Annotated in this window: 41 protein-coding genes and 1 tRNA gene (1 of these 42 only partly in view); 34 read left to right on the top strand and 8 right to left on the bottom strand. The window is 43.2% G+C overall.

Features of this window, described 5'->3' with window-relative positions:
* Nucleotides 1-197: 197 nt before the first annotated feature.
* A complete protein-coding gene (locus tag L1028_RS07040) occupies nt 198-626 on the bottom strand; it encodes a NucA/NucB deoxyribonuclease domain-containing protein (RefSeq protein ID WP_279306839.1) in 429 nt (142 codons plus the stop codon).
* A gap of 107 nt (nt 627-733) precedes the next feature.
* On the opposite strand from L1028_RS07040, the gene L1028_RS07035 reads away from it, so the two are divergent.
* Both L1028_RS07035 and L1028_RS07030 read left to right on the top strand, forming a co-directional pair.
* Nucleotides 734-1,150 (top strand): cytidine deaminase, encoded by a 417-nt coding sequence (locus L1028_RS07035; RefSeq protein ID WP_060626661.1) that lies wholly within the window; start codon nt 734-736, stop codon nt 1,148-1,150.
* Between the two features lie 172 nt (nt 1,151-1,322).
* The gene (locus tag L1028_RS07030) at nt 1,323-2,798 is read left to right on the top strand and encodes a glycosyl hydrolase (RefSeq protein WP_234532560.1); all 1,476 of its coding nucleotides are present in this window, start codon (nt 1,323-1,325) and stop codon (nt 2,796-2,798) included.
* 78 nt (nt 2,799-2,876) lie between these two features.
* Here L1028_RS07030 and L1028_RS07025 read toward each other — a convergent pair whose 3' ends face one another.
* Nucleotides 2,877-3,365 (bottom strand): PH domain-containing protein, encoded by a 489-nt coding sequence (locus L1028_RS07025; RefSeq protein WP_234532559.1) that lies wholly within the window; start codon nt 3,363-3,365, stop codon nt 2,877-2,879.
* A 117-nt stretch (nt 3,366-3,482) separates the two neighbouring features.
* Between L1028_RS07025 and L1028_RS07020 the strand changes: the two genes are divergently transcribed.
* On the top strand, nt 3,483-4,043 hold the full coding sequence (locus L1028_RS07020; RefSeq protein WP_234532558.1) for a hypothetical protein: 561 nt from the start codon (nt 3,483-3,485) through the stop codon (nt 4,041-4,043).
* Between the two features lie 204 nt (nt 4,044-4,247).
* Nucleotides 4,248-4,583 carry a YolD-like family protein gene (locus tag L1028_RS07015; RefSeq protein WP_234532557.1) on the top strand — a complete coding sequence of 112 codons (336 nt, stop codon included), beginning with the start codon at nt 4,248-4,250 and terminating at the stop codon, nt 4,581-4,583.
* On the opposite strand, the gene L1028_RS07010 is transcribed toward L1028_RS07015, so the two are convergent.
* A complete protein-coding gene (locus tag L1028_RS07010) occupies nt 4,580-4,744 on the bottom strand; it encodes a hypothetical protein (protein ID WP_179085776.1) in 165 nt (54 codons plus the stop codon). The two genes, L1028_RS07015 and L1028_RS07010, sit on opposite strands and share 4 nt — an antisense overlap.
* A gap of 193 nt (nt 4,745-4,937) precedes the next feature.
* On the opposite strand from L1028_RS07010, the gene L1028_RS07005 reads away from it, so the two are divergent.
* The 8 genes from L1028_RS07005 (at nt 4,938) to lplA (ending at nt 10,351) form a co-directional block, all read left to right on the top strand.
* Nucleotides 4,938-5,624, top strand: coding sequence for a M15 family metallopeptidase (locus L1028_RS07005; RefSeq protein WP_234532556.1), 687 nt, complete (start codon nt 4,938-4,940; stop codon nt 5,622-5,624).
* 76 nt (nt 5,625-5,700) lie between these two features.
* On the top strand, nt 5,701-6,141 hold the full coding sequence (locus L1028_RS07000) for a YppG family protein (protein ID WP_234532555.1): 441 nt from the start codon (nt 5,701-5,703) through the stop codon (nt 6,139-6,141).
* A 160-nt stretch (nt 6,142-6,301) separates the two neighbouring features.
* Nucleotides 6,302-6,387: transfer RNA gene (locus L1028_RS06995), tRNA-Leu, on the top strand.
* Nucleotides 6,388-6,467: 80 nt separating this feature from the next.
* Nucleotides 6,468-6,674, top strand: a complete 207-nt coding sequence (locus L1028_RS06990; protein WP_234532553.1) for a TipAS antibiotic-recognition domain-containing protein — start codon at nt 6,468-6,470, stop codon at nt 6,672-6,674.
* A 30-nt stretch (nt 6,675-6,704) separates the two neighbouring features.
* The gene (locus L1028_RS06985) at nt 6,705-7,136 is read left to right on the top strand and encodes a MarR family winged helix-turn-helix transcriptional regulator (RefSeq protein ID WP_076284734.1); all 432 of its coding nucleotides are present in this window, start codon (nt 6,705-6,707) and stop codon (nt 7,134-7,136) included.
* 125 nt (nt 7,137-7,261) lie between these two features.
* Nucleotides 7,262-7,615: a carboxymuconolactone decarboxylase family protein gene (locus tag L1028_RS06980; protein WP_060626660.1), complete on the top strand. Its 354-nt coding sequence runs from the start codon at nt 7,262-7,264 to the stop codon at nt 7,613-7,615.
* A gap of 104 nt (nt 7,616-7,719) precedes the next feature.
* Nucleotides 7,720-9,414, top strand: a complete 1,695-nt coding sequence (gene lpdA, locus L1028_RS06975; RefSeq protein WP_234532551.1) for a dihydrolipoyl dehydrogenase — start codon at nt 7,720-7,722, stop codon at nt 9,412-9,414.
* Complete coding sequence (gene lplA / locus L1028_RS06970; RefSeq protein ID WP_234532550.1) at nt 9,407-10,351, top strand: lipoate--protein ligase; 945 nt, start codon at nt 9,407-9,409, stop codon at nt 10,349-10,351. The genes lpdA and lplA overlap by 8 nt, the downstream gene beginning before the upstream one ends.
* A gap of 1,517 nt (nt 10,352-11,868) precedes the next feature.
* Here the strand turns inward: lplA and L1028_RS06965 are convergent.
* Nucleotides 11,869-12,375 (bottom strand): GNAT family N-acetyltransferase, encoded by a 507-nt coding sequence (locus L1028_RS06965; RefSeq protein ID WP_234532549.1) that lies wholly within the window; start codon nt 12,373-12,375, stop codon nt 11,869-11,871.
* A gap of 340 nt (nt 12,376-12,715) precedes the next feature.
* Between L1028_RS06965 and L1028_RS31245 the strand changes: the two genes are divergently transcribed.
* Nucleotides 12,716-12,847, top strand: a complete 132-nt coding sequence (locus L1028_RS31245) for a hypothetical protein (protein WP_279306837.1) — start codon at nt 12,716-12,718, stop codon at nt 12,845-12,847.
* A gap of 156 nt (nt 12,848-13,003) precedes the next feature.
* Here the strand turns inward: L1028_RS31245 and L1028_RS06960 are convergent, their stop codons facing one another.
* Complete coding sequence (locus L1028_RS06960) at nt 13,004-13,429, bottom strand: hypothetical protein (protein ID WP_234532548.1); 426 nt, start codon at nt 13,427-13,429, stop codon at nt 13,004-13,006.
* 516 nt (nt 13,430-13,945) lie between these two features.
* Nucleotides 13,946-14,785: a DNA-binding protein gene (locus L1028_RS06955; RefSeq protein WP_234532547.1), complete on the bottom strand. Its 840-nt coding sequence runs from the start codon at nt 14,783-14,785 to the stop codon at nt 13,946-13,948.
* 564 nt (nt 14,786-15,349) lie between these two features.
* Between L1028_RS06955 and L1028_RS06950 the strand changes: the two genes are divergently transcribed.
* Nucleotides 15,350-17,533, top strand: coding sequence for an alpha-galactosidase (locus L1028_RS06950; RefSeq protein WP_234532546.1), 2,184 nt, complete (start codon nt 15,350-15,352; stop codon nt 17,531-17,533).
* A 44-nt stretch (nt 17,534-17,577) separates the two neighbouring features.
* Here L1028_RS06950 and L1028_RS06945 read toward each other — a convergent pair whose 3' ends face one another.
* Entirely contained in the window at nt 17,578-18,456 is an 879-nt protein-coding gene (locus L1028_RS06945; protein ID WP_234532545.1) for an AraC family transcriptional regulator, read from the bottom strand.
* A gap of 318 nt (nt 18,457-18,774) precedes the next feature.
* Between L1028_RS06945 and L1028_RS06940 the strand changes: the two genes are divergently transcribed.
* From L1028_RS06940 to L1028_RS06880, 13 genes are all read left to right on the top strand, one after another.
* Nucleotides 18,775-18,972 (top strand): hypothetical protein, encoded by a 198-nt coding sequence (locus L1028_RS06940; RefSeq protein WP_234532544.1) that lies wholly within the window; start codon nt 18,775-18,777, stop codon nt 18,970-18,972.
* On the top strand, nt 18,965-20,227 hold the full coding sequence (locus tag L1028_RS06935; protein WP_234532543.1) for a DNA polymerase IV: 1,263 nt from the start codon (nt 18,965-18,967) through the stop codon (nt 20,225-20,227). The genes L1028_RS06940 and L1028_RS06935 overlap by 8 nt, the downstream gene beginning before the upstream one ends.
* On the top strand, nt 20,224-20,697 hold the full coding sequence (locus tag L1028_RS06930) for a YhjD family protein (RefSeq protein ID WP_234532542.1): 474 nt from the start codon (nt 20,224-20,226) through the stop codon (nt 20,695-20,697). Before L1028_RS06935 ends, L1028_RS06930 begins: the two co-directional genes overlap by 4 nt.
* 151 nt (nt 20,698-20,848) lie before the next feature.
* Entirely contained in the window at nt 20,849-23,779 is a 2,931-nt protein-coding gene (locus tag L1028_RS06925; RefSeq protein ID WP_234532540.1) for an insulinase family protein, read from the top strand.
* Between the two features lie 152 nt (nt 23,780-23,931).
* The gene (locus tag L1028_RS06920; protein WP_234532538.1) at nt 23,932-24,363 is read left to right on the top strand and encodes a MarR family winged helix-turn-helix transcriptional regulator; all 432 of its coding nucleotides are present in this window, start codon (nt 23,932-23,934) and stop codon (nt 24,361-24,363) included.
* Nucleotides 24,364-24,381: 18 nt separating this feature from the next.
* Entirely contained in the window at nt 24,382-25,764 is a 1,383-nt protein-coding gene (locus tag L1028_RS06915; protein WP_234532537.1) for an MATE family efflux transporter, read from the top strand.
* 190 nt (nt 25,765-25,954) lie between these two features.
* A complete protein-coding gene (locus L1028_RS06910; RefSeq protein WP_234532535.1) occupies nt 25,955-26,854 on the top strand; it encodes a carbohydrate ABC transporter permease in 900 nt (299 codons plus the stop codon).
* A gap of 63 nt (nt 26,855-26,917) precedes the next feature.
* The gene (locus L1028_RS06905) at nt 26,918-27,700 is read left to right on the top strand and encodes a carbohydrate ABC transporter permease (RefSeq protein WP_060626659.1); all 783 of its coding nucleotides are present in this window, start codon (nt 26,918-26,920) and stop codon (nt 27,698-27,700) included.
* Nucleotides 27,701-27,839: 139 nt separating this feature from the next.
* Nucleotides 27,840-29,204: an ABC transporter substrate-binding protein gene (locus L1028_RS06900; RefSeq protein ID WP_234532533.1), complete on the top strand. Its 1,365-nt coding sequence runs from the start codon at nt 27,840-27,842 to the stop codon at nt 29,202-29,204.
* Between the two features lie 132 nt (nt 29,205-29,336).
* Nucleotides 29,337-31,109, top strand: coding sequence for a cache domain-containing sensor histidine kinase (locus L1028_RS06895; RefSeq protein WP_234532531.1), 1,773 nt, complete (start codon nt 29,337-29,339; stop codon nt 31,107-31,109).
* On the top strand, nt 31,084-32,682 hold the full coding sequence (locus L1028_RS06890) for a response regulator transcription factor (RefSeq protein ID WP_234532529.1): 1,599 nt from the start codon (nt 31,084-31,086) through the stop codon (nt 32,680-32,682). Before L1028_RS06895 ends, L1028_RS06890 begins: the two co-directional genes overlap by 26 nt.
* A 24-nt stretch (nt 32,683-32,706) precedes the next feature.
* Nucleotides 32,707-34,581 carry a DUF2264 domain-containing protein gene (locus tag L1028_RS06885; RefSeq protein ID WP_234532528.1) on the top strand — a complete coding sequence of 625 codons (1,875 nt, stop codon included), beginning with the start codon at nt 32,707-32,709 and terminating at the stop codon, nt 34,579-34,581.
* Nucleotides 34,562-35,677: a glycoside hydrolase family 88 protein gene (locus tag L1028_RS06880; protein WP_234532526.1), complete on the top strand. Its 1,116-nt coding sequence runs from the start codon at nt 34,562-34,564 to the stop codon at nt 35,675-35,677. The genes L1028_RS06885 and L1028_RS06880 overlap by 20 nt, the downstream gene beginning before the upstream one ends.
* 173 nt (nt 35,678-35,850) lie before the next feature.
* Here the strand turns inward: L1028_RS06880 and L1028_RS06875 are convergent, their stop codons facing one another.
* A complete protein-coding gene (locus L1028_RS06875; RefSeq protein WP_234532525.1) occupies nt 35,851-36,861 on the bottom strand; it encodes a LacI family DNA-binding transcriptional regulator in 1,011 nt (336 codons plus the stop codon).
* 345 nt (nt 36,862-37,206) lie between these two features.
* Between L1028_RS06875 and L1028_RS06870 the strand changes: the two genes are divergently transcribed.
* From L1028_RS06870 to L1028_RS06840, 7 genes are all read left to right on the top strand, one after another.
* A complete protein-coding gene (locus tag L1028_RS06870) occupies nt 37,207-38,520 on the top strand; it encodes an ABC transporter substrate-binding protein (RefSeq protein WP_234532523.1) in 1,314 nt (437 codons plus the stop codon).
* A gap of 2 nt (nt 38,521-38,522) precedes the next feature.
* Entirely contained in the window at nt 38,523-39,401 is an 879-nt protein-coding gene (locus L1028_RS06865) for a carbohydrate ABC transporter permease (RefSeq protein WP_179283670.1), read from the top strand.
* Complete coding sequence (locus tag L1028_RS06860) at nt 39,388-40,227, top strand: carbohydrate ABC transporter permease (RefSeq protein ID WP_060626606.1); 840 nt, start codon at nt 39,388-39,390, stop codon at nt 40,225-40,227. Before L1028_RS06865 ends, L1028_RS06860 begins: the two co-directional genes overlap by 14 nt.
* A gap of 23 nt (nt 40,228-40,250) precedes the next feature.
* Nucleotides 40,251-41,906, top strand: coding sequence for an alpha-glucosidase (locus L1028_RS06855; protein ID WP_234532520.1), 1,656 nt, complete (start codon nt 40,251-40,253; stop codon nt 41,904-41,906).
* Nucleotides 41,907-41,922: 16 nt separating this feature from the next.
* Nucleotides 41,923-42,867, top strand: coding sequence for an MTP-1 family protein (locus L1028_RS06850; RefSeq protein WP_234532519.1), 945 nt, complete (start codon nt 41,923-41,925; stop codon nt 42,865-42,867).
* A 36-nt stretch (nt 42,868-42,903) separates the two neighbouring features.
* Nucleotides 42,904-43,965: a BtaManbiosPhlase gene (locus L1028_RS06845; protein WP_234532517.1), complete on the top strand. Its 1,062-nt coding sequence runs from the start codon at nt 42,904-42,906 to the stop codon at nt 43,963-43,965.
* A 67-nt stretch (nt 43,966-44,032) separates the two neighbouring features.
* Nucleotides 44,033-45,300: the 5' end (the start) of a beta-mannosidase gene (locus L1028_RS06840; RefSeq protein WP_234532577.1), read on the top strand. 1,312 nt of this gene lie beyond the right edge of the window; only the first 1,268 of its 2,580 coding nucleotides appear in the window; its start codon is at nt 44,033-44,035; its stop codon lies beyond the right edge, outside the window.

The raw sequence follows: 45,300 nt of genomic DNA, 5'->3' as shown, positions 1-45,300 counted from the left end.
GCCTTGGTCTCCGGATTTTCACCGCAAAGGGGAATGAAAAAAATCTGGAGAGCACAGCGATTGGAACAACGGTCCGTTCGCGGAGCGTCCTCTCAAAGCGCCCACGTATATCCTACTAGAAAAAGGGCTGACCCAAGCAGCCATTTCATGGCTTTTGGGACAGCCCCTTTTCTTTTGAAGTTTTATCAGCCGAGTTATTATTTGAACATAAATTCTACGCGGGTTCCATTCGTATAATCTTCTAACTGATTGCCAACCCAGCTTCCTGCGCCGCGGTTATCTTTTGGGGTTATGTATTCAATGTCGGCCCCTTCGCCGCCTTCATCACACATGGCCATGGGCCACTCATCGCGGTCGTAGCCTTTTTTGGTAGGGATCCCCTTTAAGGATTCTTTACGGTTCTCTTCAGCCTGTTCACGGTTAATGGTGCAAGTGGCGGATTCCCCTTTGGCAATCGCGTCCTGAATGTGCTTAGCGGTCTCAGGATATCGATCTGATGGGAAGATCAGCTGAACAACTTCTGAATCGGATGTGGACGAGGGGGCTGGATCTCCGTTCTGTTCATACCAGTAACCGCCCAAAGCAAGTAACACAACAATGATGAGACTGGTGAGTAATTTCTGTATTTTCAAATCTGCTCCTCCTTTTTTGGAACTTAAAATAGTATATCTTATATCATAATGCAGTGCGATTTAATATACTTAGGAAAAATAAGAGGAGGACGGAATTGGATATGGAGTATTTGATTACGATTGAAGATCAGACGCTTATAGCCTCTGCTGAAGATATTATTACTAGACGCTATGAATGGGAAAGACATCATGTAGGGGCGGCGCTCCGTACTAAGACGGGGGAGATCTTTACAGCGGTACATGTAGAAGCTAGCATGGGGCGGATTACAGTCTGTGCAGAAGCGATGGTGATTGGAAAAGCGATATCCGAAGGCTACAAGGAATTTGATACGATTGTTGCGGTAAGGCATTCTGATCCGGATAGTGAGGAAAGAGAAATTAAAGTAGTTTCTCCCTGCGGGATGTGCCGTGAGTTAATTGCTGATTACGGGAAGGACTGCAAAGTTATTGTATCCGAGGACGGCCGGTTAGCTAAATATGATATTTCTGAATTACTACCGCTGAGATATACGAGGTAATTTGGAGATATAATCAGGAGCCGCCAGGCTCTTTTTTTATTGAGCCGTTAATGTATTCAGCAGTTCCTTACACTGTCCTAAATTAATTTACAACTTCATGTCCATTCGCTGAGTTCATGTCACTATTGTCCCCATACTATAACTTAAAAAAGTTAAAAGGATGTGAGAGTGGATGGAACAGCGCAACCTTCGAAATTTGGTTGATTCGGCATCGAGGTTTGTGAGCGATGTTCAGTGGCAAATCGCGTATCGTAAATTGCAAATGGCTCCGGCGGATTCAGAAACGGTATCTTCTGCCCAGAAATTGTTGAATACCCTTTATTTTCTGCAAGGCAAAGGATGGATTAGTGGACAACATGATTATCTGGAGAGCGCGGATGAGTTCAACGGGAAACTGAAAAATACTAGCGGGCAATATGCCGCCCTTCACGGCTATGAGCTGGGGGCAATCAATAATCAGACGGCGGCACAAATAGACAATCAGCGGGATTGGGTCGTTAGCAGCGCTATTCGCTGGTATAAAGCCGGTGGAATCGTAACGATTAGCTATCATGCTCAGCTGCCAGGGACAGCGCCTGCTTGGACTAATGTATCTACGAGCATAAGCAACGCTGATTTTGACAAATATTTAACTCCGGGTACCACTCAGTACAACGCATTGATCGCTGATCTGGATAAGATAGCTCTTTCTTTAAAAAAACTAAATGACGCAGGTGTTCCTGTGCTCTGGCGGCCGTATCATGAAATGAATGGCGGATGGTTCTGGTGGGGGAAGAAGAGCAACTACGTGGGACTGTGGAACCTTATGTTTGACCGCTTCACGAGCTATCATAAGCTGCATAATTTATTGTGGGTCTGGAGCCCAAACGCCAAAAATCAGGGGTGTGATGAGCCTGCGGAATACTATCCAAGCGGTGACAAAGTAGATGTGCTGGCACTAGATATCTATGATGGGGATTTTAAGGGGAGTCACTATGATAGTCTATGGGATCTGGGTCGTGGAAAAGTGATTGCGATTGGAGAAAATGGAGAGCTACCGTCCCCTGCACTACTATCTAAATCACAGCCCAAATGGTCTTATCAGATGACCTGGGGCAAGCTTCTTTATGAGAAGAATAGCGATGCGGTAATTAGAGCCTTTATGAACGACAGCTTTGTATTCACACGGGAAGAGTATGCTGCTGAGGCGGCAATTGTAGCCACTAAGGGAGATAGTGTGCTGCAGAGTGGACTCTGGGGGCAATATTACAATAACATGACTCTTAGCGGCGCACCTGCGCTGACGCGAACCGATGCTAACATCCAATTTTCGTGGAAACAGGGTTCACCCGATCCAGCCATTCGTGTCGACGCTTTCTCTGTACGGTGGAGTGGAAAACTGACTGCAGCCTATAGTGAGACCTATACCATTTACTCCTCCTCTGATGACGGGGTACGGGTGTGGATTGACGGAGGGCTGATCATTGATAGCTGGGTGAATCAGAGTGGACAGGAGCGAAAAGGCAGTGTGAATCTGATAGCTGGCAAGCTGCATGAAATTAAAGTGGAGTACTATGAGAATGAGGGTGACGCGCGGGTTGTATTGCAGTGGGAAAGTCCTAGTCAACCCAAAGGGATTATTCCAGCAGGAGCGTTTTATCTTCCATAAGAGAATATCTGCCTCGAGCGTCGAAGCGTAAGCAAAAAAAAGCCCCGAATTTCGGGGCTTTTTTAATGTGAAAGGTTCTTAGATTTGTTCACGGTAGCTAATGTTATTGGCGATCTTCTCGTCACGAACGGCTTTGCGCAGAACATCTTTGACGGTTTGGGCATCATGGATTTTTCGAAAAAGAAGCTGAGGCGCTGAGGCATCATCAGAAAATACAGTTAATGTACCGATGCCAAGCATCCGGTCCATGATAGATTGTGCTACGGATAAATCGCGTACACGCAGTAATTCGATCTCTTCGACATTTTTACCGATAAGTCCGGTCTTTACCATAATGCGCTGGTTTGTAATGGTGTACGTAGTCGTGTTTAGGCGTACGATTCCTTTGAGGCGATCAGAGATACTGGCTGGTTTGCCTTTCCAGAGAACGACTTCTTGAGTAGCATTTTGATTTGCCGATGGACGGCGTCCGGTCACTGGAGCGGTGCCGTCAATGCTAGATCCGCATTCTCCACAAAATTTAGCGCCCTGCTTATATTCTGATCCGCAGGTTGTGCAATAAGGCATAAATACTCTCCTTCCCTGATTACAATTGAAATAATTATAACATAATAGTCGTTTTACATAAATTTCATTTGCGCTTTACACAAACCGACATTATTCTGTTAAGTGGAGGGATAAATAATGAAAAAAGTGTTACTAATAGCAACGCTAATGCTGACTGTCATCCTTAGCGCCTGCAGCAATAATCATTCAACTTCATCGGCACCTGCCTCGGAAGAAGAAGTGCAGGAAACCGTGCAAAACTTCTACAATGAAATGTCTAAACTTGATGAATTAGGAAAATCATCTTTAGCGGAGTTCAACGAAGCTATTGCTGCTTATTCAGCAGGAGAACTTTCGGACAGGCAGCTAGAGAAGAAGATTAACGAATTCCAGAAGACCGCAACAGACCTATCCAATCAGGCTGAGAAAGTGAAAATCTCCTCTAGCTTGCCCGAAGACATTCGTAAGCTGCTTGATGAGTCCAAAATTGCTTTTCAAAGTGCTTATTCTCTAAAAGAACAGGCCTCTCAAGGTGCTGATTCCGCGGAGGTCACTGCTGAGAAGTTCGAGGAATTGAATCAGAACGCTGACGTCGCGATGCTATACGGCATTTCCAAGCTTAATGAAGCAAGAGAAGCCACAGGACTCATCGATTCTGATGGTCAGTCCACCGCTGAATCAGAGAAAGTTCAAGAATAGATCGGAAGTTAGACGCTGAACAGTTCAACTGTCAGCGTCTTTTTGATATATGGATATACACTATTATACAACTTTAAGAAAGAGGAAGGTTTAAAAGTGGTATCTTTTTCCTTATTATTGATTATTCAGCGAAGGTGTGGATATAATACAAACATACGTTCGTGTGTAGCGGAATAAGTATAGAGAAATCAGGGAGGGGTTACCGTGGGCAAAAAGCTGGAGAAAAACGGACTGTGGGAAAGCAGTCGCATGATGCTGCCGGAGCACAAGGTAAGAATTATTAGGGATGAACGGGAGACGCTGCGCCGCATAAAGCCTATCCTGGATGAGCAGAAGCTGGAGGAGATCGAATGTACACTGGCCTTATCATTACGGAGTCATGTGCGCGTCACTGTTGTGATGTTTGATCCTTTTGAGAATACGACAATACGTGGTTTTGTGACTTCCATTCACACCCACTCGCGTGAGTTTAAGCTACAGTGGGCGGAGGAATGGAAGTGGATCAATGTGGATGACCTCGTGGAGGTTTACATCGTCTAATGCTGAGAACCGCTGACTTCACTTTTTTCATAAGCAATTAGGGTCACCGTTGGGTTGCCGGTCAGATGTGCAATAGAAGCTTCGGCATTTCGAATAATTTCGAGTGCTTCTTCCTGCTCACTAAGGGCAGCAACTTTATAGCTATCGCTATGAATGTCCATATGTGTTCCCACCTTTCGCTTATATTTTGCCCTTTTTTGTGGAATTAATCCAAGGTGAAGAAGCTATGAATAGGTGCTTTTCAAGTTAGATCTCGGGGATACCGGGGTCTTTTTTTATATGCAGAGGCAAGACAGGGTATTAGTACAAGCAAATGGGGAAGCGGGATCATTGATTATACCAAGGGGTGATTCTATGCTGACTTTAGATCAAGTGAGGGATAAATCGGCGGCGAGGCTTGTTGGGCTTCATCCTGTTTTGGCAGTAGGGGCGAAGGCTTTAATTCAGCAAAGCTATGCCAGAGGAGTTCCTATCGTTATTACTCAGGGGTTAAGGTCGATTGCTGAACAAAATGCCTTGTATGCGCAGGGGAGAAGTAAGCCTGGACCTATAGTTACCAACGCCAAGGGTGGAACCAGCTATCACAATTATGGCCTTGCGTTTGATTTTGCGCTTTTGCTGCCGGATGGAAAAAGTCTTTCCTGGGATATAAATCGTGATGGTGATAAAGATAAAATAGCGGACTGGCAAGAGGTTGTACAGGTGGCCAAACAGTTGGGGCTTGAATGGGGAGGAGACTGGACGTCTTTTAAAGATTATTCACATCTGCAAATGGCCTTCGGCTTAACCACGACTCAACTTCGGGCAGGTAAACGTCCTACGACGGATCAGGTCAATGAAGCTTTAAAAAGGATTACTGGGGAGGATGACCAGGTGAACAAAGACGTCAAAGTAACGATAACCTTAAACGGCACTAAACTTACGGATGGTGTTCTTGATACCGGCATAACATATGTACCTGTGCGTGCTCTGGCTGAGGCGCTTGGAGCAAAGGTTACGTATGATGCAGCGAGTAAGACAGTGAATGTTGTAAAAGAGTAGAGAAATTTATGTATAGACAGTGCCACTCAAGGGGAAGTTATCAGTGATAACTAACCATAAAGGGAGGCATAACACTGTGAACAAGCTGATAACAAGCCTTGCATGCAGTACTGTACTGTCAATGAGTCTAATGGGAGCTAGCTATGCATCTAATACCATCGGATCAGCAGCTTTAGGCGGTATCCCCAACGCTAATACTGGTATGGATGGTACCGTTAATAACACTCGGATGATGAATACGGAAGGCAATCTAATGAACGGCACCACGGGAACGATGAATCAGCATGAGAGCATTATGAGAGATAAGATCCGCACAGGGGATAATTACACCCGGGATAATTACAACAGAAATACGGTAACTCCACTATCCAACACTACAACGGACGGTAGATATCGGGCAACAAGCACAACTACAAATACTGGGACTACCCGCAAAGGAACTAACTGGGGCTGGCTCGGATTGTTTGGACTCTTGGGCCTCGTCGGAATGAGAAGCAGAAGTAACGAACGCAGATAATCGACATGCCTAATAACCCGTGTCGGCACGTGCTGGAACGGGTTATTTTTAATGGGATAAATTATTTTTCAAAAAGGGATTGCGCGTTATCAATATTCATGATATTATATTTCTTGTCGCGTTATACGTAAACATCGTATGAAGCTACAACATATAATATGCCGGGGTGGCGGAACAGGCAGACGCACAGGACTTAAAATCCTGCGGTACGTGAGTACCGTACGGGTTCGACCCCCGTCCTCGGCATCCAACGAAAAAACCTTGAGAAATCAAGGTTTTTTTCTATTATGATACTTATAGAAACAAGAGAATCAGTTCTTGGTAACATGGAGAATGTATTTCGTGAATTGGCGAAACATAAAGATAAGTCTCCTGCTTCTCCTGAGGTTCAAAATTTAATAAGCAAATGGAAAAGCTGCCTTGAAGAATTTATGGTCGCTTTATCAATTACTTTAATCAATTTGACAAGCATTGGCGATTATGGCCATATGTCAGATAGCCTATCTCATTTCTATGGTATAATTCCATTTTAGAACATCAATTCATTTTGGAAGGGACATTATATGTTTAATTTGAATGATTGTATTGGTTTCATAACGAATACTGCTTCAAAAAAAATAGTAGACGAATTCAACAGGAGACTTAAAGACATTGGAATTACGAAAGTGAAATGGACGGCCCTTTTTTTTATCGGGGAAAAAGATGGAATATCCCAAAAAGAACTATCCCAAAAAATGAATGTTAATGAATCGTCTATAGCCCGGCTTCTTGATCGCATGGAAAGAGAAAAATTATGCTCAAGAGTCAGAGATTCTCAAGATAGAAGAATAATCAGAATTAATCTAACGCAAGAGGGCGAAGCTCTAAGAGCTGAGTTGCTTCCAATAGGTCAAAATTTTCATGATGATGCAACAAATGGCATATCCCAGGAAGAACTGCATATTTTTACGACAGTATTAGATAAGATGGTTCATAATTTGTCAAAAATCCACTAAATCATTCGATATTATTATAAGGAGGGTTTTTTTTGCGTAAATACTTTACATAGCAACTATTGCAGTGTAAAGTATTATTATGAAATCATAAGTGAAACAATTCACATGAAAAGGATGGGATTCAATTGAAGAAGGATGTAAGACAAATGCTTCATGATTTTACAAGCGGGTTAGCTACTCTAGCTGAGACTAATGGGGACAGCGTAAATGCATTTATGAATTTGCTGGGAACCAATTATGCTGATGGTGCCTTAGACACCAAAACAAAAGAACTGATCAGTGTAGCGATTGGCGCGTATAATCGTTGCGAGTACTGCATAGTGTTTCACGTTTATAAAGCCTTGGAAGCAGGAGCGACCAGGGAGCAGATCCTTGAATCTGCTATGGTTGCGGTTGCCTTCGGCGGTGGACCTAGCATGGCGTATTCAGTCACATTACTTAAAGATTCTATTGATGAATTTGAACAAGATTTCAAGTAATGATGTCATTTCATTGGCAATCTCTGCGCAATTGGCGGAGGTTGCCAAATTAATGGATACGGTAAATGTGCATAAAACTACACAGCAGACTAGGGGAAATTTATGTGGATATAAAACTTGAACAGCTTACTGGGCATGAAAAAAAATCAAGAGTGGGAAAGATCAACATTTCTGTCGGAGAATCAGTTTCGGTGGGCCAGTCCTTATTGCAATTGGAGAGTAAAAAGGGCAATTCCCCTTTTAATTCAAAATATAAATGCGTTATAAATGAGATTCTGGTTGAAGAAGGACAAGAAATTGAGTTAGGCCAGTGTTTATTTAAAGTTACTGCTGAAAATGCAGGAAAAGAAAAGCCTAAGCTGGATTATTTTGGAGGAATGATTTACGGTAAGAAGGAGCAGTTGCAAGCAGACCTGTTAATTATTGGGGCGGGGCCAGGGGGTTATGTGTCGGCCATCTCTGCTGCTAAACGTGGGATTAAAACGGTTATTGTAGAAAAATTGTCTATGGGTGGAACCTGCCTTAATGTAGGTTGTATTCCGACCAAGGCTTTGATTAAATCCTCGGAGGTCTTTCATAATATAATGAAGGCCGAAGATTTTGGCATTACGGTTAAAGATATTCAGCTTGATATGGCTAAAGTAATTGATAAGAAGGATGAGATCAAGAATACATTGGTTTCAGGGATAGACTACTTGCTTTCAAAAAATAATGTGAGAATCATCAGAGGTAGCGCATCCTTTATAAATGACAAACAGGTTCTTGTCAAGAATGGAAAAGATGAGTATACCATAGAAGCGACGGATACCATTATCGCAACAGGTTCAAAAATTGCCAATATTAATTTGCCGGGCATAGATCATGAATTTGTTCTAAACAGTACATCGGCCCTTAACCATAAGGAGAATATAAGTTCTATCACCATTATTGGTGGTGGTGTAATAGGCATGGAGTTTGCCTTTATCTATTCCAATTTTGGAATTCAGGTAAATGTTATTGAGTTTTGTGATAGGCTTTTGACTATGGTGGATGCGGAAGTCTCTGCAGAAATCAAAGAAATCGCTATGGACAGAGGGATTGGAGTCTACACTGGGGCTAAGGTTACAAGAATTGAAAAAGACCAGAGTGGCAAGGCGATTGTTATATTTGAAATGGACAATGCTGAAAAATTTATCACAAGCGAAAAAGTCTTGGTTGCTATTGGAAGAACGCCAAATATTGATGATCTGGAAATAGAAAAGGCGGGTATTGCTTTAAATGAAACAGGCAAAGGCATATCTGTTAATGAACACCTCCAAACGTCTGCAGAACATATATATGCTATCGGGGATGTAACGAATCGTATTCAGTTGGCGCATGTTGCCTCTCATGAAGGAATAGCAGCTGTGGACCATATTTTAGGGACGCCTTCTCATGTAGACTATGGTATGGTGCCCAATGTAATATTTACATCGCCAGAAATTGCATCTGTAGGTTTAACAGAAGAGCAGGCTGTGCTTGAAAATATGGACATATCGATTAGCAAGTTTCCTTTTCAGGCTAACGGCAAGGCGTTAACAATGAGAGAGGAAAAGGGCTTCATCAAATTAATTAAAGATTTGTCCAGTGGCAAAATAGTGGGTGCTTCCATTATAGGGCCGGAGGCTTCTGCACTAATAAGCACACTCACAATAATGATGAACAGCAATATCACTGAGGAAGAAATAATACACACTATATTTGCTCATCCCACTACGGGAGAAGCCATTCACGAGGCTGTTTTAGGTTTTAGCATAGGAGCACTCCACTTCGATGAATAAAATTGTCCTTTCCCAAGAGCATGATCCCTATTTTAATTTGGCCTTGGAAGAGGAACTGTTGAGAAACGCTTGCCACGACGAAGTTACGTTATATCTATGGCAAAATGAGAAGACTGTAGTGATCGGTAGAAATCAAAATCCATACACCGAATGCGACAGCGAACAATTAAAGAGCAAAGAAGTGAGTCTGGCCAGAAGGATTTCCGGCGGGGGCGCCGTATATCACGACTTGGGGAATCTGAATTTCACCTTTATTTTCAAAAAGGAGCAGGAAAACCTCGAAAAGCAATTAGAGGTCATTAAAGGTGCCGTTGAGAGCTTTGGATTAGAGGTAACGTTATCTGGTAGAAACGATTTAACTTATCAGGGGAAAAAGTTTTCTGGTCATGCTTTTTACGCAGAAGAAGGAAACGGATTTCATCATGGAACTTTAATGGTGGAGGTCAACCTGGAGCAGTTGGAGAGAATATTAAAGCCGTCTAAATTAAAGCTGGAAGCAAAAGGAATAAGCTCTGTAAAAAGTAGAGTCATCAATCTGAAGGAGCTAAATAATGCCATATCTGTTGCCAGCTTGACGGAAGCGTTAATAAAAAGCTTCAAGAACGTTTACGGCAACGTTGCTGCTCCGGTGGGATATAGTAAAATGACATATACACCTTTCCTCATGGAAAAATATTTTGATAACAAATGGATTTACGGAGAGAGCCCCAAATACAATGTTATTGTAGAAAGAAGTACACCTTCAGGTAATATTCAGGCTTTTTTTAACGTGGGGCACGGAGTAGTAAAAGGATTGAAAATTTATTCTGACAGCTTAGCTATTTTGAATTTTGAAGAGTTTGAAAATAAATTCATAAATATAGATTTCCATCAAATTATGGAAAACAATCTTCTTGAAGAAATTTTTCGGGATTTGCATGAGAATAGTTTTATATAAATTTGGCGGCGCTGATACGCTTTGATGCGATTGTGCCGTCCTTCGCCTAAAAAATGATTACACCTTCGCGAGATGCGTGATGTTATATTTCTTGTCGCGTTAAATACTAATCATATAAAGCTTCAGAACATTTCCTCCGGGGTGGCGGAACAGGCAGACGCCCCGTCCTCGGCATCATACACAACCCTGAAATTCCTTTATTCATAAGCGATTTTTTGTTTTTTTATAGTTTGAATTTATTGTCTAACTCAAAGGGAACAAGTGGATTGTTCCTCTTTGGGGGCGGATTGGGGACGAACTTTAGGACCTAAGACATCGAAGTGTGCTGTTGTTTTGCGACTCAACTTCTTGGTGACATGAGTGTACGTGTCTGTGGTCACTTAGGATGTCGAGTGTCGCAGTCGATGTTGGATCACTTTAATGGATGCGCCCTTTACCTAGCAAATAGGTTGCATTAGTATGACGCAGTCCGTGTAGGGATACATTCCGGAACTCGTTCCGCTTACACCATATTGTCCATTGTTGGGATGGTGATGTATGGTAATAGGGTAAACAAAGTTCCGATCCCCGCCTTTTCATTCTCCCTGTGCTTTTGCTTCAAAGCGTAATTTCGCATGGCTCGAACATGAATCGCTAACTGCTATACTATTGTGGCATATCTACAGAGTCATCGGATGCTTCGTTTTTTGTATCCGTTATTTTGCCTGTCCATTTTCTGTATGTGAATGCTCTCATCGATACGCAACCGGTTATTTACAAAGTCGCAGTCGTCTTCATCCAAAGCGATCAGCTCTTCGCGTCTGAATCCTCCGATTATCGTTCCAAGAAAGTAGAGTCTCCAGTGCGTGTCGCTCTTGACTAACGTTTCAATGACAGCAGTGGCTTCGTCTTCCTCGAAAAAGTTCTTCCGGTCTTTTCGTGCCTTCTTATCTTCCTTACTGATCTGTGGGCGCTGTATGCCTTCTAGTGTTTTTTTGCTAAGGACACCCTATTCTACAGATCTTTTGAAAATACTCATGGTCATATCTTAAATATATTGAATCGTGCGAGAACTAATGGTTTCTTTTCCTCCCCGCTTATCAATCCGTAGTCGAGGAAAAATACGTTACTAAGTACGTATATCTGGATCCTAAAGAAGACACCGAATGGTATAGATGCAAATATATGATTTCCCTTGACAAAGATATGACTCTGTCGAGAGCTGCGGTGTCAGATAAGAAGTTCGATAATCGTGTCATAATGGGTGGTTTGTATGGAATGGATGCAACTTTGTTTATGATGTGGTAAAGGAATTTGAAATAGGGAGTAGGAGTATCCCTTCTCTCCAATATCGTTATGTCGCAGTGGACGCAAACTGCTCACTAGTGAATTCTAAAAAAGCTGGTTTTGAGGGCTCCAATATAAAAACCAACAGCAGTTTTAAACTGAGAAATAAAGTCCTAGACTACTGTTGGTTTATTGAACTACCATTTCCTGTCTACTTGAATATTAAGTTTTGCTTAGAACACATCTTCAAATCACAATTGTTTAACAAAAAATAAATTAAGATCGTGATCTATAACCACCTGCTGTCCATATTGTAGGTACTCGTCGTTTTTAAATATACCTTTGCCATCCGGAACATATCCGCGATTGACGTATAAGGATTGTGCAGCCCCATAATCACTATATATACCGACACCGAGACCGGAGACTTCTGATCGTTCTCTAATTATTTCTTCTGATCTATCCATTAACAAGGTGCCTATTCCACAACGTCGATGCTTAATCAGTACGTTAAAATCCTGGATTTCTGGTATAAGATGCTCTTTAAAATAGGGGTAATCTGATTGCCACATCACATTGACATAGCCCGCAAAATCACCTTTAAACTCAGCTACCAACGTGACTCGCTGCTCTTTATTTTGTTCTTCTAAATATTTTAGAAAAAGATCGATAGGCTTTTCCCAACCTTGAAGATGGAATGCCTTGGAGATAACTTCGGGATCACTCTCATTCAACATACGGATGGTTATTTCAGTCATAGGGCACCTCTTCTTTATTTTTATATTTATTATAAATTAAATGCTGATCTTAATATGGGATAAAACGATTATATTCAACAAATCCGCTCGTTAGATTAATATTTAGACTATCTATCACTTTATTTACTCAGTCTAAATTTGCAGAAATGATTCCGTTGGATAATGCACAGTACGAAGATATAACGACATAGGGGATAGAGGAGGATACAACCCTCCTTTCCCACAAGAAGGATATAAGAGATAGTTCGGCTGTACTGAACTATAAGGGGGCTGCGATCCAAATCAAAGGAGACGATAACGATGCAAGTGATAACAATTTTAGGTGAGTACAAAGTAATCGATGGTCCGTGTGCTGGTATTAGAAGGACAAGTAATGCGCGCGGAGATCGGCGGGGATGTAGACGAAGTATGGATTCAGGTAGATCCGTTCACTTCAGTTGTAACGCATTCCGACAATCTGGCAGAGGTATAAGGGGAGAAGAGGATATGAAGGTGTTTTCGATACAGAGTTAACTGGTAACAAAGAAGGGGAATTAGGTCTTCGGCAACTTATTGTGTAGCGTGAGTTATTTTTCTATAGCGACATATAAAGACCAATCACATGATAGATTGGTCTTTTTGACAGTAATCATTTTACTTTTTCGATCTTGAAAACAAACTTCCAAGTGGCCGTATTTCCGGAATATCGCCCGCGATTTTCTACAACCGTTACTGTCAGTGACTTATTTTGAGTAGACTTTAAACTGGAAACCTTAATTGAGGCGCTAGCTTCGCCGTCATCAGGTATCTTATCTTGTTCCTGCGCTTCTGCTCGGAGTTTAATTGTTCCGGATGAACTAACGTTTAGCGTAACTGATTCTCCGTCAGCAATCTCCTTACCATCAACATATCCACCCCACCACCATTCATTACCTACATGGTTGTTTTCTACTAAATCCGCACTTACAAATGTGACTTTTACTTTCTGTGTTTTCCCTGCTGCTGATAAAGGCTGTGCACTTATTACGAGGATAAATACCAAAATAAAAAAAAGTCTAATCATTTTCCATTTCATTGCGATACCTCTCTGTTGATCTATTTTTTACCAATTATAGCAGTGGATATCTAATAGGTCTATAGACTCACTATCATAATTGCTAGAAAAAATTTATATTGCAACGAAAGTAAGATACCTAGAACGCTTTTTGTCTTCAGACGGGTGTTGTAGCTAATACTACTATTGCGGGGAATGTAAGAGTAGCGCTTAACGGAACGGTGAATGTTACGGGAGACACGGAACTTTTTGCCACAATCACTTTGACCATTGAAAGAAACGGTACAGGTACAGCGGGATCGGGGGATTAAGGATGGATGAATAAGAGAAACAATATTTTCGTTATGGGATGTGAGTCGAGGGCTCATGAATTTACAAACAAAGGAGCGATTATCCAATGATTGGATGATCACTCCTTTGTCTAAATCCGCTTTATTAAGTTTCAATCAATGACCCATTCCGTGATTGTTAACGGTGTAAATTGTGGAACCCGAATCGACAGCGGAAGCACTTGCAGAGGCGATCATTAAGCTGGAACTAATCAAGACTACGACTGTAAGCAAGAACATTTTCTTTTTCATTAGTTAACTCCCTCTCTATTATAGTTTTCATTATGTTGTGATGCACTTGGAGCTGTGATTGATTAGCATAGACTCTAAGGATCTCAAATAATGCCGCTGCTTTCTTAAAGCCTGTATCGTCTTTCAGCGTAATACTTAATAGTAAGGTTTCCAGAATTGTGTTTATCGCATCGCACATATTCTCCTGTTTGTAGTGGTACATCGCCAGCAAGAATTTGTAATCCACAAAATATCTTATACTCTCTTGAGTTCCTCGTGCTCCTATGTCGTTAGCGTTTATTTCGAATTCTCTCAGAATCCAATCTACGGAATAGTTATATTTTATCGAGGATTCCAAGATGGTAATTAGTCCCGGTAGTAATTCTTCCTCACTGTTTCTAATAAATTCAACATACTCCTTTAGGACCCCTGTCTTTCCTTCCAAAAGGTCGAGCACGTAGGTATTGGCTTTTGCAATGTTGTGGTAGTATTTTACTTCATTATTTCCTTCTTCATCTAGCCCTTTGATCCAGCCTAAATCAGAATACTTTAAAATACACATTCTAGCTTCAGGATACTCACGGAGCTTTTGCAGTGCGATTCCTTTTGAACATAAGCTAAATCCAAAATAAAAGGGGATACTCCGTTTCAGGTTTTGTTCTCTCATTGTGTCATTGCTTGTCTCATATAAGATTGCAATCTGTTCGATCAACATGTCTGCAACTTCTATCATAGCATCCCAATTTTCCAATGAAAAAGATGCCTTAAGCATACAAGTTAAGGAATCAGCATTCAATCCATCCAAATCCAACTTCAATGCGATCTCCCTTTCTTCAGCATTTCATTCATTGGTTATTGCTATGTCGTTTGTATCTCTCGATTATTCTTTATTTTACCAATATAGTAAGTGATTTTCATCACTGGAACAAGGGAACAAGAGTTTGTTTTATGATTGTCCAAGTATAACTAGGGTACAGTGTTTTTACTAAGTTCTTCGAATCGAAGGAATTATGTCTGTTAAGCTGTTTATTTGCCCTCTGGTTTTGGGTTATTTGTACGTAAAATACCGAAATGTACCTATCTCTTACTGTACGTTCCGTATTTGATATTTAAGTAGGAAGATTTTCAGGGAGCAGGTCCTTAACTTGGGGCCTCTTTTTTATATGTATTTTTTTTACTATAGCCGCTAATAATCATTTATTGTTATGCAAAGCTTAATAACATGAAATTGAATTTTTTATAGATCAATATTTTACTACTTAAGGTATAGATATTAAGATTGTATCCCCTTCCAATTATCTTTAAAATAGACTTCAAACAACAAGATAAATTAAGCCAGTTATATTAGAACAAGATCTGATAAGAAGAGTAGGAGGATATCATGAGTATTTATTATGATGACAGCCGAAAGTTGTTTCATTTACAGTCTGAGCAATCCAGCTACGTTATTGAAGTCGTTAGAGGTGAGCTTCCAGCGCATGTCTATTGGGGTCCTAAATTAGAAGGAATAGTGCAACCGCTGAATTTGGTGGAACGTTGCTCTTTTAGCCCGACCTACACAATGGAGGACAAGAGAATCTCCCTCGACACTATTCCGAGTGAATTTCCGTCTTATGGGAACGGTGATTTCAGGGAACCAGCACTTGAGGTTCATTTGGTAGATGGTACGACCGTTACGGATTTCCTTTATAAGAGTTATAAGATCAATAAAGGAAAACCTGAGTTAAAGGGACTGCCTTCCACTTATGTTGAAAGTGAAGAAGAAGCAGAGACACTGGAACTTTTTCTTCAGGATGACAAAAGTGGACTGATTGCTGTATTGAGCTACACCGTGTTTAATAATCAGGATGTGATTACTCGTTCCGTGCGAATTGAGAATCAGGGTAAAGACAATGTAGTGCTGAAACGTGTATTAAGCGCGAATGTAGACTTCCATGATTCTGATTATGATATGCTGCAATTATCCGGTACTTGGACGAGAGAACGCCATATCTATAAAAGACCGCTTGTACCTGGTATCCACCGAATTGACAGTAAGCGCGGCGCGAGTAGCTCCACGCAGAATCCTTTTATGGCTTTGCTTGCAAAAGATGCAACAGAGGATCACGGTGAAGTATACGGGTTCAGCCTTGTGTACAGCGGAAGCTTTCTTGCGCAAGCAGAAGTGGATCCATACGGAATTTCCAGAGTGGGGATCGGCATTCAACCGTTTAATTTTCAATGGCTGCTTGAACCGGGGGAATCCTTCCAAGCCCCTGAAGCTGTGCTGGTAAGATCCAGTCAAGGTCTTGGTGGATTATCAAGAACTTACCACCGTCTGTATCGGACCCGGCTATGCAGAGGCGAATTCCGTGATCGTAAGCGTCCTATTCTCATCAACAACTGGGAAGCTACCTATTTTAATTTTAATGCAGATAAAATCAAAGAAATCGCTCAAGCAGGCAAAGATCTCGGACTTGAACTGTTTGTCTTAGATGACGGCTGGTTTGGGAAACGAGACAATGATGATAGCTCCCTCGGAGATTGGGTAGAGGATCGCCGTAAGCTTCCTGAAGGTCTTGGAAAACTTGGAGAAGATATTACGGCAATGGGCATGGAATTCGGATTATGGTTCGAACCGGAAATGGTATCGCCAGAAAGTGATCTTTATCGTGAACATCCAGATTGGTGTCTTCATGTGCCAGGTCACAAAAGAACGTTAGCTCGCCAGCAGCTTGTTCTGGATTTATCCCGTAAGGATGTATGTGATTATATTGTGGAATCGGTTAGCTCCGTGCTGTCATCGGCTCCAATTACTTATGTGAAATGGGATATGAACCGGAATATGACGGAGATTGGATCTGCTCTTCTTCCTGCAGAACGTCAACGCGAAACGGCTCACCGCTATATTCTTGGACTTTATGATGTGCTGGAACGTATCGTCACCCGTTTCCCTCATATTCTGTTCGAAAGCTGCTCCGGCGGCGGTGGACGATATGATCCGGGAATGCTGTACTATATGCCACAGACCTGGACCAGTGATGATTCGGACGCGATTGAAAGATTGAAGATCCAATATGGAACAAGCATGGTGTATCCTGCAAGCTCTATGTGTGCTCACGTATCGGCTGTTCCTAACCATCAGGTGCACCGTATCACACCACTCGAAACACGCGGTCATGTTGCGATGTCTGGTAACTTCGGCTACGAACTAGATACGACCAAGCTAACTGATGATGAGCGTGAGGATATCCGGAAACAGGTCTCAGAGTACAAGGAACTTAGAATGCTGATTCAGTTCGGTGATTTCTATCGACTGCTTAGTCCATTTGAGGGGAATCAGACGGCGTGGATGTTTGTTTCGGATGATAAAAAAGAAGCTTTTGCCACATACTTCAGAGTTCTGGCCGAGCCTAATGCACCTCTCCGCAGATTGCGGTTGAAAGGACTCGACCCAGCTAAGAACTATAAACTTGAGCTTAACGGTGAAGTATACAGAGGGGATGAGCTGATGCACTTCGGACTCTCACTTCCACAGCTTAAGGGCGATTTCAAAAGCTTACTATTTGTACTCAAAGAGGTTTAATAAGAAAGGGAGTAAGCCACTGGCTTGCTCCTCTTTTATATGAATCAATTTTCGAAAAATACATGTTTGGTTTGGAAGGCTAGATCCTGTTCGCGGTAAGTCGAAGGATTGACCCCGAAGTAGGAGCGGAAAACTTTCCCGAAATAGCTGGCATTCTCAAATCCGGTTTCCGTCGCGATTTGGTTGATACTCAAATCTGTTGTTTTAAGTTTGGAAGCTGCCAACTCGATCCGCCGTCTTTTTAAATATTCAAAGGGTGAAAGATTGATGTTTTTTTGAAACAGTCTGCAAAGATGATGCTTGGAAACGCCAACATGAGCGGCAACATCGTCTAAGCTTAGATTATTATTATGCAGATCATCTTTCATGAATTGAATAGCGGTGTGAAGCTTGTCATTTTTTATATAGGTGGTTAACAAATTTGGTTTCTTGAGGTATTTCTCCATGGACAAGATCCACTGAAAGACCTTTCCCGTTAAAAGATGCAAATCTCTTTCTTCATGAACCTGAATGTCCTTGAATGTACTCCACAATAAATCTATCGAAACCGATTCTTGGGGGAGTTCTACAATTGGACCGTAATGAGCAGCGAGTTGGTTCCAAAGTGAAATTGCTAAAGGCCCCCGTAGATTGAGCCATAGAACTTCCCAAGGCTCGGTGCCTTCTTCCGGATAATAGTACCTGTGTATGCTGGGGACGGTCACTAGAAAAGCTTTGCCCTTCGTTAGCCGATGAACAACCCCATCGATTTCAATTCTACCCTCTCCCGATAATGTGTACTGAAAAATAACACAACCTCTCTCCGTCCGGTTCTGGCCGTTGAATGAGTAGGCAGGTGAATCGAGTTGTTCCCAACCGATAGAATCAAACAGAAGCATGGAAGCTTCTTCTTCCGAGCGAAAGGTGTAGGAGGAACGGAACATTAGCAGCTTCCTTTCTAGAAAGACTTTTGAGTATAGATCAATAATTTACTACTGTTGTTTACTCTATCAAAGAGTAAACCTTTTTTGTTTTCTATTCAATCTCTGTTGAATACGCAATGCTGGATACTCATTTTTTATAGCACATGGATGTACTCTAATGAACTGTGATCTCGCTTCGGTCTGGGTTAGATTATTCTCAGCTCTAGAAAAACAGATCCAGGTGTGGTGGGGGAAATTACCTCACCTTTTTTGTTGATTAAAATTCCCGATTACGCATATAATACAAACAAGTGTTCTTATTTTTGTGGAGGCGATCGCATGCAAATCAGCATCGGCCAAATAATTGAAATTATATATCAGGATAAAGCGAGAAATATCAGCCAGCGGAAAATTGAAATACACAGTATCCGTGACGACCGTATACGAGCAAGCTGTCTGACTACAGGAACGCCTCGCATGTTCTTGGCAGCAAATATTCTTTCATGGCAACCCGTGCAGGAACAACGTCATGCCTAAGAATCGCGTCATTCTACTGTCTGACTGTCAGGCATTTTACGCCTCTGTGGAGAAAGCTGCCCACCCTGAATATCGAGATAAACCTGTTGCAGTAGGGGATCCGACAAGAATGAACGGTATTGTGTTGGCGGCCTGCCCGCTTGCAAAAGAGAAGGGGGTAACAACGGCTTCGCGTGTAGGTGAAGCTTTAGCAAAATGCCCAGAGCTAATCGTAATAAGGCCACGCATGGGGACTTACATTAAAGTATCACTCTTGATATCAGAGATTTACCGAACTTATACCGATCTGGTAGAACCCTACAGTATCGATGAGCAGTTTCTGGATGTCACAGGATCGCTTGCGTATTTCGGAGGATCGCTGCAGGACATGATTCATAAAATTCAGCACCATGTTTTACTGTCGACGGGAGTCTGGACACGGGTAGGTATTGGATCTACTAAGGTTATGGCAAAGATGGCGACAGATAACTACGCCAAAAAGATGAAGGATGGGGTATATGAACTTTCTTTTGACCAATTAGAGAGCACCCTATGGAAACTTCCCGTGCAGGATATGTTTATGGTAGCGGCTAGAATGACCAAGAATTTTTGGCGTATGGGTATATTCACAATTGGAGACATTGCGCGAATGGAACTGCCAGAGTTTAAGCAACGAATGCGAACTACCATGGGCAAGCAAAGTGATATTCAAGCGGAATATTATTGGCAAACTGCGCGCGGGCTAGATCCTAGTCCAGTGGTCACAGGAATGCGTCATCAAATCAAATCAGTGGGACATGGCAAGGCTTTGCGCTGGAATTTATACACCCGGCATACGGATATTGAGGTTGTGCTGCTTGAGCTCGTTATTGAAGTATGCCAGCGAACCCGGCGGTATGGGTATATGGGATCGGTAGTGTCTATTTCAGTTTTGGAGACGGACGGAGAGCGTTCAAACGCTTATGAGCGCCAGATGACATTGCCTGAACCAACCTCACTAACGCACGAAGTAGCTGCTGCTGCACAAAAATTATTTGCAGACAACTGGTCGGGCCTTCCCGTAGGTCGATTAGCGATTTCCTTGTCTAACCTATCAGATGATAGTGTCATCCAACTTACACTCTTTGATGACAGGATTCGGGCTTACAACAAAGAACGTGCAATCGATCAAATAAAAGCTCGTTATGGCAGTAAAGCTCTAATCAGAGCTTCATCTATGCTTGAATCCGGTGTTGCCCTAGAAAGAGCTGAACAGATTGGAGGTCACTATAAATGAGTAAACTTGAGGGTAATGAACGCTGGAAAACGAAAATGATCATGACCGAGCATGTTGAGCAGTACGAGGAACAGCAGCGTGAGAACCCAGATAAAATGATAACTATGGAGGAACGTACGATGGTTCGAGACCTCATCTTGCTTCCTTACATCGATACCATGGTTAGCAAGAGCCTGAAAGAGATCGAGCCCTCCAGCAACATTCTTAAACGCGCCTATTTGATGGCTGGTCAAGCCATTCAACGCCGGATCATGTTGGATACTTATCAGCTGCAAAAAGAGCTGAAACAGCGGAATATCAGAGTGCTGGCAGATGAACAGGAGGAATTCTTGGTATATTACAAAATCTTTTGCCGAGGATATCAGGAACGCTTTGGATTAACTCGAGATGTTATGCGTACAGAGATAAGCTTAAGGCTGACTAAATACACAGCTGAACTCGGAGCAATATTAAAAGATCACTTGAAATAAAACTGGGCTTTGTCAGTGATTATACTGGCATGGTCTTGTTTTATGTGAACCAGAAATTAATCCCGGAGACCTTCTACTGATGGAATAACCGCCCAGGGATATGATAAGCTCATGTAGAGTTATCATATCCCTAAACAGAGGAGGGAAATCTATGAGCCGTTTGATCACAGGGAATACTTATTATGGATTTCAGGTCGTTAATGAGGAATTTATCCGGGAGAACGAATCCAACATATTCACACTGGAACATCTGAAGAGCGGCGCCAGGCTGCTGTTCGTGCAGAATCAGGATGACAACAAGGTATTTAGCGTAAGCTTCAGAACCCCACCTGAAGATAGTACGGGGGTCTTTCATATTTTGGAGCATTCCGTATTATGTGGTTCAGAGAAATATCCGGTCAAGGAACCTTTTGTAGAACTATTGAAAGGCTCGATGCAGACGTTCCTGAACGCATTTACGTTTGGGGATAAGACCATGTATCCAGTAGCGAGCCGGAACGATCAGGACTTCTCCAATTTGGTGGAGGTTTATCTGGATAGTGTTTTTCAACCGAATATTTATAAGCAACAAGAAATTTTTGAGCAAGAGGGCTGGCATTATGAGCTTCAGCATCCCGAAGACGAGTTAATCTATAAAGGCGTGGTTTACAACGAGATGAAGGGTTCATATTCCTCGCCGACTACGGTATTGATGGACCGAATCAAAAAGTCATTGTATCCGGACACGATTTACCGTCATTCTTCAGGTGGAGATCCACAGGAAATTCCTGCGCTAACCTATGAGCAGTTTCTAAAGGCGCATAGCAACTATTATCATCCGTCCAACAGTTATTTTTATCTCTACGGAGACGTTAATATTGAAGAAAAGCTGCAATTTATAGACAAGGAATATCTTGGCTCTTATGAACGAAACAGCTTCGATACTTCCATTGCCTTACAACCGCCCATTGGAATGACGGAGCTGGTAGCGGATTATCCGATTCTGGAAGCAGAAACAGCCACTGATAAGACTTATTTGAGTCTAAATTATGTGATTGGAACTTCTACAGATCGGGAACTGAACCTCGCTTTAGATATTTTAAAAAGTATGCTGATGGACAGCAACGCAGCTCCGCTCAAGCAAGCCTTGCTCGAAAGCGGACTGGGCAAAGACGCGTTTGCTTTTTATTCCGACAGTATGGTTCAACCGCTGCTTGGTATTACGCTGACGCATTCCAATGCCTCCTCCAAAGATGCCTTCGTGGAGCTGGTGAAGACTACATTAAAGCGTTTGGTAGAGGACGGACTAGATGAGAAGCTGGTGCTGGCAGCGGTCAACAGTAAGGAATTTGAACTGCGGGAAGCGGACTTTAACCAGTATCCGAAGGGTCTTACTTACAATATCGAAGTGATGAAGTCCTGGCTCTATGACGGTCAGCCGACTACTCACATGCGCTATGAAGAGGTGCTCAAGGCCATTCGGGAAAAGCTTGCGGACCGTTATTTTGAGAGGCTGATTGAGGACTATTTGCTGAACAGTGATCATTGCAGTGTGGTGGTACTGAACCCGTCCAAGACGATCGCAGCGGAAAAGGAAGCATCCACTCAGCATCAATTGAGTGAATACAAAGCGTCACTGCAACCAGATCAGCTGGAGCAGCTTGTTCAGAGTACTCAGCATCTTCTGGCGCGGCAGAGTCGTGCGGATGCAGCCGAAGATTTACAGAAGCTACCGAGCTTGTCTTTACAGGATATTAACCGCAGCGTAGAACCTCAGGTGCCGACCCATGAACAAATCCATAAAGGCATAAAGGTGATCCACCATGAGGTAGCTACCCATAAGATTGCTTACTGCAAGCTTTATTGGGATACGGATGTTGTAGCTCCTGAACGAATTCCTTATTTGGTGCTATTGGCAGAGGTATTGGGCCAAATGGAGACTGCCTCTTACAGCATTGAACAGCTCACCAGTGAAATCGGGATCAAAACCGGAGGCGTATATTTCAGAAACGAGCTCTTTGGCGCTGTAAAATCTACGGGGGCGAGTTATCAGCCTAAATTCTCTGCGCTGGTGAAGGTGATGGCGGGGCATATTGGTGAATCACTGGACCTGCTGCGAGAGATACTCTATACAAGTGCGCTCGACAATCTGACCAAGCTGCAGGAAATCGTCCGCCGGGAAGCCTCGCAGATGGAATCGATTCTGAATCAAAGAGGGAATGAGATTGCGGCCAGCCGCCTGATGTCCTATTTCTCGGATATGGGAGCGTATCAGGAACAACAAGGCGGCGTTACTTATTATCGCTTTATCCGCGAGCTTGCCGAGACGTTCGATCAGCAGGGAGCTCAGGTGGCAGACACACTGAAGGACATCTGTGGGGATTTGTTCAATAAAAACAATTTGATCATCAGCGTGACGGGTACGCCTGATTTGTATGAAGAATTCATAGCTAATGCAGCGAAGCTGGGCATCCAGGATCTTCCAGTAGTAAATAGGCCTAAGATTACGGCACAGGGACATGCGGACAATGAAGGATTCATGTCTTCCAGCCAGGTGCAATATGTGGTCAAGGGATACGACTTCACTAAGCTAGGATTCACATATTCAGGCAAAATGCAGGTACTCAAGAAAATCATGAGCCTTACCTATCTGTGGAATGCCGTACGTGTGAAGGGCGGTGCGTATGGCGGGAACCTGGTTCTGCGCAGAGACGGGATGATACTGTTCACTTCCTACCGTGATCCGAATTTGCAGGAGACGCTGGAGGTTTATGATCAGGCTTATCGATTTGTTGAGGGGTATGAAGCAGATCCCGACGAGATGACCAAAGCGGTCATCGGCACCTTATCTATGCTGGATCAGCCGCTTAGTCCCAGCGCACAGGGACGGCGGGCGGACCGGCATTATTTTGAACAAGTGACGGAGGCTGAGCTGCAGCAAGAGCGGGATGAAATCTTGTCGACAACACCGGAAGATATCAGACAGTACACCGATTTACTTCGGGCTGTGACGGAACAAAATTATTTCACGGTGGTCGGCAATGCATCCAAGCTGAAATCGACAAAAACATTATTCAGAAGCTTAGAGGAACTTGTGAAGTAACACTCTCTAATCGCTCCTTTTCAGTACATGTCTACGGGCATGTGCTGGAGAGGTTTTTTTATTTAGTTAGAACATTGACAGTTAGAGTTCTAACTATTATGATAATGATGTTACTTAGAGTTCTAACTAATACGAATGCGGAGGAAATAACAATGAGCAAACCCGTTGAAAACACACCATTTTCTAATTTGATTCGAGAGATCGGGATGAAACTAAAAAGTACAGCTGATGCCAGGCTGAATGAGCTAGGGCTGAATTCTCAGCAAGGACGCATGATCGGCTATATTTTTGAGCATCAAGAAAAAGGTGTGATTCAAAAGGATTTGGCGGAAGTCTTTAATAGAAAAGGGGCGAGTATCACCAGCATGCTTCAAGGGTTAGAAAAGAAAGGCTATATCAAGCGTGTCACACCTGAGAATGATGAACGGCAGAAGAGCATTTTTGTTTTGGAAAAGGGCGCTCTTTTGGTCGAGGAGTTCAATGAGATTTTCTCTGAGGTAGAAGCAAGCATTGCAAAAGCACTCAGTCCGGAAGAAACAGCAAACTTAAAGTCTTTACTACAAAAAGTTAATTCAAGTCTATAAACGTTCGGAGGGTTAATCATGGAAACAGAAGTCTCCAATCAATATTATTTAGAATCGGCGCCGATCAAGAAGGCAATAGCTCATTTATCCATTCCTATGATGATCGGGATGTCTGTTGGTACCATCTATAATGTAATCAATGCTTATTTCATTGGCTTACTCCACAATACTAGTATGCTGACTGCCATTACGCTGGGTCTACCCATTTTCACAGTCTTAATGGCCTTTGGGAATATGCTTGGCGTAGGTGGAGGAACATTTATTACAAGGCTAGCGGGGCAAAAGGATACGGAGAAGGGAAAGAAGGTTGCCGGATACACTTTTTATGGAAGCATTATAGTTGGTATTCTTATTGCTCTAATAGCGATGTTAGCGATGGATCCAATTACGCGATTACTAGGCGCAGATGCTGCTACTCTAGACTTTACTAAGGCTTATGCTTTGACTCTTTTTGCCGGTGGATTTGCCATTGTGCTTAATTTTGCCTTGGAACAGCTAGTCCGTTCCGAAGGTGCCTCCAAAGAATCGATGTACGGTATCTTTATTAGTACGGCTTTAAGTTTAATTGTTGATCCACTCTTTATTCTAGTGCTGAAATGGCATGTGGCAGGTGCTGCGTTGGCGATGGTTTTAGCGAATGTGGGTTCCACGATTTATTATGTCTATTTTTTAGAAACGAAAAGTGAGCATTTAAGGGGATTTTTGAAGCATTTCAAGATATCTGTTCGAGATCAATTAGAAGTATACAAAATAGGTGTATCGGAGTTATTGCAATTTAGTTTTGTGATTGTGAGCACGCTTTTGTTAAATAACTTCGCGATTCATTATGGAGAAAATGTGGTTGCTGGATTTGGTGTAGCGCTAAGAATTGTGCAAGTTCCGGAATTTTTATCAATGGGCTTATTCTTAGGTTTGATTCCCCTATTTGCGTTTAACTTTGCTAGTCAAAATATGGCGAGACTTAAATCAGCGATTAAACATGCTTTTGCCTATATCGGAGGTATTGCTTTTGTCTTTGTAGGTCTAGTGTTTCTGTTTAGAGGAACGATCCTGCATTTCTTCTCTAATGACCCTTCAGTGTTAAGTATGGGAACTTATATTTTGGTAGCCATGCTGATTTCTGCTTTATTTAATGGATTTACAGGTTTGTTTATGAGTATTTTTCAAGCGACCGGACAGGGAGTACCAACTAACATTATGGCCATCACACAAGGCGTATTGTTTATCCCTATGATTATCGTGTTACATTCTGTCTTTGGACTTCATGGCGTGATCTGGTCAATGACCATAACAGAAGTTATAACGAGCTTAATGGGCGTCATCTTATTTATGATTTTTAGTAAAAAGCTGAAAAGCACTGGTGGGGATGGAAAAGGTGTTGTAGAGGTTACATCCGTGTAAAACGATCTCTACTTTAGGTGGGAAAATAGAAATGTAGTGGATGGCGTGAGCTTGGCTCGCGCTTTTTTGCGTTATCCCAAAGAATTCATAACTAAAGGATAGGTAAAATTAGTTCCAAAATGAACAATTATAGTTCTTATGATCAATGCTTACTTTTTCTACAATTATGGATAAGTAAAGGAGGAGAACTATGATACGAAAATTTCATCTTAAAATGGATACGCGCGAAGCAATCGCCGGGTATTTATTCGTCGCTCCACTGATGTTGGGGCTGATCATCTTGACCTTGATCCCAGTTCTGGGTTCGCTGCTGTTAAGCTTCACGGACTGGAACTTTGTGGCTGGGTTAGGGGGGATTAAGTTCGCGGGCATGGATAATTTCATAAGGCTGTTTCATGATGATGCTTTTATGAAAAGCTTGCTGAACAATCTGCTCTTTATTATCACGGTGCCGGTTACGATCATTGTTGCTTTGCTGTTAGCGATCTTGATTGATAAACAGGTGTTCCTGAAGGATTTATTTAAAGTGATTTACTTCCTTCCCTACATCTCCAGTGTAGTTGCCATCGCTATGGTTTGGCAGGTTATGTTCCATCCCTCACTAGGACCTGTCAATCAATTCCTGATGTCACTGGGGTGGAGTAATCCGCCAAAATGGTTAGCTGATATCCATTATGCTTTGCCGTCGCTTATGTTAATCCAGATTTGGATTCAGCTCGGTTACAACATTATTATTTTTATCGCGGGGTTACAGAGTATTCCGAAGGACCTTTATGAAGCAGCAGATATTGATGGGGCCAATAGCTGGCGGAAATTCCGCAATATCACGGTTCCCTGCATTTCGCCAACTACCTTTTTCCTGCTGGTTACAGGGGTCATTGGTTCATTTAAAATCTTCGATCTGATCCAAGTGCTGACACAGGGTGGACCGGCCAACTCCACGACCGTTATCGTGTATGAGCTATATGACACTGCCTTCAATCAATTGAAGACGGGTTATGCCTCTAGCATGGCACTTGTCCTGTTCCTCATCTGCCTGATCATAACAGCCCTGCAGATGTTAGCGCAAAAAAAATGGGTCAATTATTAAAGGCAGAAAGGAGAAATTACAGTGAGAAAAGAGCTTCTATCCAGAACCTTCTGGACAATCGCAATGGGACTGCTAGGTATCGCATTTCTTTTACCGTTTCTATGGATGTTGTCCACTTCCTTTAAACTGGAGAAAGATGTGTTTAATTTTCCGATACAATGGCTGCCGCAGCAGTGGAACCTCATTGAGAATTATAAACAGGTGTGGTCAGGTGATTTCGCTCGTTATTACGGAAACTCCATTTATATTACGCTGGCAACGACTATAATTAATGTGCTGATATGCGCACTGGCTGCGTATGGGTTCTCCAAGCTGCGTTTTCCGGGAAGAGATGCGATGTTTGTAGTTGTATTGGCACTTTACATGGTTCCTCCGCAGGCTTCGCTGGTTCCACAGTTTCTACTGTTTAACTGGCTGAATCTGATTGATACGCATATAGGATTGATCTTAATTAACAGCTTTAGTATTATCGGTGCGTTTATGCTCAAGCAATTTTTTATGGGGGTAAACAACGAGTATCTTGAATCGGCGCGGATGGATGGAGCAGGTCATTTTCGTTCGTTTCTACAAATTGCATTTCCGCTGATCCGTCCCGCTGTAGCTACTTATGCTATTCTGCGTTTTATCTGGACCTGGAACGACTATCAGTATCCACTCATTTTTTTGAAATCTAAAGAGCTGTTTACGATTCAGTTAGGTATTCGGTTGTTTGGGGACCAATACGGGGATGTCTATTCCCTCATGATGGCTGGTGCGGTATCTGCAATTCTGCCACTGCTGATTATTTTTGCTCTCGGTCAGAAGCAGGTTATTGAGGGAATTGCCCTCGGAGGCGTGAAAGGATAATAAAAGTCAAAATAGTTTCTCTTCGGTAGAATATGAGAACTTTCCTCGTCTATCCTGCATGTTAGGATGTTCTTGTAAGCAGTTACATAGCACTGGCTGTAAAGCGAGGTATACCCAACACATTTATAGGAGGGTCTATATGAAAAAGAAATTATTATCCGTGCTTGTTATCTCATCGATGGCGTTGTCATTGGCCGCTTGCGGTGGAAATGCGAAAACAAATAATGCAGGAGCGACAAATGCGCCTGATGCTGGTGGAAATAAGGAGCCTGCAGCAGAGAAGGTTACACTGAAGCTGAGTACCTGGCAGACGGAAGCTAAAGCAAAGTGGAGTACGATTATTGCGGAGTTTGAGAAGACGCATCCCGATATTCATGTGGAAGTAGATTTGTTGAATGAAAAAGGTGATTCTGTAGCCTCCATGCAGAAGCTCGATTTGATGGCGGCTGCAAGTGATCCGCTGGACATTGTAGAACTGCCTTATACTAACTATTCGCAGCGTGCAGATATCGGTTTGTTAGCACCGATGGACGAATATATTGAGAAAGAAGGATATAAGCTCACAGATGAATACCTGGTGGACACTTCGGTCAATGGTAAAATCTATGCGCTACCGTCTTCCATGCAGCGCTGGTTCGTGCTTCTTAACAAAGAAATGCTAGATGAGGCTGGTCTGCCGGTTCCGACCGACTGGACTTGGGCGGATTTCGAAGAGTATGCCAAGAAATTGACCAAGGGCGAGGGTGCAACGAAGCGTTTTGGCGCATATCTGCATAATTGGCCGGATTATTTCCAGCTCCAGCTCATGAGTAAACCTGAGGATAATACATTTCTGAAAGCTGACGGAACCTCCAATGCGCTGGACCCGCAGTTTAAGGCTAATTTGCAGATGATGAAGAAAATGATGTACGAAGATAAGAGTGCCACTCCTTATGAGGATATTATTTCGCAGAAGCTTGCCTACCGGAATCAGTATTTTAATGGTTTAGCAGCGATGCTTCCAATGGGAGACTGGATGGTTGCGGAATCAGGCGGAACAGAGGCTATTCCGGCAACTTTCGTTACAGCGTTTGCTCCAATCCCTCGATTGGATAGTGAGAGCAAACATTACTCACCTGTTCAGCCAACCTATATGGGGATAGCTGCTAAATCTAAGAATAAGGAAGCTGCTTACACCTTTGTGCGCTGGTATACCTCAGAAGGACTGGAAATCGGCGGACGTGTCTTCTCTGGCTGGGCGAAATCGGATACGAACAAATTGGTGGATACGATTGTGAATGGTTCTAAGGATTCATCTAAGATTGATGTCGATTCCCTGAAATATACGATGGAGAACTCGGCACCTGGTGCGACGCAAGTTCCGGCTAAATATGCGGATGAAGCTAAGAACAACGTTATTCCAGAAGCGGAGATGTATCTCCTTGGCCAACAGGATCTGGATGTCACCGTTGCCAATATCGATAAGAAAATATCGGAAGTCGTTCAGAACAACAGCGGAAAGTAGGCGAAGACGGATTGTACGCTTCCCCAAGGGGGCTTATAATGTGGGGGCAGGATAGCATTTCTGCCTCCTGCTCCAAATTTAAAACAGATATGGGGCCTGTCATCCGTGTTTAGAAAGCATCAATCACTTCGAATGAAACTTGTCTGGTCTTCAATGATCTGCGTACTGATTCCACTAGTCTGCATTTACATGGTTACAGATTATTTAACCCGGGATCTGATTCTAGAGAAGGCCGTTGGCAGCGCAAGAGAGTCTCTCAATGCGTCCAGTGCCAATATGAATGCCATTTTTGAACAAACGCTGGAGCAGTCCAATTTTGTGCTTCAGAACAGCGAAATCAGACAGATGATGTCTGCTGATCCAGAGACGCTCCATTCAGCGAAAGGGATCATCCAGTATAACCGTATGTCGCGGATGCTGGATGATATGTTCGTTCTTTCAGAGTATTTGAAAGTGACGCTGATCGGTAAGAATGGATTTACTTATACCAGTTATCCTTATAGCGACTTTAATCCGAAAACCTTTTACAGCGAGCGTTGGATGTCACTACTGAAACAAACTCAGCCGATTTCGACTTTCTGGAGAGCGGAGCACGACACATACTATAACTATTCTGATAAGGGCTCAGCCAATTGGGTAATGATTGCGAGACCTATACAATCGACCTCCAGCAGCACGATCGGATATATGATTATCAACATTAATGAGCGCAAACTCAGCCCTTATCTGAACAATGATAATGGTAAAGAAATGATGCTTTTAGACGACAAGGGAACTGTAGTCTCGCATGTTGATAAGGCCCGAATTGGTGAGACAATGACGTGGTGGAAAAAGGATAGCGGGCTTGATACTGTCGAGATCAGTGGGGAGAAATTTTTGTATGTAGACCAAGAACTGAGCAGCAACAAATGGCAAATGGTGAGCATTATCCCTATGAAGGCGGCATTGTCAAAGAATAAACAGATTTTATTTATCAGCTTAGCCGTGCAAATTCTATTCTTTACCTTGTTTTCCGTTCTCTTAACCGTTCTAATCTCTAAACTGACTCAGCCCATTGTGAAATTAAGTGCTTTTGTAAAGCGAATAGGTCGTGGTCAATTGGACGAACGTTCGCTAATCCGTGGGAAAAATGAGGCGGCACAGCTGGCCCGTACCATTGACCAAATGCTAGATCGAATTGAGTCCATGATTGAACAGATCACCTATGAGCAAACAGGAAAAAGAAAAGCTGAACTAGAAATGCTGCAGGCGCAGATCAATCCGCACTTTATGTTTAATCTGCTCAATTCGATCCGGTTAAATATTCTGATGCAAGGAGACAAGGAGAACGCCGAGTTGATTGGTTCGTTGTCGTCTTTGCTCCGTATGACCTTTAACAGAGACAATGAGTTTATCCCGCTTCGTGAGGAGACAGATACGATATCTCATTATGTGACTTTGATGAATTTTCGTCATGCTAATCAGGTCAGGCTGGAAATGAATTTAGCAGACGGAACTGCTGAAGCGCTGGTGCCTCGGTTTATGATTCAGCCTATGATCGAGAATGCCATCATCCATGGTTTCGAGCAGTTTGGTGGTGAGATCTTTATTGAAGCGCGTATTATTGCAACTACAGGAACCTTGGTTATCACCATTAAGGATAATGGCATCGGAATGTCACAGGAGAATTTAAAAAGACTTCGTGAAACCGCATACAGTAGTGAGCGGATTGCAGAAGAGGACAGAAAAGGATTCTCCGGCATAGGCTTACGTAATGTGGCCCAACGCCTAAGTATGATTTATGGCGCTTCATTTAAGTTGAATATATCAAGCGAACCTGATGTGGGTACGGAGATTTGTTTGGAGTTTCCACTGAACTACGGAAAGGTGGGTATAGAGAATGCTGACGGCAATTTTGGTGGATGATGACTATCCGGTTATCCGTTATTTGTCGCAGGCCGTGTCATGGAGTGAGCTCGGGATTGAACTCACCGGATGTTATTATAGCGGTCTCGAGGCTTGGGAAAAAGCACGGCAGAATCCACCGGATCTGATTATCACCGATATTGGCATGCCCAAGATGAACGGACTGGAGATGCTTGAGAAATTCAGAGCGATGAAGCCCGGAATTCGTGCGATTATTCTGTCCTGCCACAACGAATTCAAATACGCGCAGCAGGCGCTGAAATTAAACGTAGGAGAATATATTTTAAAAGAATCACTGAATATCGAGCAGCTGGAACATGCACTCAGAACACTTGTGAAGGAAGTAGGTCTGAACAGGCAGCAGCATACCGAGATGCAGGTATATAAGCAAAAGCAATCACAAAACCGTGCTGCGCTAAAAGAAAAGTTTCTTAAAGATACGTTGTACCAATCTTGGGACAAGGTGGCTTGGATCGAGCAAGCCCGGTCAAACGGAATAATGATTCATGCCAAGACTTACATTCCAATGCTTATAGTGATTGACCGTCCAGAGGAAGCCTCGCGGGTGCGCCGTATGAGTGAATATACGATTTCTTTTGCCGTCGAGAATATTATGCAGGAAGTGCTCGAGGCTGATCACAGTTTATTTATTTCGAGATACAGCCATAAAGAGATTGTTATTCTCTTCTGCAGCGACCAGTCTTCCAGAGACCACCAAGCGATCTATCATTCCATTCAAAATGCAGCCTCTGCGGTACAGAAATATCTTAAGCTGTCCGTCTCCTGCATATTTGGCACTGAGGCGCGCAGTCCTGAGGAAATTCGCGGAACACTGCAGCGGATGCTAAAGGAGAAGATCCATCGGTTTTATTTCCCGGCGGCGGGCATCCACCGCTTTGAAGAGATCTGCTTTTCGAGGGATGATATTTATGCTGAATATGGAAGCGTGTACGCTGTTATTAATGATGATATTGCCCTAAACAGGGAACCAGAGCTTCGCGTTCATGTAAAGGAATGGAGAGAATGGGTGGCATCGCAAAAATTCCATCCAAATGAAGTCAAGGAATGTGTGCTCCGTTTGCTGATGGATTTGCAAATGAAGACAAAACAGCTGCTGCAGTCTCCATTGCCTATGGCCGAAGAAAAGCTGTTTAATGTGGTGAGTGACATTGATACCCTCGAGCATTTGGAAGATTGGCTAGTTCAGTACTTGGAAGAATTAGCGCGGAAAATAAGTATATTCTCTATCAAGTCCAAACGTAGTGAAGTTATTAAAGCCCAGCAGTTCGTGATCAGTCATGTAACGGAGAAAATAACGCTGGAGGACATGGCTGGACGCCTGAACTTGAATGCCAGCTATTTCAGCCGCTTGTTCAAACGGGAAACAAACCAGAATTTCATCGAATATGTAAATATGCTAAAGCTTCAGAAGGCAAAAGAGTTGCTTAATCAGTCTGGAAAGACTGTGGAAGAGATCTCCGAGTATCTGGGATATGCCAACAAAAGTTATTTTATCAAGCTGTTTAAACGGGAAATGGGCATGAGGCCCAGTGAATATGCGGCTTGGCATTGAGTTTGGATTGGAGGAACCATTACTGTGGAACTGAAGGGTACTAAAAATGAATTACAAATGTTCTTAAATGATCTATATGCTCCGTTGGAGAATCGATTTACTTCTGGATGTGCAGGAATCGATATGGGAGCTACAGGATCAATATACAATGAAGCTACCGCGCTTATGGAAGCCTTCGCCCGTCCGTTATGGGGGCTTGTTCCCCATGCCAGCGGGGGAGGGGAAAGTACACTTTGGCCGATGTTCCTCGAGGGGATCATTAATGGGACTGACCCTAAACATGAAGAATACTGGGGTGAATTCTCGACCAAAGACCAGCGTATGGTGGAACAGGCTGTGCTGGGACTGGGGCTCGCTCTTGCACCGCATAAGCTGTGGGAGCCACTGAGTGATGTTCAGAAAATGCAGGTATATAACTGGTTGAACCAGATCAATCATGTGGATCGTTCGAACCCGAATAACTGGCTGATGTTTACGGTTCTTGTGAATGTGGGCTTTAAGAAAGTCGGATTGCCCTACGATCAAGAGATAATGAATAATTATTTGGAGAAGATTGACACCTACTACTTGAGTGATGGCTGGTATTCCGACGGGCTGACCGATCAGAGAGACTATTATATTGCTTTTGCTATGCATTATTATACGCTGATATATGCTAAATTGATGGCGGATGATGATCCTCAGAGGGCTGCAGTTTACCGGGAAAGATCCGCGCAATTTGCCAAAGATTTTATATATTGGTTTGCTGAGGACGGAAGTGCGATTCCTTTCGGACGTAGTCTGACCTATCGTTTTGCGCAGGTCTCTTTCTGGAGTGCGCTGGTGTATGCCGAGGTCCTTCCTTTTTCATATGGCATTCTTAAAGGAATTATAATGCGTCATTTTCGTTGGTGGTTTGAGAAGCCTATTATGGGGATAGACGGATTACTAAGTATCGGATATGCTTACCCGAATCTGGTAATGACGGAGAACTACAATGCCCCCGGATCACCGTATTGGGCCTTTAAAGCTATGCTTATTCTTGCCTTGCCGGACGATCATCCTTTTTGGCAAGCGGAAGAAGAGTCGCTGCCTGTATTGAAAGAGATGTTACCACTCGAAGAGGCACGTATGCTTGTGAGTCGTCCGGAAGGAAATAAGCATGTTATTGCCTATACCTCTGGTCAGATGGCTAACTTTGATATGGCCCATAGTGCGGCTAAATATTCCAAGTTTGCTTACTCCACGCTGTTCGGATTCAGTGTGCCGAAGGCGGGTTATGGCTTAGTTCAAGGTGCTTATGACTCCACACTAGCGCTGTGTGAATGCGATGAACATTACCGGGTACGCAGATTCTGCGAGACGTGGGAAATTGGAGAAAATTATGTATATTCCCGCTGGCATCCATGGAGCGATGTACATATCGAGACATGGATTATTCCAGCAGGTTTGTGGCATGTCCGTATTCACAGCATTCACAGCGCCCGGTGTCTCGACGTAGCGGAGGGTGGATTTGCCATTGGCCAGTCTGCTGGCTTCTCACGCAGTGATCGGGAAACCATTAATGTATCTAACACTGCTGTCTCGGTGCAATTGCCCTGGGGAATCAGTGCCATACATATGCTAAGCGGTTTTGACCGGGGAGAATGCGTGCTACCCGAACCGAATACTAATCTGCTGAAGCCTCGGACGTTTCTTCCGAGCTTGATCTCCAGAATGGAGCCGGGAGATCAGGTATTAATATCAGCAGTCTTCGGAGCTACGAATACCCCAGAGAACCAGGAGAGTCTGGCTTCACCGCCGATTATTCAGCAGCAGTCGGACGGAAGGATTGTTATCTACGATCCTCGTAACCATGCAGTGCTTCATACGGTTGATTTATTGGAAAGGAGAGACAAAGATGTGGACAACGGCAATTGAGGATGCTATTCGCAAGATTAAGAGTAATATCGCGGGCCATCCGGGTAAACTGCCTCATATCGCAGAGGGGCAACAATACGAATGGGGAGACAATGACGATTGGATAGAGGGATTCTACGTTGGCATGATGTGGCTTGCTTATGAATATAGCAAAGATTCATTCTATAAGGAGGCGGCAGCTTCCTGGTTAGGAAACTTTAAGCATCGTTTGGATCATCACATCGCCCTGGACCATCATGATATTGGCTTTTTATACTCACTGACTGCAGTAGCAGAGTGGAAAATAACAGGCAGCGAAGAGGCACGAGCTGTCGGTCTACAGGCTGCGGATACACTATGCAAGCGCTGGCGTGAAAACGCTGGAATCCTCCAGGCCTGGGGTTTAGAGAGTGACTCCGAGAATGCGGGACGTATCATTATTGACTGCTTGATGAATTTGCCTCTGTTGTTCTGGGCTGCGGAGGAAACGGGGGACAAGCGCTATTATGATATAGCACTCGAACATGCGTTAAAGAGCCGGAAATTTCTAGTGCGTGGGGATGCTTCCTCTTATCACACTTTTTACTTTGATCCGGCTACGGGAAGTGCAATTCGTGGTGGAACACATCAAGGCTATGAGGATGGATCGACCTGGACACGTGGTCAAGCGTGGGGAATATACGGATTTGCCCTGGCTTATCGTTATACACGAGAGGCAGACTTCCTTAATACCTCTAAAAGTCTGGCTCATTACTTTATCAGTCATCTTCCGGAGGATAATGTGGCGTATTGGGATTTTGATGTGCCGGTGGAAGCGGGTACCCCTCGCGACAGCTCGGCTTCAGCCATTGCGGCTTCCGGTCTTTTGGAGCTGCTGGATCTTCTGGACCCAGATGACCCGGACCGCGCTATTTATGAAGCAGCCTTGCTCCGCAGCATGAAATCCTTGGAGGAACATTATGCGACGTCTGGAAACCCGGAGGCGGAGGGACTTCTAAAGCATGGTTCCTATCATGTCAGAGGTGGACGCGTGCCTGATGGCCATATGATTTGGGGAGACTATTATTATTTGGAAGCGCTGATCCGCATGCAGACCGGAATCCGAGGATATTGGTAGTAGGATGAATTGAACAATGGTCGTTCACCCAGCGACCACAACGAGCGTAAACATACATCGAATCTGAAAAAAAAGGGAGAGTCCCAAAGCCACTTCATGGCTTTTGGGACTCTCCCTTTTTGTGATGTGCGTAGATTTACTATCCATACAATATTCCTGTCTATATGAACTGATTATGAATTTGGATGTTGCGTGGATTCCCTAACGATCAGATTGGATGGAAGGAGAATTTCAACAAAAGGCTCTTCGGGATGATCAATACGCCAGAAAAGCTGTTCTATAGCTTTACGTCCAAAGTAAGACAAATCTACATCCATCGTTGTAGTCAACGGTGTTGTTATTCGTGACAATTGTCCATTATCGAAACTGACAATCGACACATCTTGGGGGATACTATACCCAAGCTTGTACACAACGGAATTAATCAAGAACCCAAATCCGTCATTGACACAGAACCAAGCCGTAGGCTGCTTGTCGAGCGATTGTACAGCGTTCAATACATCATCCATTTCTTCTACTACACGATCGATTACCCAAATCGGGTTGTATTCAATTCCAGCTTGGTAAAGAGCCAAGCGATAACCTTCTAAGCGCTCGTAATAGCTTGGTGAGAATTGTATATTGCCGATGAAACCAATATGGGTATGTCCCAATTCAATTAAATGCTGCACCGCAGTAAAAGCGGCATAGCGATTGTTGGTTAGAATACTGTCGGCCTTAAGATCAGGGTGATGGTGATCAATTAACACGGTGGGAATACCTGTATTGGTCACTGCCTGAATATAAGGGTTCGTAATATGGGATAGAATCAAGATCCCTTCTACGGATTGATCCAACAATATAGGAGGCAGGATTAAATTCTCAGAAGAATGTTTATCAATAGATTGAATCACCATACGCTTATTCCGCTTCGCTGCTTCCTTCTCAATGCTCAAATAAATTTCTCCAAAAAAGTTTCGTTTGGAAAATGCAAATTCCGATGCCAAAATGGCAAAGGTTCCTACTTCTTCTTCAGTGCTTTTACGCCCTCGCGAATAGATGTAACCCATCTCATTCGCTGCATCGATAATTAATTGCCTCGTTTCTTCACTGACACCGTCTTTACCGGACAGAGCCTGAGAAACAGAGTTCTTCGATATATTTAATCGATCGGCGATATCTTGCATAGTTACCTTCACCTTCATGCGAAGATACGTCCTTTCTAATAAGAAGTGTAATGAATATTCTTCCATACTGTCTCTCATAATACTAAAGATTATGCTGCAAAACTACATTACGACTATAAATTATTTTAACATTACAGAATTACTTTGTAAAGTTAATTAATAGTTTATGTAATTGTGTCTATTGTATAAAAAAACGAAAAATAGGTTGACAATTTCGCTTAAAACTATAATAATAGCAATTGTAACGCTTACAAAGTCGCTTACAGGCATATATTCATCTAACTTTGTAACGTTACAGAATTTTATTTAGGAATTACAAAATGCTGCACTGATGTGCATCGATACTCAGGGAGGGTTTATTTTATGAAGAAGAAGCTTTCAGTAATGCTTGCACTTACGCTTGTATTCACGATTCTTGCCGGTTGTGGATCGAAGAGTAGTAATTCAGGCACTTCAGCAGATGGAGTAACAACTATTGAGTTCTGGGCTGCACCTAACCCGACTCAACAAGCATATTGGCAAAAAATTGCCAAAGAGTATGAGACTGTTAATCCTAAAGTGAAAATCAATGTAAGTGCGATCAAGGAATCCCCTACTTCTGAGGCGAGTATCCAAGCTGCAATTGCAGGTGGAAGCGCTCCAACAATGACTGAGAATATTAGCCGTGGTTTTGCAGCGCAACTAGCAAACAGTAAAGCCTTAGTTCCATTGGATACGATTGCTGGCTTCAATGATATTGTGACAAAACGTAATATGACCAAAACGATTGAGCCTTGGGAATTTGCGGATGGCCATCAATATGTTCTCCCAATCTACTCGAATGCGATGTTGTTCGGATGGAGAACGGATATTTTGAAAGAAGCTGGTGTGAACGAAGTTCCGAGAACATACAGCGAAGTGATTGAGGCAACGAAAAAATTAAAAGCAAAATACCCAGATAAATATCTTTGGGCGAAACCTGACTTAGCAGACCCTACCTCTTGGAAAAGATGGTTCGACTTCTTTATGCTGTACAATGCAGCTTCAGATGGCAACAAATTCATTGAAGGCAGCCAATTTGTTGGCGATGAAAAAGCTGGTGTAGACGTTCTTACTTTCGTGGACAATCTTCGTAAGGAGAAAGGGCTATTGTCTCAGAATGTAACAGAACCTTTCGAAAATGGCGTGGGCGTGTTTACGGATGTAGGACCTTGGACATTCAGCACATGGGCTGAGAAATATCCAGAGCTTCAGTACAAGAAGAACTTTGAAGTAACATTGCCTCCTGTTCCAGATGGTATGGATCCAGCGAATGCAAAAACATTTGCGGATGCTAAAGGAATTGTTATCTATGCTTCGGCAAGTCCAGAGCAACAAGCTGCTGCAATAGAATTTATCAAGTGGGTCTACTCAGATGATAAAAATGATGTTGCCTTTTTCCAAGAAACTAACTTGCCTCCAGCCCGTGATGATGTAGGTACAAATGAAGTGTTTAAACCAGTATTTGAAAAAACGCCTGTATTGCAAGAGTATGCAAAAGCAATCCCGAATGCTGTTCCATCCATGGACAATCCGAAATTCAACGAATTGCAAACCTTTATTGGTCAAGAGGCCTTTAACAAAATCGTTCGTGGTGAGATTGATCCAAAAACGGGTTGGGACAATATGAAGAAGGCGATTGAAGGGGAACTTCAATAATGATTGAAAAAAATAATAATCGGTTAGGCTGGCTTTTTGCCAGCCCTTACCTTATTTTTTCGACTGTGTTTTTCTTGGGCCCGCTTATCTGGTCTCTATATTTGTCTTTTACGAACTGGGACTTGATTTCACCAACTTATGATTTTGTAGGATTCAAGAACTTTACCAAAGCATTAGGTACGCCAGGGGTAAGATCGGCATTTTGGGTAACGTACAAATTTATGATCGTATTTGTACCGATTGTCACAGCCATGTCGCTTTTTGTAGCGGTAATTGTAAAAGGCTTACCTAAATTAAAAACCGTATTTCTTATTGGATTCTTCTTGCCTTACCTATCCTCAGGGGTTGTAGCATCCCTTATTGTTAAAGGTTTTTTGTCACATACAAGTCCTGTTCAGACGTTTCTAAGGGAACGGTTAGGTCTTGATATTGACTGGCTCGGCGGATCTTTCTCGGCATTGTTCGTCGTTGCGATGATTATGGCTTGGAAATTTACAGGTTACTATGCGTTAATTCTTACTTCAGGTTTAGAAAGCATTGATCAGGAAGTATATGAAGCGGCGGCAATTGATGGCGTGAAGGACAGCCAAAGGTTCTGGAAAATTACGTTGCCTTTGCTTTACCCTGCGATTTATACAACCTTAATTTTATCCTTTGGTGCAACATTCGGTATCTTTACTGAGGTCTACCAATTAACAGGCGGCGGACCAAACTATGCAACGAATACATGGCAAATGGAAATATACAGTCAAGCATTTAAGAACCTGCAGGCAGGTTACGCATCAGCTATTGCGATTATGGCTGCGGTTGCGACATTTATCTCTATATTCGTGATCCGAAAAATTCTGGAAATGTGGGGTAAGCGCAATGGTTGGGTCTAATTCAAACATCAAGCTCCGGCTGTCGATCCGCTATCTGATTGCGATCGTACTGCTCGTGATTATGGTATTCCCCTATTTATATATGGTATTGAATTCACTTGCAGATTGGTCACAGGTAGACCGGAAGCTGATACCGACGAAATTTACGCTGCGCTCGTATCAATGGCTCTTTACAGGTGGTGAGACCGGGATTACAAGACCATGGATCCACGCCTTCTTTAACAGTGTGTTCGTTTCCTTGGTATCTACAGCCTTAATGATGATGTTCGCGATTATGGTCGCTTATGCGTTGGCGAAGCTGAAATTCCGCGGGAGAGACTCTATTAACAACTTTGTGTTGTTTCATATGTTCTTCCCGGCAATCATTTTGATCATCCCTAACTTTTTGATTATTCAAAAAGTAGGACTGTTCGATACGTATTGGGCGCTCATTATTCCCAAGGCGATGAGTTTATGGGGGATCTTCATGTATACCAACTTCTTTAAGGCAGTACCCGATGCCTTTATTGAAGCCGCCAAACTGGATGGGGCATCCGATTTCAAAATCCTGTATAAGATTATGATGCCGATGTCGAAGTCCATTACGACCGTTGTATTCCTATTCCTGTTAATGGAACGTTGGACAGAGCTCCTGTGGGATATGATCGTCGTCCGAAGTGACGGCATGTTAACATTGAATGTTTTATTATCTCAGATGTTCGGTCCGTATCAAGCGTATCCGGGTCCGATGTATGCCGGTGCAGTGATGCTCACCTTGCCAATCATTATTTTGTTCATTATTTTCGGCAAGAAGTTCCAGGAAGGTATGCAATTTAACTTGAAATAGGTCTGCACAGGAGGGGTTATCGATTGGAAAAGCCGTGGTGGAAAGGGGCGGTATTCTATGAAGTGTATATGCCAAGCTTCTGTGATAGTAACGGGGATGGGATTGGTGATTTCGACGGTCTTACTTCCAAGCTGGATTATTTGCGGGAACTTGGCATCGGGGGGATTTGGCTAACGCCGTTCTATAAGTCTCCAAAAGTAGATAACGGGTATGACATTGCAGATTATTGTCAGATTGATCCAGACTTTGGAACGATGGAAGATTTCGACCGGTTTATTCAGGAAGCGAAGGCTCGCGGGATCAGAGTGATTGCCGACCTTGTCCTGAATCATACGTCTTCAGAGCATGCATGGTTCAAGGAATCCCGATCCTCAAGGACGAACCCGAAGCGGGATTGGTACATTTGGAAGGACGCTGTGAACGGTGGCGTACCTAATAACTGGGAATCATTTTTTGGTGGAACCGCGTGGGAATGGGATGCAGCAACGGAACAGTATTACTATCATGGGTTTGCGAAAGAACAGGTCGATTTGAACTGGGCGAATCCCGAAGTTAAAGAAGCGATGAAGGATGTTATGGCTTATTGGCTGGGCAAAGGCGTAAGTGGCTTCCGGTTAGATGTTATCAACTTCTTATCGGTGTCCGATCAATTCCCGGATAACCCGATGGATGAAGTAACGGGTGAGCAGAAGCATGTACATGATCAGAATCAAGATGGAATTATGGATGCCATCGAGGAAATTAGCAGGTTTGTTCATGTGCATAGCGGAATGTTCATGGTAGGTGAAGTCGGCTCTGAAGATATGGACATGCTGAAGCGTTACAGCGGAACAGGTAAGTTCGATGTGGTCTTTAATTTCAATCTGGGAAGCCAGAAGGAATTTAGTCCAGAAAATTTGTTCGCCGAGCTTAAGACGATGGAGAAGGTGCACAGTGCAGATCAGATTCCAACGTTATTCTTCGGTAGTCATGATATGGACCGCGTAATTTCGCGATTTGGTGAAGGGGACGCGGAGATTGAGGAAGAACGGGCCCGCCTTATGGCAACGTTAGCCTTGACTGCAAAAGGGGTACCTTTCCTATATTTCGGTGAAGAGATTGGGATGCGGAATTTCGTAGCCCATAAGCTGGAAGATATGCGGGATATCCAAGGATTGAAGGCATATGAAATCGCACTACAGCGGGGGGCTACCTCGGCGGAAGCCCTGAAAATTGCGAATACGAAGGGAAGAGATGCGTCTCGCTCCCCAATGCAATGGAAGGCAAGTCCACATGGCGGGTTTACATCAGGAACACCATGGATTGGCATGGGCCCCAATTATCAGCAATTAAACGTGGAGTCCGAATGCAATCAACCGAATTCATTATTACATTATTATAAAAAGCTTCTCCACTTGCGCAATACACAGGATGTATTTCAACTCGGGGATTATGACGTGCTGGAACGCAGAGGCAATCTTATTTTATATGTAAGAACATTGAAAGAAACCAATACCAGAGCGCTCGTAGCCTTGAATTACGATAATCAGAGCATACAGATTGATCCTAGTGAACTGCTGGATGGGCAAGCAACTTATATATTATCAAGCCGTCGAGATACAGTGAGCGGCACAGGCCTTATAACGCTGTTACCGAATGAAGCCGCAATATGGATGCGTGCGCCGCTATTATTTGAATAGAGAGGAATTTCTTATTATGAAACTGTACAAGAATGCTGTGAAGACATGTGAACAACTGCTCACGGAATACGCGATGAAAGACGTATCCGTAACCAATACACAAAAAATAAAATTCACAGGTGTAGATCATAAAGATGTCTACAATATTACAGCTCCATTCCAAGATGAGGGTGAGTGGGTGATTGCGGGTCGGGTTGAATCCCGTGACAGCGAGCATTCCGATGTCGTTTTTTTTGTCGAACGTGATGGACAGTGGGTACCTCGTGAAGGAGCGCCTTCCCTTGAACTTCAAGATCCTTTTTTTACGAAAATCAATGGGGAACTGATTGTTGGAGGCGTTCAAATTTATCCACATCCGGTAAAGGCTGATGCCTTAATGTGGCGTACGGTATTCTACCGCGGGAAGAACATCGCAAGCTTAGAACCATTCTTTAAAGGACCGGATGGCATGAAAGATCTGCGCCTAGTTGACCTGAAAGATAGCATCGGAGTACTGACCCGCCCTCAAGGAGATAAAGGAGGACGCGGTAAAATCGGCTTTACCCGCATTGCATCGTTAGAAGCGTTATCCATTCCATTGATCGAAGAAACACCGTTATTGGATGGACAGTTTGTTGATGAAGAGTGGGGCGGTGCGAATGAAGCACACTTGCTAAAGAACGGACTTCTCGGTGTTCTTGGGCATATCGCATCTTTTGATGATGCGGGCGATCGTCACTATTACCCGATGGTATTCGCTATCGATCCGGCAACAGGTGAGTACTCGGATATTCAATTAATCGCTGTACGCAATCAGTTCTTACCAGGTGCCACCAAACGGCCTGATTTGGAGGATGTCGTATTCAGCGGCGGGCTCGTACGTCATGAAGACGGTACAGCTAATATATATGCAGGAATCAGCGATGCGGAAGCACAACGAGCAACAATCCCTGATCCTTTTGCTCAATTTGAAATTTTATAAGTATGAAATCCATTTGGTTAAGGGAGTTATTACAACATGAAAATCTATCGTTATGAACAAAATCCACTTATTACACCGGCGGACGTCAAGCCGTATCACAATGACTTTGAAGTGATTGGTGCATTTAATGCCGGTATAGCTAGCTATAATGGTGAAATATTAATGTTTCTCCGTGTAGCAGAACGCCCAATTAGCAAGGATCCAAAAATTGTGAAAGCTCCGATTTATAATCCGGAGACCAATGAATTGGATATTTTGGATCTGAATACAGATGATGAGCGCTTCGACTTCTCTGATCCGCGAGTGATCAAAAATAAATCCGCCAGTGCTACATTTCAGTACTTGACTTCATTATCTTATATCCGAATCGCTCGAAGTAAGGATGGACATCATTTTACGGTGGATGAGAAGCCATTTGTGTACCCTTCCAATTCACTGGAGACCTTCGGGGTAGAAGATCCTCGGGTAACCCAAATTGGGGATACCTACTATATTTATTTCTCGGCAGTCTCCCCTGTGGGCGTTGGAGAATCGCTGGTATCAACTAAAGATTTCGTGAATGTAACTCACCACGGCATGATCTTTGGGCCGGATAATAAAGACGTATTGATTTTCCCGGAGAAAATTAACGGCAAATATTATGCATTGCACCGTCCAACAACGAAAAGCACGGGAGATCCGGAAATATGGATCGCAGAATCGGACAACTTATTATATTGGGGCAACCATAAGCATCTGATCGGTTTGCGTGAGGGGATGTGGGATAGCGGCCGGATTGGCGGCGGTGCGGTTCCATTCAAGACCGATAAAGGCTGGCTAGAGCTGTATCATGGGGCAACACTGGAACATCGTTATTGCATGGGGGCAGTCTTGTTAGATCTAAATGATCCCTCGAAGGTGATTGCGCGCTCCAATGCTCCTATCATGGAGCCGGAAGCGGATTATGAGAAGAACGGATTCTTCGGCGATGTTGTATTCTCTTGCGGTGCACTCGTGGAAGGCGATGTTGTTAAAATGTATTACGGAGTCGCGGATACATCAATGGCTTGCGCAGAACTTAGTGTACAAGAAATTTTAAATAGCTTGATATACGTATAACAATAAAACGTCAAAACCGAAGTGGTTTTGGCGTTTTAATTTGGGAGAGATGATGAAGAGAATGAACATTAAATTAACTGAAAACTGGAAACTTCGTGATTTCCATGTGGGGGAAGCCCGGGATCTTGAAGTTGCATCGCCAGAGTTTATTGATTATTTCTGGATGACCACCACAGTGCCTGGTGATATCCATACGACGCTTCGGGAGAAAGGCGTTATTGATGATCCTTTCTTTGGCCACCAAGATCAGAAATGCCGTTGGATTGAAGAAAAGGTATGGTGGTATCGTACAGTCTTTTCATACGATTCTGATCTTAAACCTGGTGAGAAGATGGAGCTGTTATTCGAAGGGTTAGATACCTATGCGACCGTATATCTAAACGGTGTGGAGCTTGGGTCAACGGATAATATGTTCATCAGCCATTCATTTGATGTAACCCGTGAATTAAATAAGGGGAAAAATACGCTTGCCGTAAAATTTGATCCTATTCATGTACACGCAGGCGATAAAGTCCAATATTATTGGTCGGGCTATAGTAAGAAGCGGATTTGGGCACGTAAAGCGCAGAGTCATTTTGGCTGGGATTGGGGTCCGCGTCTGGTCTGTGCAGGCATATGGAAAGAGGTACAGTTGATTAAACGTCGTCATGCACATTTAGATCATGTGTTTGCTCGAACAACTTCGATAGAGGGTCAAGTAGGTGTTGTTGATGTGGATTTATGCGCACATGCCTTTGATCGCGAGTGTTCGTATACGGCGCGTGTAGAACTTTTAGAAGGTACAGAGCGTGTTGCGGAAGAAAATGTCTCTTTGGATAAGGTTGGAGGGATTACAGTTGACGGGGCGATTACAGCGCGTACGCTTCATCATTCAGTTACCTTGCAGGTGATGGATCCAAAGTTATGGTGGACCCATGATCTAGGAACGCCTTTCTTATATCATCTACGCGTTACGTTATTTGCTGATGGGGAGCTAATAGATACCTATGAGCAGCCATTTGGGATTCGAAAGATCGAATTGATGCAGCTGGATGAAGAAGGGCGCCATGCTTTCACTTTTGTATTGAACGGCATAAAAGTTTTTGCTAAAGGTGCAAATTGGATCCCTATTGATAGCTTTATTGCGACCGTGCCAGATAGCCGCTATACACATCTGCTTCAGATGGCCAAGGATGCCAATATGAATATGATTCGCGCTTGGGGTGGAGGCATTTATGAGCGGGATATTTTCTTTGATGAATGTGATCGGTTAGGAATCTTAATCTGGCAGGACTTCATGTTCGCTTGTGCGTTGTATCCAGATTATAATCGTAATTTTATGAATAATGTTCACCG

It is taken from the genome of Paenibacillus pseudetheri (genome assembly GCF_924513355.1).
Taxonomy (GTDB): Bacteria; Bacillota; Bacilli; order Paenibacillales; family Paenibacillaceae; genus Paenibacillus_AQ; species Paenibacillus_AQ pseudetheri.
Note: the sequence above shows the minus strand (reverse complement) of the source record. Positions and strands in the feature narration are given on the sequence as shown.

Bases quoted from the DNA above. Each gene is read 5' to 3' on its own strand.
- L1028_RS07035 (WP_060626661.1), top strand. From the start codon at position 734: ATGGAGTATTTGATTACGATTGAAGATCAGACGCTTATAGCCTCTGCT.
- L1028_RS07030 (WP_234532560.1), top strand. From the start codon at position 1,323: ATGGAACAGCGCAACCTTCGAAATTTGGTTGATTCGGCATCGAGGTTT.
- L1028_RS07025 (WP_234532559.1), bottom strand. From the start codon at position 3,365: ATGCCTTATTGCACAACCTGCGGATCAGAATATAAGCAGGGCGCTAAA.
- L1028_RS07020 (WP_234532558.1), top strand. From the start codon at position 3,483: ATGAAAAAAGTGTTACTAATAGCAACGCTAATGCTGACTGTCATCCTT.
- L1028_RS07010 (WP_179085776.1), bottom strand. From the start codon at position 4,744: ATGGACATTCATAGCGATAGCTATAAAGTTGCTGCCCTTAGTGAGCAG.
- L1028_RS07005 (WP_234532556.1), top strand. From the start codon at position 4,938: ATGCTGACTTTAGATCAAGTGAGGGATAAATCGGCGGCGAGGCTTGTT.
- L1028_RS06990 (WP_234532553.1), top strand. From the start codon at position 6,468: ATGGAGAATGTATTTCGTGAATTGGCGAAACATAAAGATAAGTCTCCT.
- L1028_RS06985 (WP_076284734.1), top strand. From the start codon at position 6,705: ATGTTTAATTTGAATGATTGTATTGGTTTCATAACGAATACTGCTTCA.
- lplA (WP_234532550.1), top strand. From the start codon at position 9,407: ATGAATAAAATTGTCCTTTCCCAAGAGCATGATCCCTATTTTAATTTG.
- L1028_RS06965 (WP_234532549.1), bottom strand. From the start codon at position 12,375: ATGACTGAAATAACCATCCGTATGTTGAATGAGAGTGATCCCGAAGTT.
- L1028_RS31245 (WP_279306837.1), top strand. From the start codon at position 12,716: ATGGTCCGTGTGCTGGTATTAGAAGGACAAGTAATGCGCGCGGAGATC.
- L1028_RS06960 (WP_234532548.1), bottom strand. From the start codon at position 13,429: ATGAAATGGAAAATGATTAGACTTTTTTTTATTTTGGTATTTATCCTC.
- L1028_RS06950 (WP_234532546.1), top strand. From the start codon at position 15,350: ATGAGTATTTATTATGATGACAGCCGAAAGTTGTTTCATTTACAGTCT.
- L1028_RS06945 (WP_234532545.1), bottom strand. From the start codon at position 18,456: ATGTTCCGTTCCTCCTACACCTTTCGCTCGGAAGAAGAAGCTTCCATG.
- L1028_RS06940 (WP_234532544.1), top strand. From the start codon at position 18,775: ATGCAAATCAGCATCGGCCAAATAATTGAAATTATATATCAGGATAAA.
- L1028_RS06935 (WP_234532543.1), top strand. From the start codon at position 18,965: ATGCCTAAGAATCGCGTCATTCTACTGTCTGACTGTCAGGCATTTTAC.
- L1028_RS06930 (WP_234532542.1), top strand. From the start codon at position 20,224: ATGAGTAAACTTGAGGGTAATGAACGCTGGAAAACGAAAATGATCATG.
- L1028_RS06925 (WP_234532540.1), top strand. From the start codon at position 20,849: ATGAGCCGTTTGATCACAGGGAATACTTATTATGGATTTCAGGTCGTT.
- L1028_RS06920 (WP_234532538.1), top strand. From the start codon at position 23,932: ATGAGCAAACCCGTTGAAAACACACCATTTTCTAATTTGATTCGAGAG.
- L1028_RS06915 (WP_234532537.1), top strand. From the start codon at position 24,382: ATGGAAACAGAAGTCTCCAATCAATATTATTTAGAATCGGCGCCGATC.
- L1028_RS06910 (WP_234532535.1), top strand. From the start codon at position 25,955: ATGATACGAAAATTTCATCTTAAAATGGATACGCGCGAAGCAATCGCC.
- L1028_RS06905 (WP_060626659.1), top strand. From the start codon at position 26,918: ATGGGACTGCTAGGTATCGCATTTCTTTTACCGTTTCTATGGATGTTG.
- L1028_RS06900 (WP_234532533.1), top strand. From the start codon at position 27,840: ATGAAAAAGAAATTATTATCCGTGCTTGTTATCTCATCGATGGCGTTG.
- L1028_RS06895 (WP_234532531.1), top strand. From the start codon at position 29,337: ATGAAACTTGTCTGGTCTTCAATGATCTGCGTACTGATTCCACTAGTC.
- L1028_RS06890 (WP_234532529.1), top strand. From the start codon at position 31,084: ATGCTGACGGCAATTTTGGTGGATGATGACTATCCGGTTATCCGTTAT.
- L1028_RS06880 (WP_234532526.1), top strand. From the start codon at position 34,562: ATGTGGACAACGGCAATTGAGGATGCTATTCGCAAGATTAAGAGTAAT.
- L1028_RS06875 (WP_234532525.1), bottom strand. From the start codon at position 36,861: ATGAAGGTGAAGGTAACTATGCAAGATATCGCCGATCGATTAAATATA.
- L1028_RS06870 (WP_234532523.1), top strand. From the start codon at position 37,207: ATGAAGAAGAAGCTTTCAGTAATGCTTGCACTTACGCTTGTATTCACG.
- L1028_RS06860 (WP_060626606.1), top strand. From the start codon at position 39,388: ATGGTTGGGTCTAATTCAAACATCAAGCTCCGGCTGTCGATCCGCTAT.
- L1028_RS06850 (WP_234532519.1), top strand. From the start codon at position 41,923: ATGAAACTGTACAAGAATGCTGTGAAGACATGTGAACAACTGCTCACG.
- L1028_RS06845 (WP_234532517.1), top strand. From the start codon at position 42,904: ATGAAAATCTATCGTTATGAACAAAATCCACTTATTACACCGGCGGAC.